54 protein-coding genes (2 of these 54 cut by a window edge) are annotated in these 55,912 nt (G+C 65.1%); 25 read left to right on the top strand and 29 right to left on the bottom strand.

Translation table 11 applies throughout. The features are described 5' to 3' along the window. Positions 1-217, top strand: the end of a protein-coding gene (locus AC25Z0_RS07525; RefSeq protein ID WP_488132761.1) for a MaoC family dehydratase. 263 nt of this gene lie to the left of the window's left edge; 217 of the gene's 480 nt are visible here — the last part of the coding sequence; its start codon lies beyond the left edge, outside the window; it ends in the stop codon at positions 215-217. A 102-nt stretch (positions 218-319) separates the two neighbouring features. Here AC25Z0_RS07525 and AC25Z0_RS07520 read toward each other — a convergent pair whose 3' ends face one another. Then, positions 320-1,543 carry an acetyl-CoA C-acetyltransferase gene (locus AC25Z0_RS07520; protein ID WP_488132760.1) on the bottom strand — a complete coding sequence of 408 codons (1,224 nt, stop codon included), beginning with the start codon at positions 1,541-1,543 and terminating at the stop codon, positions 320-322. A 29-nt stretch (positions 1,544-1,572) separates the two neighbouring features. Then, positions 1,573-2,775, bottom strand: a complete 1,203-nt coding sequence (locus tag AC25Z0_RS07515) for an acyl-CoA dehydrogenase family protein (RefSeq protein WP_488132759.1) — start codon at positions 2,773-2,775, stop codon at positions 1,573-1,575. 106 nt (positions 2,776-2,881) lie between these two features. Here AC25Z0_RS07515 and AC25Z0_RS07510 point away from each other — a divergent pair, with 106 nt between their 5' ends. The 5 genes from AC25Z0_RS07510 (at position 2,882) to AC25Z0_RS07490 (ending at position 8,062) form a co-directional block, all read left to right on the top strand. After that, positions 2,882-3,562: a QsdR family transcriptional regulator gene (locus tag AC25Z0_RS07510; RefSeq protein WP_488132758.1), complete on the top strand. Its 681-nt coding sequence runs from the start codon at positions 2,882-2,884 to the stop codon at positions 3,560-3,562. Continuing rightward, complete coding sequence (locus AC25Z0_RS07505; RefSeq protein ID WP_488132757.1) at positions 3,562-3,969, top strand: acyl-CoA thioesterase; 408 nt, start codon at positions 3,562-3,564, stop codon at positions 3,967-3,969. The genes AC25Z0_RS07510 and AC25Z0_RS07505 overlap by 1 nt, the downstream gene beginning before the upstream one ends. A 107-nt stretch (positions 3,970-4,076) precedes the next feature. Continuing rightward, positions 4,077-5,144 (top strand): phosphotransferase family protein, encoded by a 1,068-nt coding sequence (locus AC25Z0_RS07500; protein ID WP_488121398.1) that lies wholly within the window; start codon positions 4,077-4,079, stop codon positions 5,142-5,144. 23 nt (positions 5,145-5,167) lie between these two features. Next, positions 5,168-6,370, top strand: coding sequence for an acyl-CoA dehydrogenase family protein (locus tag AC25Z0_RS07495; protein ID WP_488132756.1), 1,203 nt, complete (start codon positions 5,168-5,170; stop codon positions 6,368-6,370). Between the two features lie 105 nt (positions 6,371-6,475). Then, on the top strand, positions 6,476-8,062 hold the full coding sequence (locus tag AC25Z0_RS07490; RefSeq protein WP_488132755.1) for an AMP-binding protein: 1,587 nt from the start codon (positions 6,476-6,478) through the stop codon (positions 8,060-8,062). A 192-nt stretch (positions 8,063-8,254) separates the two neighbouring features. On the opposite strand, the gene AC25Z0_RS07485 is transcribed toward AC25Z0_RS07490, so the two are convergent. Continuing rightward, a complete protein-coding gene (locus AC25Z0_RS07485; RefSeq protein ID WP_488121401.1) occupies positions 8,255-8,443 on the bottom strand; it encodes a helix-turn-helix domain-containing protein in 189 nt (62 codons plus the stop codon). A 122-nt stretch (positions 8,444-8,565) separates the two neighbouring features. Here AC25Z0_RS07485 and AC25Z0_RS07480 point away from each other — a divergent pair, with 122 nt between their 5' ends. Continuing rightward, positions 8,566-9,090, top strand: a complete 525-nt coding sequence (locus AC25Z0_RS07480) for a hypothetical protein (protein ID WP_488132754.1) — start codon at positions 8,566-8,568, stop codon at positions 9,088-9,090. Here AC25Z0_RS07480 and AC25Z0_RS07475 read toward each other — a convergent pair. Continuing rightward, positions 9,080-9,847 (bottom strand): helix-turn-helix transcriptional regulator, encoded by a 768-nt coding sequence (locus AC25Z0_RS07475; protein WP_488132753.1) that lies wholly within the window; start codon positions 9,845-9,847, stop codon positions 9,080-9,082. The two genes, AC25Z0_RS07480 and AC25Z0_RS07475, sit on opposite strands and share 11 nt — an antisense overlap. 351 nt (positions 9,848-10,198) lie before the next feature. On the opposite strand from AC25Z0_RS07475, the gene AC25Z0_RS07470 reads away from it, so the two are divergent. Both AC25Z0_RS07470 and AC25Z0_RS07465 read left to right on the top strand, forming a co-directional pair. Further along, positions 10,199-10,375 carry a hypothetical protein gene (locus AC25Z0_RS07470; RefSeq protein WP_488121404.1) on the top strand — a complete coding sequence of 59 codons (177 nt, stop codon included), beginning with the start codon at positions 10,199-10,201 and terminating at the stop codon, positions 10,373-10,375. A gap of 670 nt (positions 10,376-11,045) precedes the next feature. After that, a complete protein-coding gene (locus AC25Z0_RS07465) occupies positions 11,046-11,567 on the top strand; it encodes a hypothetical protein (protein WP_488132752.1) in 522 nt (173 codons plus the stop codon). A 64-nt stretch (positions 11,568-11,631) separates the two neighbouring features. Here AC25Z0_RS07465 and AC25Z0_RS07460 read toward each other — a convergent pair whose 3' ends face one another. The 10 genes from AC25Z0_RS07460 to AC25Z0_RS07415 all read right to left on the bottom strand — a co-directional run bounded on the left by AC25Z0_RS07460 (position 11,632) and on the right by AC25Z0_RS07415 (position 20,707). Further along, positions 11,632-12,276 carry a hypothetical protein gene (locus AC25Z0_RS07460; RefSeq protein WP_488132751.1) on the bottom strand — a complete coding sequence of 215 codons (645 nt, stop codon included), beginning with the start codon at positions 12,274-12,276 and terminating at the stop codon, positions 11,632-11,634. Between the two features lie 226 nt (positions 12,277-12,502). Next, positions 12,503-13,789, bottom strand: a complete 1,287-nt coding sequence (locus AC25Z0_RS07455; RefSeq protein ID WP_488121407.1) for an ABC transporter substrate-binding protein — start codon at positions 13,787-13,789, stop codon at positions 12,503-12,505. A 3-nt stretch (positions 13,790-13,792) separates the two neighbouring features. Then, the gene (locus AC25Z0_RS07450) at positions 13,793-14,956 is read right to left on the bottom strand and encodes a branched-chain amino acid ABC transporter permease (protein WP_488132750.1); all 1,164 of its coding nucleotides are present in this window, start codon (positions 14,954-14,956) and stop codon (positions 13,793-13,795) included. Next, complete coding sequence (locus AC25Z0_RS07445; protein WP_488121409.1) at positions 14,953-15,831, bottom strand: branched-chain amino acid ABC transporter permease; 879 nt, start codon at positions 15,829-15,831, stop codon at positions 14,953-14,955. Before AC25Z0_RS07445 ends, AC25Z0_RS07450 begins: the two co-directional genes overlap by 4 nt. Continuing rightward, positions 15,831-16,547: an ABC transporter ATP-binding protein gene (locus AC25Z0_RS07440; protein ID WP_488132749.1), complete on the bottom strand. Its 717-nt coding sequence runs from the start codon at positions 16,545-16,547 to the stop codon at positions 15,831-15,833. Before AC25Z0_RS07440 ends, AC25Z0_RS07445 begins: the two co-directional genes overlap by 1 nt. Then, a complete protein-coding gene (locus tag AC25Z0_RS07435) occupies positions 16,544-17,407 on the bottom strand; it encodes an ABC transporter ATP-binding protein (protein WP_488132748.1) in 864 nt (287 codons plus the stop codon). Before AC25Z0_RS07435 ends, AC25Z0_RS07440 begins: the two co-directional genes overlap by 4 nt. A gap of 109 nt (positions 17,408-17,516) precedes the next feature. Continuing rightward, entirely contained in the window at positions 17,517-18,251 is a 735-nt protein-coding gene (locus AC25Z0_RS07430; protein ID WP_488132747.1) for a glucose 1-dehydrogenase, read from the bottom strand. 86 nt (positions 18,252-18,337) lie between these two features. Beyond that, a complete protein-coding gene (locus AC25Z0_RS07425; RefSeq protein ID WP_488132746.1) occupies positions 18,338-19,378 on the bottom strand; it encodes an NADPH:quinone oxidoreductase family protein in 1,041 nt (346 codons plus the stop codon). Continuing rightward, the gene (locus tag AC25Z0_RS07420) at positions 19,371-19,955 is read right to left on the bottom strand and encodes a TetR/AcrR family transcriptional regulator (protein WP_488132745.1); all 585 of its coding nucleotides are present in this window, start codon (positions 19,953-19,955) and stop codon (positions 19,371-19,373) included. The genes AC25Z0_RS07425 and AC25Z0_RS07420 overlap by 8 nt, the downstream gene beginning before the upstream one ends. Before the next feature lie 11 nt (positions 19,956-19,966). After that, the gene (locus AC25Z0_RS07415) at positions 19,967-20,707 is read right to left on the bottom strand and encodes an SDR family oxidoreductase (protein ID WP_488132744.1); all 741 of its coding nucleotides are present in this window, start codon (positions 20,705-20,707) and stop codon (positions 19,967-19,969) included. 178 nt (positions 20,708-20,885) lie between these two features. Here AC25Z0_RS07415 and arfB point away from each other — a divergent pair, with 178 nt between their 5' ends. From arfB to AC25Z0_RS07400, 3 genes are all read left to right on the top strand, one after another. Next, positions 20,886-21,308, top strand: coding sequence for an alternative ribosome rescue aminoacyl-tRNA hydrolase ArfB (gene arfB / locus AC25Z0_RS07410; protein ID WP_488132743.1), 423 nt, complete (start codon positions 20,886-20,888; stop codon positions 21,306-21,308). Between the two features lie 232 nt (positions 21,309-21,540). Beyond that, the gene (locus AC25Z0_RS07405; RefSeq protein ID WP_488132742.1) at positions 21,541-22,482 is read left to right on the top strand and encodes a pseudouridine synthase; all 942 of its coding nucleotides are present in this window, start codon (positions 21,541-21,543) and stop codon (positions 22,480-22,482) included. Between the two features lie 84 nt (positions 22,483-22,566). Beyond that, a complete protein-coding gene (locus tag AC25Z0_RS07400) occupies positions 22,567-23,085 on the top strand; it encodes a MarR family winged helix-turn-helix transcriptional regulator (RefSeq protein WP_488121419.1) in 519 nt (172 codons plus the stop codon). A gap of 11 nt (positions 23,086-23,096) precedes the next feature. Here the strand turns inward: AC25Z0_RS07400 and AC25Z0_RS07395 are convergent, their stop codons facing one another. Continuing rightward, the gene (locus tag AC25Z0_RS07395; protein ID WP_488121420.1) at positions 23,097-24,095 is read right to left on the bottom strand and encodes a LacI family DNA-binding transcriptional regulator; all 999 of its coding nucleotides are present in this window, start codon (positions 24,093-24,095) and stop codon (positions 23,097-23,099) included. A 229-nt stretch (positions 24,096-24,324) separates the two neighbouring features. Here AC25Z0_RS07395 and AC25Z0_RS07390 point away from each other — a divergent pair, with 229 nt between their 5' ends. From AC25Z0_RS07390 to AC25Z0_RS07375, 4 genes are read left to right on the top strand one after another with little or no spacing between them, the layout of a single operon-like run. Beyond that, positions 24,325-25,629 (top strand): ABC transporter substrate-binding protein, encoded by a 1,305-nt coding sequence (locus tag AC25Z0_RS07390; protein WP_488133122.1) that lies wholly within the window; start codon positions 24,325-24,327, stop codon positions 25,627-25,629. A gap of 10 nt (positions 25,630-25,639) precedes the next feature. Next, a complete protein-coding gene (locus AC25Z0_RS07385) occupies positions 25,640-26,653 on the top strand; it encodes a carbohydrate ABC transporter permease (protein WP_488132741.1) in 1,014 nt (337 codons plus the stop codon). Next, positions 26,650-27,519 carry a carbohydrate ABC transporter permease gene (locus AC25Z0_RS07380; protein WP_488121422.1) on the top strand — a complete coding sequence of 290 codons (870 nt, stop codon included), beginning with the start codon at positions 26,650-26,652 and terminating at the stop codon, positions 27,517-27,519. The genes AC25Z0_RS07385 and AC25Z0_RS07380 overlap by 4 nt, the downstream gene beginning before the upstream one ends. 57 nt (positions 27,520-27,576) lie before the next feature. Then, complete coding sequence (locus tag AC25Z0_RS07375; RefSeq protein ID WP_488132740.1) at positions 27,577-29,922, top strand: beta-xylosidase/alpha-l-arabinosidase; 2,346 nt, start codon at positions 27,577-27,579, stop codon at positions 29,920-29,922. A gap of 57 nt (positions 29,923-29,979) precedes the next feature. Here the strand turns inward: AC25Z0_RS07375 and AC25Z0_RS07370 are convergent, their stop codons facing one another. The 4 genes from AC25Z0_RS07370 to AC25Z0_RS07355 form a co-directional block, all read right to left on the bottom strand. Continuing rightward, positions 29,980-31,449: an MFS transporter gene (locus AC25Z0_RS07370; protein WP_488132739.1), complete on the bottom strand. Its 1,470-nt coding sequence runs from the start codon at positions 31,447-31,449 to the stop codon at positions 29,980-29,982. Continuing rightward, a complete protein-coding gene (locus AC25Z0_RS07365) occupies positions 31,449-32,057 on the bottom strand; it encodes an SRPBCC domain-containing protein (protein ID WP_488132738.1) in 609 nt (202 codons plus the stop codon). Before AC25Z0_RS07365 ends, AC25Z0_RS07370 begins: the two co-directional genes overlap by 1 nt. Beyond that, entirely contained in the window at positions 32,054-32,374 is a 321-nt protein-coding gene (locus AC25Z0_RS07360; RefSeq protein ID WP_488132737.1) for an ArsR/SmtB family transcription factor, read from the bottom strand. The genes AC25Z0_RS07365 and AC25Z0_RS07360 overlap by 4 nt, the downstream gene beginning before the upstream one ends. A gap of 69 nt (positions 32,375-32,443) precedes the next feature. Further along, positions 32,444-32,914: a MarR family winged helix-turn-helix transcriptional regulator gene (locus AC25Z0_RS07355; RefSeq protein WP_488132736.1), complete on the bottom strand. Its 471-nt coding sequence runs from the start codon at positions 32,912-32,914 to the stop codon at positions 32,444-32,446. Between the two features lie 168 nt (positions 32,915-33,082). Between AC25Z0_RS07355 and AC25Z0_RS07350 the strand changes: the two genes are divergently transcribed. After that, complete coding sequence (locus AC25Z0_RS07350) at positions 33,083-33,451, top strand: DoxX family protein (RefSeq protein WP_488121428.1); 369 nt, start codon at positions 33,083-33,085, stop codon at positions 33,449-33,451. 39 nt (positions 33,452-33,490) lie between these two features. Here AC25Z0_RS07350 and AC25Z0_RS07345 read toward each other — a convergent pair whose 3' ends face one another. Together AC25Z0_RS07345 and AC25Z0_RS07340 are read right to left on the bottom strand one after the other, a co-directional pair. Continuing rightward, a complete protein-coding gene (locus AC25Z0_RS07345; protein ID WP_488121429.1) occupies positions 33,491-33,925 on the bottom strand; it encodes a nuclear transport factor 2 family protein in 435 nt (144 codons plus the stop codon). 93 nt (positions 33,926-34,018) lie between these two features. Continuing rightward, positions 34,019-34,573 (bottom strand): acyl-CoA-like ligand-binding transcription factor, encoded by a 555-nt coding sequence (locus tag AC25Z0_RS07340; protein ID WP_488132735.1) that lies wholly within the window; start codon positions 34,571-34,573, stop codon positions 34,019-34,021. 128 nt (positions 34,574-34,701) lie between these two features. Here AC25Z0_RS07340 and AC25Z0_RS07335 point away from each other — a divergent pair, with 128 nt between their 5' ends. Beyond that, positions 34,702-36,354 (top strand): FAD-binding protein, encoded by a 1,653-nt coding sequence (locus AC25Z0_RS07335; protein ID WP_488132734.1) that lies wholly within the window; start codon positions 34,702-34,704, stop codon positions 36,352-36,354. Between the two features lie 111 nt (positions 36,355-36,465). Continuing rightward, positions 36,466-37,470 carry a zinc-binding alcohol dehydrogenase family protein gene (locus AC25Z0_RS07330; protein WP_488132733.1) on the top strand — a complete coding sequence of 335 codons (1,005 nt, stop codon included), beginning with the start codon at positions 36,466-36,468 and terminating at the stop codon, positions 37,468-37,470. Positions 37,471-37,488: 18 nt separating this feature from the next. Here the strand turns inward: AC25Z0_RS07330 and AC25Z0_RS07325 are convergent, their stop codons facing one another. The 4 genes from AC25Z0_RS07325 to AC25Z0_RS07310 form a co-directional block, all read right to left on the bottom strand. Then, entirely contained in the window at positions 37,489-37,791 is a 303-nt protein-coding gene (locus tag AC25Z0_RS07325) for a DUF5652 family protein (protein WP_488121433.1), read from the bottom strand. 58 nt (positions 37,792-37,849) lie between these two features. Beyond that, positions 37,850-39,115, bottom strand: coding sequence for an RNA polymerase sigma factor (locus tag AC25Z0_RS07320; RefSeq protein WP_488132732.1), 1,266 nt, complete (start codon positions 39,113-39,115; stop codon positions 37,850-37,852). Positions 39,116-39,157: 42 nt separating this feature from the next. Further along, complete coding sequence (locus AC25Z0_RS07315; RefSeq protein ID WP_488132731.1) at positions 39,158-39,583, bottom strand: YciI family protein; 426 nt, start codon at positions 39,581-39,583, stop codon at positions 39,158-39,160. Positions 39,584-39,738: 155 nt separating this feature from the next. Continuing rightward, positions 39,739-40,371: a TetR/AcrR family transcriptional regulator gene (locus AC25Z0_RS07310; protein WP_488121436.1), complete on the bottom strand. Its 633-nt coding sequence runs from the start codon at positions 40,369-40,371 to the stop codon at positions 39,739-39,741. A 119-nt stretch (positions 40,372-40,490) separates the two neighbouring features. On the opposite strand from AC25Z0_RS07310, the gene AC25Z0_RS07305 reads away from it, so the two are divergent. Both AC25Z0_RS07305 and AC25Z0_RS07300 read left to right on the top strand, forming a co-directional pair. Further along, positions 40,491-42,041 (top strand): MFS transporter, encoded by a 1,551-nt coding sequence (locus AC25Z0_RS07305; RefSeq protein ID WP_488132730.1) that lies wholly within the window; start codon positions 40,491-40,493, stop codon positions 42,039-42,041. 128 nt (positions 42,042-42,169) lie between these two features. Next, positions 42,170-43,441 carry an MFS transporter gene (locus tag AC25Z0_RS07300; RefSeq protein WP_488132729.1) on the top strand — a complete coding sequence of 424 codons (1,272 nt, stop codon included), beginning with the start codon at positions 42,170-42,172 and terminating at the stop codon, positions 43,439-43,441. 116 nt (positions 43,442-43,557) lie between these two features. On the opposite strand, the gene AC25Z0_RS07295 is transcribed toward AC25Z0_RS07300, so the two are convergent. Beyond that, positions 43,558-45,081: a S8 family serine peptidase gene (locus AC25Z0_RS07295; RefSeq protein WP_488132728.1), complete on the bottom strand. Its 1,524-nt coding sequence runs from the start codon at positions 45,079-45,081 to the stop codon at positions 43,558-43,560. Between the two features lie 621 nt (positions 45,082-45,702). On the opposite strand from AC25Z0_RS07295, the gene AC25Z0_RS07290 reads away from it, so the two are divergent. Beyond that, on the top strand, positions 45,703-46,116 hold the full coding sequence (locus AC25Z0_RS07290; RefSeq protein ID WP_488132727.1) for an ankyrin repeat domain-containing protein: 414 nt from the start codon (positions 45,703-45,705) through the stop codon (positions 46,114-46,116). Positions 46,117-46,246: 130 nt separating this feature from the next. Here AC25Z0_RS07290 and AC25Z0_RS07285 read toward each other — a convergent pair whose 3' ends face one another. Beyond that, on the bottom strand, positions 46,247-48,304 hold the full coding sequence (locus tag AC25Z0_RS07285) for a molybdopterin-binding protein (RefSeq protein WP_488132726.1): 2,058 nt from the start codon (positions 48,302-48,304) through the stop codon (positions 46,247-46,249). Between the two features lie 152 nt (positions 48,305-48,456). Here AC25Z0_RS07285 and fdhD point away from each other — a divergent pair, with 152 nt between their 5' ends. Beyond that, positions 48,457-49,344 (top strand): formate dehydrogenase accessory sulfurtransferase FdhD, encoded by an 888-nt coding sequence (gene fdhD / locus AC25Z0_RS07280; RefSeq protein WP_488132725.1) that lies wholly within the window; start codon positions 48,457-48,459, stop codon positions 49,342-49,344. Between the two features lie 77 nt (positions 49,345-49,421). Here fdhD and AC25Z0_RS07275 read toward each other — a convergent pair whose 3' ends face one another. Both AC25Z0_RS07275 and AC25Z0_RS07270 read right to left on the bottom strand, forming a co-directional pair. After that, positions 49,422-50,813: an ATP-binding protein gene (locus AC25Z0_RS07275; protein WP_488132724.1), complete on the bottom strand. Its 1,392-nt coding sequence runs from the start codon at positions 50,811-50,813 to the stop codon at positions 49,422-49,424. A gap of 77 nt (positions 50,814-50,890) precedes the next feature. Beyond that, on the bottom strand, positions 50,891-53,005 hold the full coding sequence (locus AC25Z0_RS07270; RefSeq protein WP_488132723.1) for a BspA family leucine-rich repeat surface protein: 2,115 nt from the start codon (positions 53,003-53,005) through the stop codon (positions 50,891-50,893). Between the two features lie 126 nt (positions 53,006-53,131). Here AC25Z0_RS07270 and AC25Z0_RS07265 point away from each other — a divergent pair, with 126 nt between their 5' ends. After that, on the top strand, positions 53,132-53,725 hold the full coding sequence (locus AC25Z0_RS07265; protein WP_488132722.1) for a gamma carbonic anhydrase family protein: 594 nt from the start codon (positions 53,132-53,134) through the stop codon (positions 53,723-53,725). A 109-nt stretch (positions 53,726-53,834) separates the two neighbouring features. Next, positions 53,835-55,912, top strand: partial view of an HAD-IC family P-type ATPase gene (locus AC25Z0_RS07260; protein ID WP_488132721.1) — the 5' portion only. Its footprint extends 349 nt past the window's final position; only the first 2,078 of its 2,427 coding nucleotides appear in the window; its start codon is at positions 53,835-53,837; its stop codon lies off the right edge, out of view.

The following is a 55,912-nucleotide window of genomic DNA, read 5'->3' as shown; positions in this document are numbered from 1 at the left end:
GCTGGTGGTCAACTACGGGCTCGACAAGGTGCGCTTCCTGCAGCCGGTCACGGCCGGATCGCGCGTGCGGGCAACCTCGACCATCACCAGCGCCGAACCCTCGCCGCAGGGTGTGCGCGCGGGGATCACGGTGACGATCGACATCGAGGGCGCCACCCGACCGGCCCTCGTCGCCGACACGATTGTGCTCTTCGTACCTGGCCCTGCCGCGGGGTGATGCCAACGGGGCGCGGGGAAACCCGGCTGGCGCAGGATCTAACGCGCGCCAGCCGGGTTAACCACGCCACGCCACGCCGCGGTGCGGCTGCGGGCCGAAAGCTCAGACGCGCTCCAGCACCATGGCCATGCCCTGGCCGCCACCGACGCACATCGTCTCGAGGCCGTAGCGGCCACCCGTCTCCCGCAGCCCGTTGATGAGCGTCGAGGTGATGCGGGCGCCTGTCATGCCGAACGGATGTCCAACGGCAATCGCACCGCCGAAGACGTTGAGCTTCTCAGGGTCGACGCCGAGTTCCCGCGCTGAGGGAATGACTTGGGCGGCGAAGGCCTCATTGATCTCGACCAGGTCGATGTCATCAATGCTGAGGCCGGCCAACGCGAGTGCGCGACGGCTCGCCTCGACAGGGCCAAGGCCCATGATCTCTGACGAGAGCGCGCTCACCCCCGTGGAGACGATGCGGGCAAGCGGAGTGAGCCCGAGCTCGTCGACCACGCGGTCCGACACCACCACCACGGCAGCGGCGCCGTCGTTGAGTGGGCAGCAATTGCCCGCCGTCACGGTGCCGTTCTGCCGGAACACCGGGTCGAGCTGACCGAGCGCATCAATGGTCACGCCCGCGCGTGGCCCGTCGTCGGTCGCCACGATCGTGCCGTCGTCGAGCGTGACGGGCGTGATATCCGTGGCCCAGAAGCCGCTTGCGCTCGCCGCCTCTGCACGCTGCTGGCTACGCGCGGCGAACGCGTCTTGCTCGTCGCGCGTGATGCCTCTCAGTGAGGCGACGTTCTCGGCGGTTTGACCCATCGCGATATACGCATCCGGTAACCGCCCGTCGTGCCGGGGATCGCGCCACGAGGTTTCGCCGCTGGCAGCCCTGGCTTCGGTGCGTTCGAGCGCCGCATCGAACAGCGGGTTCGTGAGGGTCTCTCCCGCAATGTAGTCGCTGGAGCCGCGCATCGCGTGGCTGACCGACTCCACGCCCGCCGACACGAAGACATCGCCCTCGCCGGCTTTGATGGCGTGGAAAGCCATACGCGTGGTCTGCAGGCTCGACGAGCAGTAGCGATTGACGGTGGTGCCAGGCACCTCGTCGAGCCCCAGCAGAACCGACACGATGCGCGCCATGTTCATGCCCTGCTCTCCGCCTGGCAGGCCGCATCCCAGCATGAGGTCATTGATGCGGCCAGGGTCGAGCGTGGGGATTTTCGCCAGCGCATCACGCACCATGCGGGCTGCGAGATCGTCTGGGCGGATGCCGGCGAGCGAGCCCTTGCGGGCGCGACCGATGGGCGAACGGGCGGTGGACACTATGTATGCTTCGGCCATGTCGTGCCTCTCTAAACGGATGCCTGGATCTAAACGAATGCCTGGATGCCGGTGATAGCGCGACCGACGATGAGCGTATTCATGTCAAACGTGCCCTCGAAGGTGTAGACCGCCTCTGCGTCGGCGAAGAATCGTGCCACCCCGTGATCGAGCTGGATTCCATTACCGCCGAGGATCTCCCGGCAGAGCGCGACGGTCTCACGCATCCGAGCGGTGGCGAATGCCTTGGCCATTGCCGAGTGGTGGTCCTTCTGCACGCCCTCGTCTTGCATGGCCGACACGCGCATGCAGAGGGCAATGCTCGCGGTGATGTTCGACAGTGAGATTGCGAGCTTCTCCTGCACCAGCTGGAACGAGGCGATCGGCTTGCCAAACTGCATCCGCTCCTTGGCGTATGCGAGGGCGACCTCATAGGCGCCGACCGCGACCCCGATGGCCTGCCACGCGACCTCTGCGCGGGTGAGGCGCAGCACAATGGCCACGTCGCGGAAGGAGTGGATGTTGGCCAGCCGGTCGCTTTCGGGAACGATCACATTCTCGAGCACGATATCGGCGTTCTCCACAGCGCGCAGTGACTGCTTGCGTTCGATCTTGGTGGCCGTGAAGCCCGCCGCCGGCTGACGAACGATGAAACCCTTGACTTGGTCGTCGGCCGTGTCACGCGCCCAGATGATCACGATGTCGGCGAAGGTGGCGTTGCCGATCCAGCGCTTTTCACCGTTGAGCACCCACTCATCGCCGTGTCTGGTTGCGGTGGTCTGCAGTCCGCGCGCCGTGTCTGATCCGCTCGTCGGCTCGGTAAGCCCGAAGGCGCCGATCACCTCGCCGCGGCCCATTGGCGCCATCCACTCAGCACGCTGTTCAGCTGAGCCACCGACGCCGATGGCGTTCATTGCCAGCCCGCTGTGCACGCCAATGAAGGTCGCCGTCGATGGATCGACCCTGGCGATCTCGAGGGCGATCCAGGCGCGATAGACCGCGCTGTTCTCGAACAGCCTGGTCTCCGGCCACGACGGCCCGAACAAGCCGAGCTCGGCGAAACCCGGGATGAGGTGGCGGGGGCTGCGGGCTTGCTCCCAGAAATCGTTTGCATAGGGCCGCACCTCGGCATCGAGGAAGGCGCGGATGCGGGCAACGGAGCGTTGCTCCTCATCCGTGAGTTGTTCTTGGAATCCATAGAAATCGGCGTCGAGTACCTCGGCCCGCTCGATCTGTGGGGTGGTGAGCGTCATTGCATCTCCGTTCGTCGGTGAACTCCACTGCGGTGAACTCCACGTAGTATGCATCATTTTGCAGAATGTTGCACGTGCTCTCCCAGACACGCGGTAGAGTTCCCGCATGCCAACGACGACAGGCGCCCTCGCGGAGTCCGCCACATCGACCACGCCTGCAACGCCCACCACCATTGGAACGGTTGGCCTCGCGGTCGCCCCGTCGTGGCTATCCGATCGATTGGCCCAGGGCACCCACGACGGTTCCGCACGTGCGTACGCGCTGGCCCGCGAGGAATTCATCGCCGGCCGCCGCATCGACATGAGCGCGCTCGCCAGCGACCTCGGCGTTGATCGCACCTCGTTGTTCCGCTGGGTGGGCAATCGCGATGCGCTGCTCTCCGAAGTGCTCTGGTCGCTCGCGGTGCCGACCTTGCTACAGGCGGAGGAGGCCACGAGCGGCCTGCGCGCCGAGGAGCGAGTGGCTGCCGTGCTCACCCATTTCGTCAACGATCTCATCAGCGCCTCCTACTTTCGGCAGTTCCTGCGTCGGGAGCCTGCGCGGGCGCTGCGGTTGCTCACCACGACCGAGAGCGAGATTCAGCGGCGCTACGTCGCCACGACCGAATGGCTCGTGCGGGGAGAACTTGGCGAGGCCCCGCTCGGCGGCGCCATCGACCCGGCGGCGCTGGCATACCTGCTGGTTCGGATCTCCGAATCGTTCAGCTACGCCGACCTCATCACCGGCGACGAACCGAGCACAGAGCGGGCCAGAGTGGCGTTCCGCGTACTGCTGAGGGTGGTCTGATGCATTACGGAGCCAGAGCGCCGTTCGCCACCCGGTGGAACGACAATGACCAGTACGGCCACCTCAACAACACCGTCTACTACGAGGCGATGGACACGGCGATCAATATCTGGATGATGGCCAATGGCGGCCTCGATCCGCAGGGAGAGACCATCGCCTTGTGCGCGGCCTCATCGTGCGAGTTTCGCGCCTCTGCATCGTTTCCGGACGCGCTCGAGGTGGGCATCGGTATCGAGCGGCTCGGCACAACGAGTGTCACCTGGGCGCTTGGAATCCTGCGGCCGGGGGAGGGCGACGCGATCGCGACAGGCCGTTTCGTGCACGTGTTCGTCGACGCCGCGGAGCGCGTGCCCATGCTGATTCCGTCTGGCATCCGCTCGGCGATCGAGCGAGACCTGATCGGGTGATTGCGATCGTCACCTGCGCAACATACCGACCACGCGGTATGCTGGCGTCACGCGGCTCGAATCGAGCCGTGCGCTGCGCGGCAATCGCGCGTGAAAGGTGGTCAAGGATGACCGACTCTCCCGGGCTCGATGTCGTGGGACTCACCGAATGGCTCGCACGTGCGCATCCAGAACTCGCAGACGGCCCGCTGTCGGCCACGCTCATCACAGGTGGTCGCAGCAACCTCACCTATCGCGTCGACGGTGCACGTCGTCCGCTCGTGGTGCGGCGTCCGCCCCTCGGCCACGTACTGTCAAGCGCGCACGATATGGCCCGCGAGCACCGCGTCATTCGTGCGCTGCGCGGCAGCGCAGTGCCGGTTCCGCCGACGGTAGACCTGGTCGACGATTCGGCAGCTGGCCTGGTCACCGGCACACCTTTCTTCGTCATGGAGCTCGTTGAAGGCCGAGTGCTGTCTGACCCGGCGCAGAATGCCGGTTTTTCAGAGAGCGAGCTGCATGACCTGGGCCTCGACCTTGCCTGCATCCTGGCCGAGCTGCACAGCATCCCGCCGGCATCCGTCGGGCTCGACACCTTCGGCCGCGCAGACGGCTACCTCGAACGGCAGCTGAAGACCTGGCGTCGGCAACTCGACTCCTCCCGCACGCGGGACGTGCCGAGGCTGGACGAACTCCAGGCTGGGCTCGGCGAGCGGATGCCGGCGGCCGGGCGTTCCGCGCTCGTGCACGGTGATTACCGACTCGACAACGCGCTGGTTGCCGGCGGCCGCGGCGATTCCGTGCCGGGGAGCACCCCGCGCATCACCGCGATCCTCGACTGGGAGATGGCGACAATCGGGGACCCACTCGTCGACCTTGGCATGCTCGGCCTCTACTGGAGCATCGCTGAACTTCCCGGCGGCCGGGGCCTGGCTCCCAGCGCCGTCGACCAGGGCGCCGGCTACCCAACCTTCGACGAGCTGGTGGATGCCTACGCGGCACGCGCCGGTATCGTGACGCCCGCTCTCGGCTGGTATCGCGCCTTCGGGGCTTACAAGCTCGCCGTCATTCTGGAGGGCATCCACTGCCGCTACCAGGCCGGCGAGACCGTCGGCGATGGCTTCGATCGCATTGGGGAGCTGGTGGAGCCGCTTGCCGCAGAAGGGCTCACCCGTTCGGCCCTGAGAGGACTTTGAGAACATGAGACGAGGACACTGACATGGATTTTGCCGCCGACGCCCACACGACCGAGCTGACCGCGACGCTCCGCGCATTCATCGACGAGCACGTGATTCCCGCCGAGCCTGTGCTCGAACGCCAGCTTGCAGCCACGCCAGATGAGTGGGGGTTCCGGCCCGTCGTCGACGAGCTGCGGGCTCTGGCCAGAGAGCGCGGCCTATGGAACCTCTTCATACCGGGGGAGCACGGCGCGCAGCTGAGCAACCTGCAGTACGCGCCGTTGGCAGAACTCACCGGGTGGAGCCCGCGGCTCGCCCCTGTCGCCCTCAACTGCGCCGCGCCAGACACGGGCAACATGGAGGTGCTGGCCGACTTTGGCACGACCGAGCAGAAGGAGCGCTGGCTCGAGCCGCTGCTGGATGCTCGCATCCGCTCGGCCTTTTGTATGACCGAACCCGACGTGGCCTCCTCTGATGCCAGCAACATCGCCACCAGCATCCGTCGCGACGGTGATGACTACGTGATTTCTGGGCGCAAGTGGTGGTCGACGGGCGCGATGAATCCCAATGCGGAGATCTTGATCGTGATGGGCAAGAGCGACCCTGCGGCCTCGCGGCACCGGCAACAGTCGATGATCCTGGTGCCGCGCGGCACTGTGGGCGTCGAGATCGTGCGACCGCTGACGGTGTTCGGCTATGACGACCGCGACCACGGTGGGCATGCGGAAATCGTGTTCCGTGATGTGCGCGTTCCCGCTGCGAACCTGATCGGGGCCGAAGGGGACGGATTCGCCATCGCCCAGGCCAGGCTAGGGCCCGGCCGCATCCACCATTGCATGCGCGCACTCGGCATGGCGGAGCGAGCGATGGCCCTGGTGCGCGAGCGTGCCAACAACCGTGTCGCCTTCGGCCTCCCGCTCGCCAGCCAGGGAGTCGTGCGCGAATGGGCGGCCGAGTCGCGCATCAGCATCGAGTCACTGCGATTGCTCGTGCTGAAGACCGCCTGGCTCATGGACACCGCGGGCAACCGGGCAGCCATGACCGAAATTCAGGCCATCAAGATCGCCGTTCCCCGAGCGGTGCAAACCATTCTCGATCGCGCCATGCAGCTCTTCGGCGGCGCCGGCCTGTCGTCAGACCAGCCCCTCGCGGAGATGTTCGCCGGCGCCAGGGCGCTGCGCCTGGCCGACGGCCCAGACGAAGTGCACCTCGCCGCCCTCGGCAAGGCAGAACTGCGAGGCTGAGCCGCCGCACGGTCGCCGATCCCGCACCGCTCCCTTTCCCACGTCCACTCCAATCCATCCCCAGCTCCATCCCTGTCACCCTGTCACTGATCAAAGGAGATCCTCATGGCACACCTACCCGACGTCGCAATCGACGGCGACGGCTTCGGCACACTCTCGGTCGCGAGCATTCTCGCCGAGACCGCGAGCCGCGCCCCCGACAGCCCTGCCATCCACTTCTTCGGCAACACCATCAGCTATGGGCAGCTCTGGACAGAGACGCGTGCGTACGCAGGGGCGCTGCGTGAGCGTGGCATCGGCCGCGGCGACCGCGTCGCGATGCTCGTGCCCAACGTGCCCGACTTTGCGCGTGTGTACTACGCCGCGCTGTCGCTCGGCGCGATCGTGGTGCCGATCCACCTGCTGTTCAAATCCGAGGAGATCACCTTCGTGCTGCGCGACAGCGGCGCCGACCTGCTGGTGGCTGCTGCTCCGCTGCTCGCTGAGGCGATTCCGGCCGCCAGCGCTGCCGGAGTGCCGCTCATCACCGTGCTCGCCCCACCGCCAGAGGCCGGAGGACCTGAACTGCCGCGCCTCGAGGCTGAGGCCGCGGCATCGGCGCCGATCGAACGGCACGTCTCGATGAGCCCGTTGGAGCCGGCGACCATTCTCTACACGAGTGGGACGACGGGCACCCCGAAGGGCGCGGTCGGCTCTCACCTCGCGATCGTCGAGCAGGTGCACTGCTCACTCATCGATTCCTTCGACATGCGCACAGACGACGTGATCTTCGGCGGGCTGCCGCTGTTTCACACCTTCGGGCAAACCGCCGTCATGAACATCGCCTTCCGTCGCGGCGCCTCGATCATCCTGCTGCCGCGGTTCGACCCTGATGAGGCCCTCGCGCTGCTCATCACCCACCAGGCGACCGTCTTCACCGCCGTGCCCACCATGTTCGTTGGCATGATCCAGGCGGCCGGCCGCAGTGCCGAGCGTCCGCCGCTTCGTTACGCGGTGTCTGGCGGTGCGGCGCTGCCGGTGGCCGTGCTCGAGGCCTTCCAGGCGGCATTCGGTGCGGAGGTGCACGAGGGGTATGGCCTCACAGAGACGGCGCCGACGGTGTCGTTCAACACCGTTTACGAGCCCATCCGCCCCGGCACAGTGGGCCGCGCCCTCTGGGGCGTGGACGTCATGATCGCCGAGGCAGAGGTCGAGGGGCGCATCGAGTTTGTGCAGCCAGGGTCGCTCGGCGAGATCGTCGTGCGTGGCCACAACCTGTTCAAGGGTTACCTCGGGCGAGCGGATGCCTCGGCCGAAGCCGTCGTCGACGGCTGGTTTCGCACAGGTGACCTTGGCACCTACGAGGAGGGCATCGTCACGATCGTTGACCGCAAGAAGGACATGATCGTGCGCAATGGCTACAACGTGTACCCCACAGAGGTCGAGGCCGTGCTTGCGCGGCACCCCGACGTGGCAATGGCCGCCGTGTTCGGTCTGGCCGACGACACCCACGGCCAGGAGGTGCACGCCGCGGTCGTCGCACTCGACGGCCACGAGCTCGACGCCGACGCCCTCATCGCCTTCTGCAAGGAACGCATTGCCGCCTACAAGTACCCGCGGATGGTGCACCTGGTGGACGCGTTGCCCATCGGCGGCAGCGGAAAAGTATTGAAGCGCCTCCTGGTGGACCAGTTCAGCGCCGTGCGCAGCTGATTGCCCGGTCAGGCCACCAGCTTGAGGTGCCGATGCGCGGATGGTTCCATCCGCGCATCGGTTGCCGGTCGGTGGACTACTGGCGCGTCGATGCGCGCGCGTAGGCGATCAGCTTCGTCGCTCTGCATAACTAGCGGTGACTACTGCGATTCAGGCAGGAGGATATGCGACGTATTTATAAGACTCGCTGCGCTACGAGATTCCGGCGATATGGTCGTTCTTCGTTGGGAAGTGACGGTATGCAGTGGCGATGCCCAGCCCGGCCTCGCGGGCGATGGCCCGCATCGACACAGCCACCCCGTTGTGCTGGAGCGCTCGCGCAGCTGCTTCCGTCAGTCGGAGACGGTTTCGCTCCCTGTCGACGCGAGGTTCGCGAGTCATTTCGTCCACAGTCCGTCTCGCTTTCATTAGATCCGGATTTGCTTCCCCACCCTAGGGTGGGAAAGCGTCAGACCCGCTCTGGGGTGGTGGGCCTGGTCGGTGTGCGTCGCGATGCTGAGGTCATGACATTCACTATTTGGGCTTTTGACCTTCTCTTTATCGCTTTGGTGGTGCTTCAAGTGAGAGAGCGCCCGTTGACTCTCGTGCAGATCCTGTTACCGATCGTTCTCGTCATCTGGGCGAGCATCACGTTCGTTCATTCGGTTCCCTCTGAGAGGAATAGCCAGGTCGTTCTCGGCCTTGCTGTTCTTGTTGGCGCTACGCTTGGCGTCGCTATCGGCGGGTTGACCCAGGTGCAGGTTTCCGCTGGCAGGGTCGTGACCCGTGCCGGTCTTCTCGCGGCTGGCCTCTGGATTCTCGTTATGGGACTGCGGCTGGCTTTCCAGCTGTGGGCTACGGGGGTGGGCCAACAAGACCTCGGCCAATTCGACTACGAGAACAGCATCAGCAACGATGTGTGGCCGGCAGCACTGGTTCTGATGGCCGGCACCACCGTTTTGGTGCGCATCGTTGTTCTTGTGGCAAGGGGAAGACGCGTGCAACACAGCAAGGACGCCGACAGGATCGCTCGCGATGCTATGTCGTGATCCCTGAGCGCGTAGTTCCTAGGACGAGTGCGATCGCATGCGAGCGATTCGCGGCAGGCATCTTGGCGAATAAGGAATTTACGTATCCCTTGACCGTCGCCACAGAGATGAACAGATCGCCCGCGATCTCTTCATTGGATCGTCCTCGGCAAATGAGCGCGAGAGTCTCTGCCTCGCGCGGTGTGAGTGCCGGGTACCGGTCGCGGAGGGTCCTCACGGTGAGCAGCCGATCCGCGGACGCTTGTACCTTCGAGAGTTCTGAGGCGTAGGCACGGTCGAGCCCCTCGAATCGGCGCGATACGTCGTCAGCGGCTGCTCGGCGCGCCAGCCCGGCCAGGGTGGCGATCGCGATCGTTAGGATTGTGATTGCGATCGACCAGAGTTCGCGGTGCCCATTGCTAAAACCGAACGTCGCGGCGATGATCGCCGCGATCGGCCACATCCATCGCACCCAGTGAGGCATATCGGTCTTGCCGAGCATGATCACAAGGCTTCCTGCCATCGGGTAGACGCTGGTGCTGTAGCTGGGGCCGGCGGCCGCAGCTGAACCGATCAGCATCACGAGCAGCAGACCGCCATCGACAAACGAACTAATTCGACCGAAGACGAGCGCACGAACCACCCATGCGACACCAGCACAACCGACGAAGACCAGCGCCCAAGCCGGAGCGTCTAGCCAACGCCATCCGCTGACGAGCACCGTTGTGGTGCTTCCGACTGCGATGGCTAACTGCAGTAGCGCCCTAGGTTTTATCACTGCACCATTCTGCCGCTAACGTGCGGTACCCAAGCCCGGACCGCATTCTCCATCTCACCCGCACGCCGCCCCTCCCAAATCAACCGCTCCTGCTCCGCCGTGAACTCCATACGCACCTCCACGTCTCATCGTGGTGCATTCGCCCGTTGAACTCGCCTTAGTTTTTGGAGACGTTATTGCGCGAGAGCGTCAGAATTGGGGTCTACGCCAGACGAGTAGCTGGCCACAATTGGTGCACGTTGCTGTGCTGTTCGATGGCATCCGCGGCGATGCGTTCGGTTGCGTGTCTTTGCTTGACCTGTCGGGCCACGTCGAAGAGGTCCAGAGGTTCTCGCCGGTGACGGAGACGCCTTGGTGGCTGCTGGCGGCCAGGCGCAGGTCGCGGAGTTCGAGGTCGGTTTGGGTGCGGCCGTGGAGGTCGAGAGAGGTGACCGCGTTCTTGTAGCCGGGCAGGGGCACGTCAACGTCGAAGGCGAGTTGGTCGTCGTTGATGGTGACGGCGGTGCCGGGGCGGTAGTGCTCGCGTGAACAGAGACGCTCCTAGAAGTCCGTATGACCGCGATGGGCTCGAATCACAAGCGTCAGACTCAACGCGAATACGATGACGGACAGAACCAGCGCGAACCATTCACCTTGGTCTGCCGACCCCGTGGCAAGTTGGATTGCGCTTATGCCGCTACTAATTCCAAAAACGATGGTAAGTGCCCATTCGCCAATAAGACGTGCGCGGTTCGGCCGTTCTTTTCCATTCACTAAGAATCCTTCCAATAACGAACTTACTGATCCTGACGGCTGTTCCTGTCAGCATTTCTTTCAGCACTTGTTAATCGCGTCTCCGATTCGATAGACCAAAAGGCTGCCGATATTGCGAAACGAATTGCGGCAACCGCGCCAGCGATCAAGGTGGGAGCTCCGATTATGACGAACGAATCGAGTAGTGAAAAGAATGGGGCGCTCACCGATGGTGAGGAAAATCGCCCGACAGTCGGTGTGATGTCTCGTAACCTAAGTGCCTCATAACCCAAGGGATACGAGACGGTGGAACCGATCTAGTGTCTGGTTACCGAAAACAATGCGGCGTTGATGTTTGCGTGTTCGCCAGGCTGCAGCCGGGGCATAACCTCTACCAACAATTGATGCTTCCTCGCTTGCGTCGAATCGCTGTTTTGATGCGGCGCCGGCATCTAGAGTGGACGGCATGGGGCGGATACGGGCATTTCGATGGATTGGCGCAGTCGGAATTCCGGTCGCTTTGTTGTTGGGCGGATGCGCGTTTTCGCCCAATCCTGTTTCGTCGCCATCGACGCCCGCCTCAAGCTCTCCAATTACATCCGCAACCGCCGAAACACCTGAGCTGAGCGAGTTCGAGCAGCAACTGCCTCTCAGCGGGGAGTTCGTCTCGCAGGCAGCAGAAACCACCGGCACCGTCGATATCCAGCGCAGGGAGGACGGTTCGGTTTGGATCGTACTCGAGAACTTCCGGACCGGAGACGCGACGGATCTTCGTCTGTACCTGAAGCAGGACGCACTGGTTCAGGATGCAGATGGCCACTGGGGCTCCTCCGAGGACGGTTACGAGATTGCCTCGATTGATCCAGGAGCATCGACCCAAGAGATTGAGGTCCCCGGCGCGTGGGACATGCCCGCAATATACACACTTACGGTCAGGGACTATCTCCCGCCCGATTACCCGGCACTTGGCTCTGCCGCACTCGACTGAAACCGACCCGCCGGAAGCGGCGCCGATCTGATGCCGCGTGGAGTCATGCGGGGCCCGAAGACAGTCAGATGAAGGTGCTCAACGCGCGCCGGTAGCTGTCACTGTCCTCACGCGTTGCAGCAGTCATGAGAAGGGCGTTCTCGCTGACTCTGCGCGTGAACTCATCCGAACAAGGGATGGTCACGATCTTGGTCAGGCCTGCATGCCACGCGGAGATCAGTGCTGGTAGATCGCGTCGCTCCGGTTGGTCTTCGAGTCGCGTGGGCAGCACTGCCAACTGAGCATCCATTCCAACTTGTGACCAGGTGCTGTACGAGTCGTGGTCGAACGCGCTGTCTCCGAACTCGTCACGCCAGCTGGGTCCGACAATTCGGTGGAGAAGATCGGCGCGTTCGGTCAAACCGATTGCGGTGTCTTGAATCTCGTCGAACAGTGCGGGATCAATGTCCGGCCCAGCGTGTGCCACTGCAGCATGCCAGATGCGGGGCCAGGCGCCCTCCCACTCGTCGCGAGTATCGGTGCTTATCGCAGCATTCTGGACGGTTGCGGGCGTGTCCGACAGGAATGGCGGGAGGTCTTCGCCTTGAAGCTGCAACGCATACGCTTCCCGGATCCAGAGCAACTCCAGGAGTGCGTTAGGTCGATCCTCGACGGTGATCATCATGTCGTGAGGCCACGGGTTTCCCGGTATTGGTGCGCTGGATCTCATCGTCCCCACTCTCGGTTCCGTCCATCTTGGCCGTCCCGCGTGATCGAATCAACGATCCGCAGAGGCTGACCTACCCCCCGCAGGCACACGTGTCTCGTAATCTGCACGTCTCGAAACCCCTGGGATCTGCGACAAGACGAGGAGGTCCGGCGCGATCCGTGAACACGACAACGCGGATGCCGCGCACCCATAGGGGCCCGCGGCATCCGCTTTGTGTATGCCTGGCTTAGACCTTCGGCACGCCCTTGTTGGTGAGGGGCACAGCCTCGGCGTCGTGCGCGGAGACATTGCCCGTGCCATCACTGACGTAGGTGGCACCCACGAAGTCCTGCACGCCGGCCTCGACGGAGGTGATGCCGACGCCCATGAAGGCGGCGTGACTGTCTGCGCCGAATGACAAGGGCAGAATGCCGTTGCCATTCAGGTCGCCGGAGCTGACCGCCTCGAGCAGGCTCTCCCTGGTGGGGTTCTCGCCGGCTGCGGCCAGTGCCTCGGCGAAGAGATAGCCGACGCTCATGCCGTACACGGTGTTGCCGTCGAACGTGGCGCCGTTGTTGTAGTCGGTGTTGATCTCTTCGAACAGGGCGCGCCAGTCGTCACTCTGGCCGAACGGCAGGTAGTTGGTGCTGACGAATCCCTGCAGCAGCTTGGGGGCGAGGTCTTCGCCGAGGAAGCTGACGAGGGTCGGGTAGTCGCCTCCCGACGAGGACGAGAACCACTGCGCGGCGTAGCCGAGCTTGGCCGCTGTACCGATAGCGAGTGCCGTGAAGCCATTGACGGTCGCGAGCATGTTGATCTCGCATCCGGCCGCCTTCATAGCGCTGATCTGCGCCACAACGTCCTGGTTGGACACCGAGTAGCTCTGCACACTCGCGAGCCCGTCGGCCCCGAGCACATTTTCGAGCCCAGTCGTGAACTCGGTGCCGAAGTCGTCGTCCTGGCCGAGCACACACACGCTCTTGCCGGGGAACTCGTCTGTGGCGTACTGCGCGAGCGCCTCGCCCTCCGTGACGTAGTCGACGTTGAAGGCAAAGGTGTACGGGTATTTCTCCGGCTGGTTCCAGCTCGTCGACCCGGAGGCCACGAACAGGTCTGGCACCTTCTTCTGGTTGAGGTAGTCGAGCACAGACGTGTGGGTCGGAGTGCCGAGCCCGTTGAGGATGGCGAACACGCCGTCTTGTTCGACGAGCTCACGCACCACGGTCTGCGTGTTCGCGGGGTTGTAACCGTCGTCCTTGACGATGTAGTCGATGGTGCGGCCGTTGACGCCGCCCTGCTCGTTGAGGTAGGCGAAGTAGGCCGCGGTCGCCGCAGAGATCGAGGCGTAGCCGGCCGCAGCTGGCCCAGTGAGCGGATGGTGGGTGCCGATGGTGATGGTGTCGTCGCTGACACCGGGGGCATCGACGGCTTCGGCCGCCGGCACCGGCGTGCTGCAGGCGGAGAGTGCGATGAGCATGGCGGATGCCGCGGCGACCGCGATCGCGCGGCGGGGTGGTGCGCTGTTGTGTGACATGGGTCACCTCTCTGATTCGGTGGGGATGGGTTCGGTGCTGACGGGTTCGGTGTGGATGGATTCAGTGCGGACAGGTTCGGTGTGGATGGATGCTGTGGAGATGGATTGCGGTGCAGGGTGCGAGACAAGGACATCGGGGGTGCTGGCGCGGCGACGGATCCGGAGCGCACCGCGGATGCCGCCTGGCCAGACGGCGGTCACGACGATCAGCAGCGCACCGAACACCAGCACAGCGAGGTTGCCGGAGAGCCGCTGCTCAAGTTCGCTTGGCAGTGCCAGCGCAGAGGTCGCGCTCTGCACCAGCCAGGGCAGCGCCACGATGAGGAGCGAGCCGATGGCCGCGCCGAGGATGCTGCCGAGGCCGCCGACGACCACGGCGACCACGAGCAGCAGCGAGAAGGCCAGGGTGTACGCCCCTGGGCTCACCGACTGGGTGACGAAGCAGAGCACGGCGCCGCCGGCTCCGGCACCGAGTGCGCTCACCAGGAAGGCATGCACTTTCACTCGACCGGCCGGAATACCGCCGAGGCGTGCGGCCACCTCGTCATCGCGCACGGCGCGCATGCGGAGGCCGGCGCTGCCGTTCCGCACGATCGTCAGGAGTGTGACGGTGATACCGGCGACGAGGATGGCGACCCAAGCCTGCCACTGCTCAACGGCGATGAGCGTGGAGAGTGCCTCCGGAACGCCGTCGTACGCGATCTGCAGGCCCTGGTCGCCGCGGAAGATTCCCACAAAGACGCTCGTGAACGCGGGCAACGCGATGACGAGCGCGAGGGTGACACCGGCCAGGTACGGTCCATGTAGGCGTGCCGCGGCAAGCCCAAGCAACAGGCCAACCACCCCGGCTGCCCCGACTCCGGCGACGAGGCCGAGGACGAAGCGGGGGAGACCGTCGATGCCGGCATCCGTCAATGCGTTCGCCGTGAGTGCGTAGCCATAGCCGCCGGCTGCCATGAGGGCGGCATGGCCGAGCGACAGCTGGCCGGTGAGCCCGACGAGCAATGTCAGCCCTGCTGTGGCGCAGAGGTACGCGGCCACGAGGGCCAGCTGGTAGTTGCGGTATGGGTCGAGCAGAAAGGTGCAGCCGATGGCGAGCACAGTGAGCGCGACAGCTCCGACGAGGAGGCGCGGAGTGCCGGTGAGGGAGGGGAGCATCCGCTTCATGCGACTCTTACCTTTCGTGCAGAGAAGATGCCACCGGGGCGAACGAGCAACACGCCGACCAGAAGCACAAGCACCGCGATGGGTGCGACGGTCGCGCCGAGATAACCCGTCACGAGCGTGATCAGGATGCCAACGGCGAGGCCGCCGATGAGCGCTCCCACCGGCGAATCGAGGCCGCCAACCACGGCGACGGTGAACGCGTAGACGAACAGCATGTCGGTGGAGTGCGGGTTCAGGCCGAGCTCGGTCGGCACGAGCAGCAGGGCCGCCAGTGCGCCGACGGCCGAGGAGAGCATCCAGCCGATCGTCAGCATGCGCGACACCCGCACGCCGAGCAGCCGCGAGACCTCTGGGGCGAAAGCGGATGCCCGTAGTTGCAAGCCGAGCGACGTGCGCGTGAACAGCAGCGCGAGCAGCGACATCACCGCGACAGCGACGATGAGCACGAACAGGTCATACGGCGAGAGCACCGGCACGCCGCCGATCACGATGGGACTTTCGTCGAATGGCGCCTCCATGGGGCGATACTGCGGGCCGAACAGGATGCCGAGCGCCGATTGCAACACCATGACGAGGCCGATGGCGATGATGACGCCAGCGAGCGGTTGCCCGGCAGGGGCGAACCGCATGACGCCGCGTTCAATGGCGAAACCGACGAGGAGGCCGGAGAGGATGGCAGCGGCAAGGCCCGCGAAATATGAGCCGGTCATGCCGGTGACGGCGAAGGCGATGTAGGTCGTGACCAGGGCCATCGCGCCCTGCGCAAAGTTGACGATGCGCGCTGCACGCCAGATGAGCACGAGCGACAGGGCGAACAGCGCGAAGATCGCACCGCGGGCGAGGCCGGTGGCGAGCAGGAAGACGAGTTGATCCATCAGAACCCCAGGTACGCGTGGCGGAGGGCGTCGTCGGAGGTGAGCTCGGCCGCCGGCCGGTCGGCGACGAGCATGCCGAGCCCGAGTACGACCCCGTGATCGGCAATGGAGAGGGCGCTCACCACGTTTTGCTCGGCCAGCAGCACGGTGAGCCCTGTCGTGTCGCGCAAACTGCGCAGCACCGTCATGATCTGGGCGACCACCCGTGGGGCGAGCCCCAGTGACGGTTCGTCGAGCACGAGCAGCTGTGGCCTGGCGATGATTGCCCGGCCGAGCGCGAGCATCTGGCGTTCTCCGCCGGAGAGCTGATGGCCTGAGCTGGTGCGGCGCTGGGCGAGCGGTTCGAACATCGTGTAGATCTCGTCGACGGCCGCGGTCAGCTCCCTGGCGGAGTAGCGCCACAGCGCACCGAGGCGCAGGTTCTCGTCGACCGTGAGTTCGGCCACGACGCTGCGCCCCTCTGGGACCTGGGCAAGTCCGCGCCGCACGCGGTCCTCGACGCTTACCTGTCTGAGTTCGGCGCCTGCGAAGCGGATGCCGCCAGACGTGGGGGAGACGAGACCAGAGATACTGCGCAGCAGGGTGGTTTTGCCAGCGCCGTTCGCCCCTAGCAGGGCGACGATGCTCCCGCTCGGCACGCTGAAGCTCACCTCCCGCAGCACGGGGGATCCGCCGTAGCCGGCGCAGAGCGACTCGATCTCCAGCAGCGCGGTCACGAGGCGGCCTCCACACCCAGGTAGGCCTCTTCGACGTGCGGATCAGCCTGCACTTCGGCCGGCGTTCCGCAGGCGATGATGCGGCCGAAGTCGAGAACTGCGACCCGGTCGGCCAGGTTCATGACGAAGTCCATGTGATGTTCGACGAGCAAAACAGAGCATCCCGTCGCGGCGACGTCGCGCACGATCGCTGAGAGGTCGGCGATGTCACCGGCGCCAAGCCCGCCTGCCGGTTCATCGAGCAGCAGGAGGTGTGGCCGCGTCACGAGGGCGCGAGCCAGTGCCACGCGCTTGCGCTCTGGATACGGCAGCGAGGCGACGGGGCGGTGCAGGTCGGCCACGAGGCCCAGCTCGCCGAGCATTGCGGTGGCGCGTGTCACGGAGTCGGCAGGGGCGCGTCGGGTGACGGGGCTGCTGTGGGCGGCGTTCGTTGCGTGGGTGGCTCTGCGGTCGCCCCTGACGAAACGGGCTGGTGCGACGAGCGGTACGAGCACGTTCTCGAGAACGCTCATTCCCTCGAATAGTCCGAGTCCCTGGAGCGTGCGGGCCACACCGTGACGGATGAGGCTGGTCGGCGAGGCTGGCGCTGGCCGCCCGTCGAGGCGGATGGCGCCGGCGGTCGGGCGGACGAGGCCACAGACCGCATTGAAGACGGTGGTCTTGCCTGCGCCGTTCGGCCCGATGAGGGCGACAGTTTCGCCCACCCCGACGCTGAACGACACGGCATCGAGGGCGGTGAGGCCGCCGAACCGCACCGTGAGACCCATAATCTGCAGGCGTGGAGCGGCGTCGGGCGAAACGGTCTCGCGGGAGTCTGCGTCGCGAGGGTCGCTCAGCTGGACTGGTTGTTGCGTGGACATCGGCACCTCTTCGTGTCGGGGTTAGCTCACTCTACAACAGATACCGACTAGCCGGTATGGAAACTTTTGCGACCGGTCGGCAGCACTCATCCGCTGTCTGGAGAGTCCGCTAGCGGTGGGCGATGGCGGTGGTCATGCCGCCGTCGACAACGAACTCAGCGCCCGTCGTGTATGCGGAGGCATCGCTCGCCAAAAACACGACGGTGCCGGCGACATCCTCAGGCAGGGCAGGTCGACCGAGCGGAATGGAGAGCGCCTCCGGGTCGATGCGCGTCGTCATATCGGTGAGGATGAGACCCGGATGCACCGAGTTCACCCGAATGCCGGCCGGCCCGAGCTCGACGGCGAGTGACTTGGTGAGCCCTCGCACCCCGAACTTCGACGCGGTATAGCCATGCAGGCTCGGGCTGCCGCGCAACCCTTCCACCGATGAGACATTGATGATCGAGCCAGCCGATTGCCTTTTCATGGTGGGCACGACAGCCCGGCAGCCCAGGAACGTTCCCGTGAGGTTGACCGCGATTACGGCATCCCATTTTGCTGTCGTGTAGTGCTCGATCGGGGCGGCGTTGGCGATACCGGCGTTGTTGACGAGCACATCGAGAGACCCAAATGCCGCGATCGTGCGATCGACGATGCGCGTCCAATCCTCCTCGTTCGTGACATCGAGTCGTTCGAAGATCACGTCGTCACCGAGCTCGGCGGCCAGAGCTGCACCCTCATCCACGAGCACATCGGCGACGACTATGCGGGCACCGGCGGCGTGCAGTGCGCGCACGTAGGCTGCGCCGAGCCCGCGGGCCCCGCCGGTTACGACGGCGACCCGACCTTCGAGATTCGTCACGGTAGCTCCTTGTAGAGGTGTCGGTGTGGATTGGTCGAAAGTGTTCGGTCGAAAGATGTCAGTCGAAAGTGTTCGGTCGAAAATGGTCAGTCGAAACGGATGACGAGACGCCCCACTGTCTGACCGCCGGCCAGTTCCTGGATCGCAGCAGGCGCGTCGTCGAAGCTGACGATGCCACCGACGAGTGGTGTGATCGCACCCGTGTCGGCGAGTCGAACCAGCGCATCGTGCGCCTCGCGTACGAGCTCGGGACGGCGCTGTTGGTAGAGCGCCCAGTGCAACCCCAGCACGCCATAGTTTTTGACGAGTGCATGGTTCGCCTTGACCGCTGGAATCGCGCCACCGGCGAATCCGACCACCACGATGCGTCCCTCAAAGGCGATGCACTTGGTTGATCGCTCGAAGCTCTCACCGCCGACCGGGTCGAATACTACGTCGGCACCACGGCCGCCTGTCGCCTCGTTGACTCTGGCGACAAAGTCCTCTTCGCCGCGAACGACAACGATCTCAGCGCCGGCCGCCCGCGCGGATTCAGCTTTGGCGGCGCTACCCACCACGCCGATCACGCGTGCCCCAGCCGCCACCCCGAGCTGCACGGCCGCGCTGCCGACGCCGCCGGCTGCTGCGTGCACGAGCAGGGTTTCGCCAGGCTGTAGCGCTGCCCGTCGATGCAATCCGAACCACGCCGTCTGGTAGGCGATCGTGAGCCCTGCGGCCTGCACGTCGTCGAGGTTCGCGGGCGCGCGATGCACAGCGGCTGCAGGCAGCGCAGCGTACTCCGCGAGCACCCCGATGGCTGAGCCGACTACACGGTCGCCGATCGCGAGCCCGGTGTTGTCGTCATCATCCGTTCCCTGGCCCAGGGCGACGATCTCGCCGCAGAGCTCAATGCCGGGGCTGAAGGGAATCTCAGGACGCACCTGGTATTCGCCGCGCGCAAGCAGCACGTCGGGAAAATTCACGGCCACGGCGCGCGTGCGCACGAGCACTTCGCCTGCCGCAGGCGCCGGCACCGACACCTCATGCAACTCAAGGACCTCTGCAGGCTCGCCGTGGCGCACAACTCGCCACGCCCGCATCCGCTCTGGGATGACCGGCACGGGGACAAGCCACTCAGGGCTAAGCATGAGTCGCCGCAATGCTCACGAGGAAGAGATCGCTGAGCTGCTGCGCCACGAGAGTTTTGCTCTCTGGGCCCTCCGGCGAATACCACTGCGACAGGTAGTGCACGTCGCTGAAGAAATGGGCGATAAGCACAGGGCGCGGAATGTCGGTGCGGTAGACGCCCTCGGCCTGCCCCTGTTCGACGAGCGTGCTGAACACGTCGTTGTACGCGCGGCGGCGGCGAGTGACCTCGTGCTGCCTGGGCTGCGAGAGCATGTTCATGCTGCGGAAGAAGACGGTTCCTTCCGGCAAGAAGTCGATCGAGGTCTCGATGACGTCGATGCAGGCGGCGCGCAGCACCTCGTCGATGGGCCCGCCGCGGGCGATGATCTCGTCGAGGTTGGCCTGCTGCAGCGTGAGAATACGCTCGTAGATTGCGAACAAAAGGTCGTCTTTGGACTGGAAGTAGTGGTACATCGCGCCCTTGGTGACGCCGGCGGTCTCGACCACCTGCTGCACGCTGGTGTTTGCGTAGCCGTGAGCCGCGAACAGCTCAACGGCGGCCTTGGTGATGTCGTCTACGACACTGGTTTCTCTCATGCGTCTTTCCTTTATCCAATAGGGCGGATGCTGCCGCCACCGTCGATCACGAGGCACTGGCCGGTGATCCAGCCCGCGTCCTCCGAGAGCAAGAACGCCACGGGACCCGCGACGTCGTCTGGCACGCCGAGGCGTCCGAGCGGGTACTCGGCAGCGACGGCGGCCTCCTTGCCCTCGTAGAGCGCGCGGGCGAAGTCTGTCTTGATAACGGCCGGAGCGACCGCGTTGACCCGAATTGTTGGGGCAAGTTCGTAGGCGAGCTGGGTGGTCAGGTTGATGAGCGCCGCTTTCGAGACGCCATAGAAGGCGATTCCCGGACTCGCGGACAGGGCTGAGATCGAAGCGAGGTTGACAACCGAACGGCTGAGGCCGACGGCCACCGCGTCCCTGGTCCACTCGAGGGCTGCAACCACGTTGACCTCGAGAATCTTGCGCACAATGGATGCGTCGATCTCAAGCACCGGGCCGAACGCCGGATTGATGCCGGCGTTGTTGACGAGGTGGTCGAGGCGATTGTGACGCGCGATGATGTGGGCGAAGACCGCGGCACGGTGCGCCGCGTCATCGGCTTTTCCGGCCACCGCGCTGGCGTGCTCGCTGCCGAGCTCGGCAATGGCGGCGTCCAGGGAGTCTTGATTTCGCCCCGTGATGACAACGTGTGCCCCTTCGGCGACGAGGCGGCGGGCGATGGCGAGGCCGATGCCGCGGCTGCCGCCCGTGATCAGGGCGACCCTGCCCTCAAATCTCTGCATTGACTCCCCTTCGAGTTCGCTGCACTCTCGCAGACCGACCAGCCGGTATGTTCCTTCGACAGTACACCACGGGCTTTCGTTTTGCCGACATCATCGAAGATCGGAGTCCGAAGTCGCGCGGCACGCAGTCCGACGTTCTGTGGTGTCGGTCAAGTCCAGTCCATGCCACGCTTGATGCATGGATCTGGAGGTGTCGCCCGCGCTCACCATTCCTGCGTCCGAACTCGACTGGCGGTTCTCCCGTTCCTCAGGGCCAGGCGGACAGCACGTCAACACGTCTGACAGCCGCGTCGAACTCTCCTGGAACGTCGCCGACTCTGCCACGCTCTCTGCAGGCCAGCGGATGCTGCTGCTCGCCCGCCTCGCACACCGTCTCAACGCCGGGGTGGTCACCATCACCGCGTCGGAGCGGCGCTCGCAGCTGCGCAATCGCGAGATCGCGCTGGCCAAGCTTGCTGACCTGGTCAGCGCTGGTCTCGCGCCGGATGCGCCTAAGCGCCGTCCGACCAAACCCACCAAGGGATCACAGCGACGGCGACTCGCGGCAAAGGGCCAGCGCTCGGAGACGAAACAGCAGCGGAAGCGACCGTCGGCCGACTAGCGCCGACCGCTTCCCGCGAGAGTCGCCGTCCGCCGTCCGCCGTTCGCCCCTTCGCCACCGAGAGTCGCCGTTTGTGCCGAGAATCGCCGTTGGAACGGCGATTCTCGGCACAACGGGCGATTCTCGGCGATCGCAACTGTCCAGGCGCCGTCTAGCGTCGGGTGCGTCGTCGCCGTGCCGCCAGCAGTTCAGGGCTGCGCCGCCCTGCTGCTGAGTCACGTACGATCGTGTGATGCCCCCACGCTCTCCGCTGCCGCAACGAAATGGGCTGGATGCCGCGTGGCTGCGTACTCCAGACCGTGACAGCGCAGAGCCCCTGCCGTGGCCACACATTGGCGGCTGGTTGCACGAGCGCTTGTCGGAACACATCGACGTGCCGGCCTTCCTCACGCAGGAACGCATCGTCTACGAGTCGGGTGAACCGGTTGGCTGGCACGACGCCTATCAGCCGCACACCTTCGTCTGGTTTCATCGCGATTTGTCGGTGGAGAAGGTTGTGCCCGGGCGCATCCACGTGGTCCATCGAGATGACCGGATCGTCGTCATCGACAAGCCCCCGTTCCTCTCGACCATTCCGCGAGGCAAGCACGTGCAGCAAAGTGTTGTGGTGCGTCTCCGCGCTGAGCTGGGCCTGCCAGAACTCTCGCCGCTCCACCGACTCGACCGCGTGACATCCGGTCTTCTTGTGCTGGCGACGGAACGGCGTTGGCGGGGGGAGTACCAGACGATGTTCCAGCGCGGCGAGATGAGCAAAACGTATCGCGCGCTGGCACCGAACCGGCCAGAGCTGGAGCAGCCGGTCACCGTTCGCAACCACCTCATCAAGCACCGCGGTCAGCTGCAGGCCGAGGTTGACCCCGATGCTCCGGCCAATTCAGAATCGCTGATCGAGCGCGAGCTCGTCATAGGCGACTCGGCCATTTATCGGCTGACGCCCCGAACCGGCCGCACCCACCAGCTTCGGATGCACATGCTGGGTCTTGGCGCGCCTATCACCGGCGATCCGTTGTACCCCATCATTCGCGGGGTGGCCGTTGACGATTTCTCCACCCCGCTGCAGCTGCTGGCGAGCGAACTGACATTCACCGATCCCATCGATGGCGGGGAGCGACGTTTCACCAGCGTGCGCCAACTTCCTCTGAAGGCCGAGAGCGAGCCGAGAGCTGATAGCTGACAGCTGAGCCGCCGTTCAGCGCAAAACCCGGATATCTCACGGGTAAAGCTTCTCTTAAACACCGCGCGAACTATGCTTAATTGCGTGACCATCGATGGGCGCCAGAGCAGCGACTTCATCAGTCGCCTGCGGGCGAGCTGGGAGCGCACGCTGCCCGATCTCGATACGACGCCGATGGAATTCGTGGGGCGCATTGACCGGATCAGCGCCCAGTCTTCCCAGCAGCTGGCTCGAGTGTTGGCGCCGAGCGGGGTGTCACGGTCGGAATTCGACGTATTGTGCGCTCTGGCCCGAAGTGAACATGCGCTGCGCGCCAGCGAAGTCACCGCGCAGACCATGCTGAGCGGTGCGGCGACGACCAAGCTGACAGCACGGCTGGAAAGCGCCGGGTTGATCGTTCGACAACGAACCGAGCGTGACGGCCGTGTCGTGATGCTGGAGCTGACAGAGCGGGGCCGGCAGCTCGTGGAAGTGGAGATCCTGCGTTGCTTTGAGCAGAGTCGTCGACTATTGGCTGGTCTCGACGACGACGAACAGGCGACCCTGGCCGCACTCCTGCGCAAGATTTCGGACAACGCGGAACGCGAACAGATCGTCAGTTAAGAGTGTCACGATCATCGCGGTGGTGCCGTCGTTGAACGGCGAACCAACCCGGTGGGGAGCCGGACATGGTTCTGCGCCAGCGACTCTCCGTTCAGGAGGGTGACGAGCATGCTCGCGGCGGTGGCGCCGAGCTTCTTCATGGGCTGACGAATCGTCGTAAGCGCCGGGTGCATCTGCGATGCCTCTGGAATGTCATCGAACCCGATGACCGACAGGTCGCCTGGCACCTCAAGTCCGAGTTCGGCAGCAACCTGGATGATGGCGATCGCTGAGAGGTCATTCGCGGCGAACACCGCGGTAGGGCGGTCGGCCATCGACAGCAGTGAAGCGGCTGGCGCCTTGGCCGACTCGCGCTCGTAGCGTCCGACCCTGGTGAGTGCAGGGTTGAACGGAATGTGGGCATCGGCAAGTGCCTGGCGATAACCGGCCTCGCGGAGTCCCGCCGAACGCAGGTCTGGGCGACCCGCGAGGAAGCCGATTCGCCGATGCCCTAGCTCGATGAGGTATCTCGTGGCTTGCAGCGCCCCACCGAAGCTGTCGGATTCCACGGTGGGCAGATCAGCCCGCCCAGTATGGGGATCAATGGCGACAACCGGAATCTCAGACGATGCTGTGTCAACCGTCGGCGTCACCATGATCGCGCCGTCGATCAGCGTGCCACTCAGTCGACTGAGCGACCGCCGCTCCCAGCCATTGGTCTCGTTCTGGCGGGAGCCGCTATAGGCGAGCAGGTCGTAGCGGGAATCCTGCAGGGCGGCGCCGACGCCCTTCAGGATCTCAGCGCTGAATGGCTCAAAATCGGCCACCAGGATGCCGATGACTCCCGTTCTCCTGGCGCGCATGCTGCTGGCGACGAGGCTCGACTCGTAACCCAGCTCCTGCACGACATCGAGCACCCGCTGGGCTGTCGCACTTGAGATTCCGTAGCGACCGTTGACGGCCTTCGACACCGTCGCGACTGAGACGCCGGCAGCGGCGGCAACGTCATGGATGGTGGGGCGGGGCGTCATGGCCTCAGCATAGGGGCATGGAAACTGTTTTCGAAAACGTTTGACACAACTTTTTTCGACTGTGACACTGATGCCTAATTCGAGTCTGGGAGCATGGCTTCACGGAGCGTCTCCTCGGCCTGAAACAGCAGCACCGCCCTTCGGGGCACACTCCCCTCGGGGCACAGCCCCACACCCACCTCGGCACCCGATGGTGTTCCTCAATGAAGAGAAAAGGTTGAACCACATGATGTTGAACCGCACGAAGGCGAAGAAGATCTTCGCAGGTTCCACGGTCCTGGTCCTTGGCACGCTGGGGCTCTCTGCCTGCAGCGCTGACGGCTCAGGAGACTCGTCCTCCGGCGGCGACGTGACAATGAGCCTCTGGCACAACTCCAGCACCGGCCCCGGCCAGGACTTCTGGGAAAAGACTGTCGCGGACTTCGAATCCGACAATCCCGGAGTGACGATCAAGATCCAGCCCATCCAGAACGAAGACCTCGACGGCAAGCTCCAGACGGCTCTCAACTCCGGCGACGCGCCCGATATCTTCCTGCAGCGCGGTGGCGGCAAGATGGCCGCCATGGTCAAGGCCGGCCAGCTGATGGACATCACCGATGGCTTGTCAGACCAGGTCAAGGAGGAGATCCCCGAGGGGTCGTTCATCGCCAACAGCCTCGACGACAAGGTCTATGCGATGCCGGTCTCCGTGCTCCCTGGCGGACTCTTCTACAGCCAGGATCTGTTCACCGCAGCGGGAATCACCGAGACGCCCACAACAATCGATGACCTCGATGTGGCCGTGGAGAAGCTCAAGGGCACTGGCGTTGCGCCGATCGCTCTGGGTGCCAAGGATGCATGGCCCGCCGCGCATTGGTACTACTTCTTCGCCCTCCGCGAGTGCAGCCCAGACGTACTGGCCGAGGCGGCAGACACGATGACGTTCACCGACGACTGCTGGATCAGGGCCGGCGAAGACCTGCAGAAGTTCGCGGACACCGAACCGTTCAACCAGGGCTTCCTGACCACCGCAGCCCAGCAGGGTGCCGGCAGCTCGGCCGGTCTCGTAGCCAACCACCAGGCCGCCATGGAGCTGATGGGCGCATGGAACCCTGGCGTGATCGCGTCCTTGACGCCAGACGCCCAGCCGCTGGCTGACCTCGCCTGGTTCCCGTTCCCCGAGATTGACGGCGGCGATGGTGAGCCCGGCTCGATCCTCGGCGGTGTCGATGGCTACTCCTGCTCGGTGGATGCACCGAAAGAGTGCGTCGACTTCCTCAACTACATCGGCAGCGCCGACGTGCAGGAGGCGTACTACGCAGCCTTCAATGCGCCACCCGTGAACACCGTGGCTCAGAAAGCCGTCACGGAGCCGTACCTGAAGCAGATCATCGAGGCATACAACAAGGCCCCGTTCGTCTCGCAGTGGCTCGACACGGTCTACGGGCAGAACGTCGGAAACGCGCTGAACGTCGGAGTTGTCGACCTGCTGGCCGGCAAGGGCAGCCCTGAGCAGCTCATCCAGGCGGTCAACGACGCGGCCAAGAAGGCCTAGGCGTCGCGATATGTCACTTCGCGAGAATACATCGACGCGACCAGTGGTGGATCTCGCGAAAGGCGGGGATGTGGGCACCGTGCCCGCGTCCCCGCCCGTGCGGCGTCGCGGACGAATCACGTGGGGAGCCAAAGCCGAGATTGCCGTCTTGGTCGGACCGGCACTCGTGGTCTTCCTCGCCTTCGTCATCTTCCCTGTCGTCATGGCCGCCTACTACGGGTTCTTCAGCTGGCAGGGCTACGGACCGCCGACAGACTTCATCGGGTTCAAGAACTACGTCACGATCTTCCAGGACCCGACGTTCCAGGAAGCTCTCACCCACAACGGGATCATCGTTGTGCTGTCGCTGGTGCTTCAGGGGCCGGTCGCCATCCTCCTTGCCCTGCTTCTGAACCGGAAGCTGCGCGGGCAGTCCATCATCCGCGTGCTCATCTTCGTGCCATACGTCATCTCAGAGGTTGTCGTCGGCACCGGCTGGAGCCTGATGCTGCAGACCAACGGCGCGGTCAACGGATTTCTGGAGAAGATCGGCCTTGGCAGTTTTCAACAGGACTGGTTGTCGAATCCCGACATCGCGATCTGGACGTTGATGCTGATCCTCACCTGGAAGTACGTCGGCTTCGCGGTGATTCTCTTCCTCGCCGGCCTGCAGGGAATTCCGGAGGAGCTCCCCGAAGCGGCCGCGATCGATGGGGCGAGCTTCTGGCAGGTGCAGCGGCACATCACGCTGCCGTTGCTGGCGCCCACGCTTCGCATCTGGGCGTTCCTCTCGATCATCGGGGCGCTGCAGCTGTTCGACCTCGTCTACATCATTTGGGGCCAGTACATTGCCTCGACCGCTGGCACATCCACCATGGCGACCTATCTCGTCGCCAACGGTCGGAATGCTGGCAACTACGGCTATGGAAACGCCGTCGCCGTTGTGCTCTTCCTGATCTCGCTCGTCGTTGCCCTGATCTATCAGCGTTTCGTGCTGCGCAGAGACACCGAAGGCGCCATCACCGGAAAAGGAAAAAGCACATGACCGCCCTACAGACCGTGCCGGCCAGCACGATGCTGCCACTCAAGGCGCCACGCCGTTGGGGCACTCCCGTCACCTACGTCGTCGCCGTCGTTGTCGTCGGGTTGATGCTGGCCCCTGTGCTGTTCATCATCATCGGCGGATTCCGCACGAACTCTGAGATCACCGTCGACCCGTCAGGGTTGCCATCGGTGTGGCACATTGGCAACTATCTCGACGTACTCACCGGCGGGCTCTTTTGGCGCTTGGTCGGGAACTCACTCATCACCGGACTCGCCACGACATTCGGCGTCGTGTTGCTCGGCCTGATGGCCAGTTATGTGCTCGCCAGGTACTCATTCAAGGGGCGCGGCGTGATCTATGCGATGTTCGCCGCCGGGCTGATGTTTCCCATGACCGTCGCCATCACCCCGCTGTATCTGGTTATCAAGAACCTGGGGCTCATGAACTCGCTGGGCGGCGTCATCCTGCCGCAAATCGCGTTCGCGCTGCCCACGACGATCATCATCCTGGTGCCTTTCCTGCGCGCCATCCCCGACGAGATCCAGGAAGCGGCATTCATTGACGGATGCAGCAGACTCGGCTTCTTCTGGCGCATGATCGTGCCGCTCGCCATGCCTGGCGTCATCACGGTGGGAATCCTGGCGTTTATCGCCAGCTGGAACAGCTACCTGCTCCCGCTCTTCATCCTGAACAACGATGCGGTGTTCACGCTGCCCCTCGGCGTGCAGTCCTTCGCCTCGCAGTACTCGGTGGATACCGCGAAAGTGCTGGCGTTCACCTCCCTGTCCATGATTCCTGCGCTGGTGTTCTTCGCGCTGTTTGAACGCCGCATCGTCGGCGGCCTGACCGGAGCGGTCAAGGGCTGATCTGCCCGCCGCGAATCCGTCAGCTCCTGATTTTTTTCGAAGTAGAGAGAGAACGTTGTGACCAACCCAGAATTGCCCCCGGTCTCCGACCGCGTCCGTGACCTGCATGCCCGGATGACCCTGGAGGAGAAGCTCGCCCAACTCGTCGGGTACTGGGTCGACCAGGGTGGTGAGGTCGTCGCACCCCTGTCGGGGGAGATGGCGTCATCCACCCGGTATGACGAAGCCACCGTCGATGGCCTGGGCCACCTCACCAGGGTCTACGGCACTCGCCCGGTCGACCCGGTGGAGCGGGCGGGATGGCTGTGGGCGGAGCAGCGCCGTCTCACGGAGACGACTCGCCTCGGCATCCCGGCCATCGTGCACGAGGAATGCCTCACCGGGCTTGCCGCGTGGAAGGCGGCCACCTTCCCGACGCCGTTGGCGTGGGGCGCTGCGTTCAACCCAGACCTCGTCCAGGAGATGGGGCAGTTGATCGGGCAGTCCATGAAGGAACTCGGCATCCATCAGGGACTCGCGCCCGTGCTCGATGTCATTCGCGATCCGCGCTGGGGTCGGGTGGATGAGTGCATCGCCGAAGACCCCTATGTCGTCGGCACGATCGGCACCGCCTATGTCACCGGGCTCCAGGCAGCCGGTGTCCACGCGACCCTGAAGCATTTCGTGGGCTATTCGGCCTCCCAGGCCGGCCGTAACCACGCGCCGGTGCATGCCGGCAGACGGGAGATCAACGATGTCTTCCTGCCGCCGTTCGAGATGGCGGTGATCGACGGCGGCGTTCGATCGGTGATGAATTCATACTCCGAAATTGATGGGGCACCGGTCGGCGCGACTCCGGAATACCTCACTGAGATTCTCCGCGAGGGGTGGGGGTTCGACGGCGTCGTCGTCTCCGACTACTTCTCCGTTGTGTTCCTGCACCTGATGCACGCCGTCGCCCGTGACAGGGGCGAAGCGGCGGAGCTGGCTATTCGCGCCGGGATCGACGTCGAACTCCCAACGGGGGACGCCTTCGTCACGCCCCTTCTCGAGCGGATACGGGCCGGAGTGACTGCTGAGTCGCTCATCGATCCCGCTGTGCTGCGCGTGCTGGCACAGAAGGAGGATCTCGGACTCCTCGATGAAACGTTCGCCACACCGCCGACCTCGATTGACCTGGACTCCCCAGAACACCGCAGGGTGGCGCGCCACCTGGCGGAAGAATCCCTGATTCTGCTCACCAATGACGGGCTGCTGCCGTTGCGGGATGCCGATGGGCGGGCTCCTGGCCGGGTTGCGGTGATCGGTCCGAATGCAGATTCAACCGAAGCGCTGATGGGCTGCTACTCGTTCGTGAACCACGTGCTGGCCCACCACCCCGGTGTGCCGGCAGAGCTCGACATGCCTACGGTGCTTGACGCCATCCGCGATGAACTCCCGGGTGCCGACGTGGTGTTCGCCGCGGGTTGCGACGTGGAAGGGGATGACGCCTCCGCCATCGCCGCTGCCGTCGAAGCGGCTCGCGGCGCCGAGGTCGCCGTTGTCGTTGTCGGCGACCGTGCCGGACTCTTCGGCCGAGGCACCATGGGCGAGGGCAACGACGTGGAGAGCCTGGAGCTTCCCGGCATCCAGCGCGCACTGGTGGAAGCCGTCGTGGCCAGCGGCACGCCTGTTGTCATGGTGGTCATGTCTGGCCGTCCGTACGCCATTGGCTGGGCCGTCGACGGACCGAACCCGCCGGCCGCGGTGCTGCAGGCCTTCTTTCCCGGCGAAGAGGGTGGTGGCGCGATCGCATCGATTCTCGCTGGCACCGTCTCGCCCAGCGGGCACCTGCCCGTGACGCTACCGAGGTCCGCAGGGGCGCAGCCGTACACGTACCTGCACCCGATCCTCGGCGGACCGTCCGACGTGACGAGCGTCGACAACACGCCGGTACTGCCGTTCGGGCACGGCCTGACCTACACGACATTCGAGAGAACGAATCTGGATGCCGACACCGAGGTCACCGCTGGCGACACGTTCTCGGCGAGCGTGCGCATCCGCAACACCGGTGAGCGTGCAGGGACCGACCTCGTGCAGCTCTATGCGCGTGACGTGCACGCCAGCGTGACGCGACCCGTTGCCCAGCTTCTCGGCTACCACCGAGTCGACCTGGCGCCGGGGGAGGAGGCTGTCGTGCGTTTCCAGGTTCCGACGGCGCGACTGGCGTTCACCGGGCTGCGTTTCGACCGCATCGTCGAGCCGGGCATTGTCGAGCTGTGGGTTGGCCCGTCGTGCGCAGAGAAGGAGACGGAAACGGACATCAGCATCACGGGCGACGTGCATCGCGTGACAGGTGCCGACGAACGCTATGTGCTGAGCGATGTTATTGAGCGGGTCACCGCGCCGGACTTCGCGGGCGAGGTGGCCACAGCGCGCGCATAGGCCCATGCTGGTCGGCAGGTTTCCGGGCCGTTTGGGTGAACGCTGTCGTGGCTGCGGCTAGCCATGATCGACGTCCGTGTGCCCTGCCGGATCCCTCACGAGAACTGCGGCTGCCACCCCTGCAACGGCCATGCCAGCCGCCGCGATACCCAGCGCGAGACCGAAGCCGGCGAGTGCAGCGTCGACGGATGGTGTGCCCACAGCGACATCCGCCGCGTGCCGAACCGCAATACTGACCAGAATCGCGAGGCCGAGGGCTCCGCCGGCGTGGGTCATGGTGGCCTGTACGCCAGATCCGAGTCCCGCATCCCGCTCATGGACGCCGGCCAGCGCTGTGGTGGTCATGCTGGGCAGGAGCAGGCCCTGCCCGAGGCCGACCACCGCCATGCTGGGCGCGACCTGCCACCAGTAGGTCGCGTCTGGTGCCAACAGGATGACCGTCACGCCCAGCCCGAGCGCGGTGACGGCGCAGCCAGCGACGAGAACGACACGCAGACCCACCTTGGGAATCAGCGCAGATCCGAGTGCGAGTCCTGCGCCTATGGCGATGCCGATCGGAAGATAGGCGAGCCCGGCGATGAGTGGTGTGTAGTGCAGGATTTGCTGCACGTAGAGGCTCAGGATGAAGAGGAAGGTGGTGAAGGCCGCGGCGTTCACGAGCGTGACGGCGTTGGCGGTCAGCCGAGTGCGGCTCGCGAAGAATGTGAGCGGTATCAGCGGATCGCGACTTCGCGCTTCGATGACGAACATCAATGCGAAGAGCAGCGCTCCGCCTATCAGGGGGATGAAGACCTGTGGGTCGGTCCATGCTTCCTCTGCGGCCTGCAACAACCCGAAGATGACACCGGCGAGCCCAGCCGTTCCGGCGAGCACGCCGACGAACTCCGGCCTGGACGCGCGCGGCATCCTGCTTTCCGACAGCAGGCGAGGGCTGATCACGAGAACCGCGATGACCACCGGCAGGGCGATGAGGAACACAAATCGCCAGCTCAGTACATCGGTGAGTACCCCAGAAATGATGGTGCCGGTCACGCCCCCGATGCCGGCCAGCGCACCCCAGATGCCGATCGCCTTGGCGCGCTCCCCGGTCTCAGGGAACAACACGACGATGAGGGCCAGTGCAGCTGGTGCAGCAATGGCGTCGCCCACCCCCTGGATGACACGGCCGACAAGGAGGACCCACCCGGCCGGCGCGAGACCGGCGAGAGCTGAGCCCACGGCGAAGACGGACACTCCGATGAGAAACATCCTGCGGCGCCCGGCGAGGTCGGCGATCCGACCGGCGAGGAGCAGCAGCCCGCCAGCGGTGAGAGCGTATGCGTCGACGACCCAGACCAGATTCGCGGGTCCGAGGTCGAGATCAGCGCCGATGCGCGGCAATGCGATGTTGACCACCGTGAGGTCGACGACCAGGAGGAATTGCATAGCCGCCAGCACCCCAAGGGCTCGCCATCGCCGCGGGTCGACGGTGGTTGCCAGGGCGCGACCGGGAGCTGTTACCCCCGGGAATTCTTCGGGGGATGGCATCAGTGGCCTCCTTGTCCTCGGCCTTCGCGCAGGGTGTGTCCTGATTCCAGAAGGCTCTTCAGTTCGTTCAGCATGAGCGGATGTCCGCCCCCGGCACCGAGCTGCTCCAACTCCCCGCTGACGACGGCGGCCAGACGCGGAGCGCCGCGGAGTTCGTGTGTGACGGTCAGGCGGGAGCGGGCATCGGTGAGGCGCTCGATCTCATAGCTGACCTCGGTCGGCGGTTCAGCGGCGGTATCGGGATCGACGAGAAATCGCAGCCTCGTTGCCAGGAGCAGGGGAGGATCGTAGGCCGTGACAACGCCCTCGATGATGATGTCCGGCGCCGGAACCGTGCCGCCGGCGCCGGCGCCGTCTTCGGCTTCGGTGGCAACCAGCAGGTTCGGTGGTTTCTCGACCTGATAGCGCCCGCCCACCCGTGGCTCGACGACGGCACGACCGCCGTATCCGTATCTAACCGTCCAATCGGGATCCGTGATCGCCTCCCAAATGCGCTCTGGGGTGGCGGCAATGTCGATCCGGTAGATCTGTGTTGTGCCGCGACGGTTGGCCGCAGCCAGGTGCTCGTCGCGTAGGCGCGGTGCGACAACAGGAAACTCGTCAGTCATGATTCGTCCTCCAACTCGCTCTTCAGCCCGGTGAGCGCCCCCACGCGCTCGGCCGTGTACTTATCGATCCACCTGTCGTGGATGAGCCTGATGGGCACGGGGTTCAGGTGGTGCAACTTCTCGCGTCCCTGGCGCTCACTGACGACCAAGCCGGCCTCCTCGAGCACCTTGAGGTGCTTCATGACGCCGAACCGGGTCATTTCCGTGTGCTCATTGACGAGTTCGCCCAGGGTTTGCCCTCCGCGAGAGAACAGCGAGTCGAGCAAGGCGCGACGGGTCTCGTCGGCGAGTGCCTTGAACACCAATCCATCGCTCATGGTGTGACTTTATGTGACCAAAAAGTCACCTGTCAAGGGTGTCGCTACGGCGCTACGGCGTTGCGGCGCTCAGCCGGGGCAGGCTGCCGTGCCGAGCCGCTGGTGCGGATCGAGCTTCGCGATGATCGGTTCCAGGGCGCTGGCAAGTGCCGTGAGCTGGTCGGGAGTAAGGTCGTCGATCACGAGCCGGCGAACGTGCGCGATGTGACCTGGCGTGGCGAGCACGAGCGCCTTGCGGCCGGCGGTGGTCAGGTGCACGTTGATCGCACGCCCGTCGCTTTCGCAGGGGTTTCGTTCGACGAGACCACGTGACTCCAGCCGGGTGACCACTTTGGAGAGCCGGGGGAGCGTCGAGTTGGACGCGGTAGCTAGCTCCGTGAGTCGCAACACATTGTGCGGCGCGTTCTTGAGCAGGCTGAGCGCCATGAACTCAAAATGGGTCTGACCAGAATCGGCCTGTAGATGTGCGTCCAAGGCTGCGGGGAGCAGCTCGATGGCGCCCACCAAAGCGAGCCACGCACGTGACTCGCTCGCATCCATTCGTGGAACTTGATACCCCATCACTCGATTGTATCTGCGTAGCTGCGAATTGGTTGCCGCGACAACAAAAGTTGTGGTCTACTTGTTGCCGCGGCAACAAGATGTCGAGCCGCTCCCCTCAATTCATCCCCACCCATGCCGCGTCCGCGGCGTCACTCTGGAGAACTCATGCTTATTGCACTATGGATCATCAACGCCCTTCTCGCCCTCGCGTTTGTCGGCGCCGGAGCGATGAAGGTCGCCAGCCCGAAGCCGAAGCTTGCGGCATCCGGAATGGGCTGGACCGATGATTTCGGCGGGTCAAGCATCAAGCTGATCGGTGCAGCTGAGGTGGTCGGTGGGCTGGGCTTGATCCTTCCGCTGGTAACCGGCGTCGCGACGGCGCTGGCCCCGATCGCCGCCGTGTGCCTGGCTATCGTGATGGTGGGCGCGGTCGTGGTGCACGCCCGTCGCCACGAGCCCGTCACCATTGCGTTGGTGCTTGCGCTGCTGTCGATTGTGAGCGCTGTGCTCGGCTTCCTCGTGGTGGCGTCCTGACGCGCGGTTGGTGATGCGGTCCGCTCCGAGGGCGTCGGCTCACATGCCCGGTGGCAGGCCGGGGGAGTTCTGGATCCAGCGGTTGTCCTCGTAGAGTTCGCGGCTCCGCCAGCCATCGCTCGTGCGCACTAGCTTGTGCCGGTAGTAGCCTCCGGCCGCACTGAACTCCTCGCGCCACGCTGCGCGGAAGGGGTTCCAGAACAGCGCAATCGCCTCGGCTTCGTCGCCGTCCACGGTGATTTCGATGTTCGTGATGTAGTGGTGCGCGCCCTCGATGTGGGCGAAGGAGGCCTCCAGCCACTGGCCGACGGCCTCACGGTCTCCCGTGGGGCCGTGGGCTGAGCTGTAGTCAAGCTGTGCGTCATCGGTGAAGACTGTGCGCCAGAGTGCCCAGTCCTTCGAGTCGATTCCCCTGGCGTAGCGGTAGAGAAGATCGGTGATGCCTGCGCGATCAGTCAGTTCTCGAGTGTCCATGGTGGGCATGCTAGGGCCGAAGCATTATGGCGCGCAATGACATAATTCTGGCGACCCCGCATGGCCGCTCGTCGGCTGAGGCTCGGCTGGGGCTCAGCTGGGCGTGCGCGCATCCGCATCGAGCGCGCGTAAAGCCCTGGCCACCACATCGGCCGGTTGGCCGGCATCCTCATGCGTCGCCCACCAGGCGAGTGCGGCCATCGTCGCGCTCTGCACCGCGGCGGCAATGGCCAGCGGGATCACGTCGTCAGCGCTCAGGCCGAGTCGCGCGGCGGCGAATTCAACGAGATCATCCTGCCAGCGTCGGAACGCCTCTGACTTGGCCGCCTGCAGCGCAGGCGTTGTGGCGATAAGTCGCATGCGCTCGCGTCCGGCGACATCCTCCGCCTGGCCATCGGAGAACGACCCGACAATGGCTGCCCCGATCGCGGCAATCACAGACGGATGCTCGCTGGCCGCAGCCAGGTTGGCGCTTAGCCGGGTGAACGTATCGTCGAGGGCTCCCCAGACGAGGTCGGACTTGGTGGGGAAGTGGCGGTGCAGGGTGCGGAGGCTCACGCCGATCTCGGCCGCCACCTGGCCCATCGTGACGTCGGCGTAGCCGTCGCGAGCGATCACGTCGAGCGCGCGGCGCTGCAACTCTGCCATGTCGTGCAGTGGAGGTCGCCCCCGCCGTACCGTCTCACCCGCCATCCGCCCAGATTAGCGCTCTTGCTCACGAGGGGAATTTAGGCATAGTCTGTCAAAAATACGCCGGTGCTCAGGACGACCACCGGATGTTCACTACGACAAGGAGGTCGGCCGTGGCCCACATTCAGACATTCGACGTGATCGTCGTCGGCTACGGCATCGCAGGTGCCGCAGCGGCGATCGAAGCAGCCGACAACGGAGCGCGGGTTCTCGTGCTCGACCGTGGGTACGGCGGTGGAGCCAGCGCGCTCTCCGGCGGCGTCGTATATGCCGGTGGTGGCACGGCCCAGCAGCAGGAGGCCGGGTACAGCGATACCCCAGAGAACCTCTACAACTACCTGGTGCAGGAGGTCGGGGACGCGGTTGATGAGGCGACCCTGCGCCGCTTCTGTGCCGAGAGCCCTGGAATGATCACCTGGCTCGAACAGCAGGGCGCCGAATTCGCCAGCTCTGTCGCGCCGTATAAAACGTCGTACCCGACGGACGACTACTACCTGTACTACTCGGGCAATGAGAAGGCGTATCCGTACAACCTGACGGCGGAGCCGGCACCCCGCGGCCACCGCGCAGTGGCCAAGGGTCTCGCCTCAGGCAAGGTGTTGTGGAACCACTTGCGGGCATCCGCTGCACAGAAGGGCGTCACCTTCGTTCCGATCGCCCAGGTGAGCGATCTCGTGATGGACGGCGAGCGCGTGGTCGGCGTGCGCTACCGTGCACTGGACCAGAGCCACCCGAACGCTGCCAAGCACGCAAAGCTCACCACGAGCAGCGCCAAGCTCGGCAACTGGGCGCCCGACCTTGTCGCCGGAACAGTGAAGAAGATCGAGCGCCTGTGGAACGAGGGCGCTGTGGAGTTCGAGGCACGCGCCAGCGCTGTCATCCTCTCTGCTGGTGGTTTCATCTACAACCGCGAGATGGTCAAGGAACACGCGCCGATCTTCGAGAAGATCTCCCCGCTCGGCACGCCGGCCGACGACGGCTGGGCCATCAAAACGGGGCTCGCGGCCGGCGGCACCGTCTCGCACATGGGGAACGTCACTGCGTGGCGCTTCCTCTCTCCGCCGTCCGCATTCATCGAAGGGGTTACCGTCGGCATGAACGGCAAGCGGATCATCAACGAAGACCTCTACGGAGCCACGCAGGGCAACGTGTTGATGCGTGAATTCGGCGGAAGCGGCTGGGCTGTCTACGACGCTGACAACTGGCGCAAGGCTCTGAAGCAGGTGAAGAGCCAGGCGCAGATCTTCCAGAAGCTGCAGGTGTTCTACCTGGCCACTCTCGGCCACAAAAAGGCCGGAACGCTCGAATCGCTCGCCAAGAAGATGGGCGTCGATGCAGGGGGCCTCCGCCGAACGGTCGACGCATACAACGCCGGTCTTGCCTCCAGCGCCGGAGACCCAGCGCACAAGGCAGCGGATGTCTGCCACCCGGTACGCAAAGCGCCGTTCTACGCATTCAACATCTCGGTGGTGAACGCGCCGTTCTTCCCGATCCCCGGCCTCACCCTCGGCGGTCTGCAGGTTGACGGCCAGAGCGGGGAAGTACTGCACCGCGACGGGGGAGTGATCTCCGGACTCTACGCCGCGGGACGCACAGCCGTCGGCGTGTGCTCCAACAGCTACCTGTCCGGGCTCTCGCTGGCTGACGGTATCTTCGCTGGGCGTCGCGCTGGCGCGCACGCGGCCGCGGTGATCAGTGCCGCGTCGCGGGGTGCGCACGGGGACACTGCGCAGGGGTAGGGCGTCGGCAGCGCCCGACCGCGTGTGAACACATTTCCACGTAGCGGATGAATACTGCGCGTATTCGGTGTTGACTTTCTGGAGGGCTGCCTGTCACGAGGGAGGTCGACAATGCCAGACACCATGCACGCCTGGGCGGCAGGCGACAACGCAGGAACCATCGAACGAGTGGAGCAAGCCCTGCCGGTGCCCGCCGCCGACGAAGTGCTCGTGCAGGTCACGGTGTGCGGCATCTGCCGGACCGACCTGCATGTGATTGACCATGACATCCCGGTGCACCGCCCTGCGGTGATCCCCGGCCACCAGGTGATCGGCACGGTCATCGACACCGGTGAGCGGGTGACACAGCTGAGTCGCGGCGACGTGGTCGGCATCGCCTGGCTGCGTCGCACCTGTGGAGTGTGCGAGTGGTGCCGGTCGGGAAGAGAAAACCTCTGCCCGCGCTCCGAGTACACCGGCTGGGATGCTGATGGCGGTTTCGCTGAGTTCGCCACGGTTCCGGAGGGGTACGCCTACCGGTTGCCCGCCGACGCCGATCCCTACGAGACCGCCCCGTTGCTGTGCGCAGGGATCATCGGGTTTCGGGCACTCATGCGGGCGAATCTGCCACCGGGCGGCATCCTCGGCATCTACGGCTTCGGGTCGAGCGCCCACGTCACCGCGCAGCTCGCCATGGCGTCGGGGGCGCGTGTCTTCGCGATGACCCGCGGCGCGCAGAACCAGAAGCTGGCCGCCGAGCTCGGCGTGGCCTTCGTCGGTGGTGAAGCGGATGCCCCGCCTGAGCCGCTTGACTCGGCAATCGTCTTCGCCCCGGCCGGCGGGCTCGTGCCTGTGGCGCTCGCGGCGACCAAAGCCGGCGGCACCGTCGCGCTCGCCGGAATCCACATGTCAGATGTTCCGCCGTTGGACTACTCGTCGACGCTCTTCCACGAACGCGACCTGCGCACCGTGACAGCGAATACTCGGGCTGACGGCATCCGCTTTCTGCAGGTCGCGCACAATCTGAAGCTGTCCCCGAGCGTCACGCGGATACCGTTCGATGGCCTCGATTCAGCGCTGTCCGACCTGCGGGCTGGGCATGCATCAGGGTCGATGGTGCTGACCGTCGCTGGGTGAATCGGGCGGCGCCGTGGATCAGATCTCGTAGCTGTTTGTGAGTTGCGGTGACTCGCCGGTGCCAGCGAGAATCTTCCGCTCTGTGCGTTCCGCGCGACGCCGTGCGCCGTTGACGCCGAAGAGATAGATGGCGTCGAGGACGCCCAGCGTGTTGGAGAGCAGGAGCACACCAAACCACGGCTTGCTGCCGTTCTTCGCAGCGCGCCACAGCGAGGCGGACTTCCAGGCCAGGGTCCACACCACGGCGACGCCCAATGCGGCTCGTGCGTTGGGGCCCGGCGCAAAATGCTGCTGGCGTCGCGATTTCGAGTGGTTTGTCATCTCACATCCAATCGGTTGGGTGTCGCCACCCTACCGCCGAAGTCAGCGCTCAGGTAGCTCAGCTCGTCGCGACAGGGCGTGTGACGACGGCGGTGAGCTCGAGCGCCGCAGCCTTCGCGAGAAGCACGTCGCGCTGCCGATCATTGGCCGCCATCCCTGCGGCGGTCAAGAGCTCCGACTTCGCCTCCGTGGCGCGCCCGAGCTGGGCGAGCAGCTCGCCCCTGACGCTCGGCAACAGGTAAGAACCGCGCAGTGCGCCGGCGGCGGAGAGTGTGTCGACGATGCGCAGTGCACTCGCTGGTCCTGTTGCCATCGACACTGCGACAGCGCGATTGAGCTCCACCATGGGGCTCGGTGCGAGCCGGCCGAGCGCCTCATAGAGCAGCACGATGCGCTCCCAATCCGTGTCGGCAACGCTGGGCGCCACGGCATGGCATTCGGCGATGGCGGCCTGCAGCCCGTAGCTGCCGCGGCCCCGGCCGACAGCATCCGCGCGCTCGAGTTCGGCTCGCCCTCGCGCGATCTGGATGTGATCCCAGCGGGAACGATCCTGGTCGGCCAGCAGTACCGAGGACCCGTCGCGGGCAGTTCTGGCCGCGAAACGCGAGGCCTGAAACTCCATGAGCGCGACGAGGCCATGCACCTCAGCTTCCTTCGACATCAACCCGGCGAGTATTCGTCCGAGCCGCAGCGCCTCGTTCGCCAGGTCTGTGCGGATCAATCGGTCACCGGATGTCGCAGCGTAGCCCTCAGTGAAGATTAGGTACACGACGCCGAGCACGGCCCCCAGGCGTGCTGGCCATTCGTTCGGATCCGGGGCCTCGAACGGCACCTTCGCCGCGGCCAGGGTCTTCTTGGCTCGTACGATGCGTTGCTGCACCGTGGCCACCGGCACGAAGAGCATGCGTGCGATCTCTTCCGTGGTCAGCCCGCCGACCACCCGGAGGGTCAGCGCCACCTGCGCCTCCCGCGAGAGCGCGGGGTGACAGGCGGTGAAGACGAGGCGCAGCACGTCATCGTCGAGGGGCTCCCACTCGTCGTCGCCGGCCTCCTCCAGATCGCGGGCCAGTGCGTGATAGCGGTCGTCGAGCCGACCGCGGCGCCGCCACACGTCGATGGCCTTTCGCTTGGCGACAGCCGTGAGCCAGGCGCCCGCATTGCGCGGAACACCGGACTGCGGCCACTGGGCGAGCGCGTCGACGATCGCGTCCTGTGCGAGGTCTTCTGCGAGGCCGATATCGCGCGTCAGCGCAGCGAGGGTGGCGATAATGCGTGCACCCTCGATGCGCCAGACGGCGTCGACCGCACGGCGGATATCGGTCATGAGATCACAGCCCTGGCGGGAATGCGGACTCGGGGTTGGCTGCTAGTGCTGCCCGAGTTCTTCGCGCCAGCCTTCTTCTTTCTTGACGTACTCGTTGTCGGCGAACTCCTCGAAGTCGCTCATATCGGTGACACGGCGCACCTCCAGCTTGGCGCCGGTCCCAAGCGGGCACCTGCTCGCCCACTCTGCGGCTTCTTCCTTGCTGGCCACCTGGATCATCCAAAAGCCATTGAACAGCTCGTGGACCTCACCGTATGGACCATCGGTGACGAGGGGTGGGTCGGTCGAAAAGTCCACAACGAATGCGTCGCTGAGGTCATCGGACAGGCCCTCTCCGCCGAGCAGCACGCCCGCCTTCATGAGGGACTCGTTGTACGTGCCCATGGAATTCAGGAGTTCCTCGATGTCGGCCTGCTCGTAGGCCTTCTTGCCGGCTTCGGTCGCTCGCATGATCAGCATGTACTTCATGGTCTGCTCCTTCATCTGCGGAGGTCGCGGTCTGCGTCCTTCTACTATGACGTCGAACGGCAGCGGGCGGAATCGACATCCGTTTCACACGTTTCTGCGATTCTCGAGGAGGGCAGCGAGCGGATGCCGCGAGCCTCGCGAATTGCCTGCCGGAACTATTCGGGCCGAAGGCCCACCGCAGGAATCAGGACGCCGTCGATGAGGGAGATGAGGAAGGCCCTGTCGATGGGCTTCCGAAGAATCAGCGTGCGGTACGCCGCCATCGACGGCGTGATGAGCGACAGCGTGTCGATGTCGCAGTCCGCCGAGATCTCTCCGCGATCGATGGCGCGCTGCATCAGCACGCGGTTCGCCGCCGCGCGGGGTTCGACGATCGCCGCGTTGGCAGCATCCGCGAGTTCCGGGGCGCGGGAGAGCATCGACATCAGCCCCGCCATGATCTGAAGCTTCTTCTCGCCATCTTCAATGGAATGTGGCTTGATCATGGCGAGCAGGTCGCCGCGCAGTGTGCCGGTGTCTGGCAGACGAGAGTCGTCGAGGTCGGCTTTCTTCATGCAGGCGACGGCATCGATGACGAGTTCGGCCTTTGAGGGCCAGCGGCGGTAGAGCGTGGCTTTGCCTGCCTTCGCGCGAGCGGCAACCATATCGATGGTCATGCCGTCGTAGCCGGTTTCGGCGAGGATGGCCAAGGCGGCATCCAAAATATCGGGGTCGCGCGTGTGGTCCCGCTTGCGGCCAAGCTTCACGGGCTGGGCTGCCTGGCCGTCGTTGAGTTCGAGCTGCGTCATTGCGCCGATCTCCATTTCTATGTTGCCGAATTTATTCCGCTATTCTGCCCGAATTGCCTGAACGTAGATTCAGGAACTAGGTATATCCGGAACTCCAGAGTATCGCATATAGTCGGCTCATGCCTCAGACTTCTCTCATTTCCTCGGCTGCAGCTACTGCACCTTCGCCGTCATCCAGGCGCTGGTGGACGCTCTCCGTTGTCGCCCTTGCCCAGCTGATGGTTGTGCTCGATTCGACGGTGGTGAACATCGCGTTGCCGTCTGCCCAGGCCGACCTTGGCTTCACGGACGGCCAGCGCCAATGGATCGTCACCGCATACTCCCTGGCGTTCGGCAGCCTGCTGCTGCTCGGCGGGCGTCTCTCCGACCTGATGGGTCGCAAGCGAACGTTCATCATCGGCCTTGTCGGGTTCGCGGGGGCATCCGCTCTCGGCGGTGCTGCGGGCACGTTCGAGATGCTCGTCGGCGCGCGTGCCCTGCAGGGTGCGTTCGGTGCGCTGCTCGCGCCGACAGCGCTTGCCGTGCTGACGACGACGTTCACCATTCCGAAGGAGCGCGCCCGCGCCTTCGGCGTGTTCGGAGCGATCGCCGGTGCAGGGGGAGCCATCGGTCTTCTCCTCGGCGGCTATCTGACGGAGTATTTCGACTGGCGCTGGAATCTCTACATCAACGTCGTCATCGCGGCGATTGCCGTTGTCGGCGCCGTGATCTTCGTGACGAGCGTGCAGCGCAGCGGTCCCCGCCCCAAACTGGATGTTCCCGGAACCGCGCTGGTGTCCGCAGCCCTGTTCGGCCTGGTCTTCGGCTTCTCGAACGCGGAAACGGATGGCTGGGATTCGCCGCTCACCTGGGGGATGCTCGCGGCCTCAGCCGTGCTGCTGATCGCGTTCGTGCTCTGGCAGCGGCGGGCACGGCATCCGTTGCTCCCACTGTCGATCGTGCTCGATCGCAATCGTGGTGCTGCATACAGCTCAGTGCTGATCGCCGGGGCCGCGATGTTCGGAATCTTCCTGTTCGTCACCTACTACCTGCAGGCATCGCTGGGTTATTCGCCCATGCAGACCGGGCTGTCGTTCCTGCCGATGATCGCGATGCTGGTTCTGGCGGCCCAGCTGTCGACGAATATCTTCGTTCCTCGGTTCGGGCCGAAGATTATGGTTCCCGTCGGGATGTCCCTTGGCGTGATCGGGATGGTCTATCTGACTCGCCTGGGTCTCGACAGCACCTATGCAGCCAACATCCTGCCGCCGCTGATGATCCTCGGCTTCGCTATGGGAACGATCATGCCCGCGTCCATCCAGACCGCAACGCTCGGTGTCGACGGACACTTCGCCGGTGTCGCTTCCGCGATGGTCAACACCAGCCAACAGATCGGCGGATCGATCGGAACCGCCCTGCTGAACACGCTGGCGGCAACCGCAGCGACCAACTACCTCGCGACGCATGTTCCTCCGTCGGCGACGGTCGTTGCAGAGGCGGCGATCCAGAGCTACGCCACCGCGTACTGGTGGTGCGCCGGGTTCTTCGCGTTCGGTGCCGTGCTGGCGGCGCTGCTCTTCCGTCGCCTCGGTCACGGGCTCTCGCTCTCCCACACCGCGACGCCGGCATCCGCTTCTGTCGCCGACGAACCGGCGACCGTCCCGGATGTCCCGACTGTCCCTGCCCATTAGGCCGGCTCGCTCCTGACAGGCGCGGATGGCTGGTGCGTTCGCCAGCCGTCCGCGCTCTAGCAATCCCCGCCCGGCGGGTCGATGATTGCTGATATGTGCAGCTGGAGCGTAAGGATCGGTCGCGGGGGATGAACCCGGCGTCGCGGCGCGTGCAGCGCATCTACCTCACCCTGATGCTGGGCAACACGCTGGCGGCCTCGCTGATCTGGGGCATCAACACCCTGTTCCTGCTCGACGCCGGCCTGACGAACTTCGAGGCGTTTGCCGCCAACGCCTTCTTCACCGCCGGCATGGTGATCTTCGAGATTCCCACCGGCGTTGTCGCAGACACCGTGGGGCGGAAGATGTCATTCCTGCTCGGCACCATCACCCTGGCCGTCACCACCGCGTTGTATTGGGCGCTGTGGCTCTGGCACGCGTCCTTCGGCTGGTGGGCTCTCGTGTCTGTTCTGCTGGGTCTCGGCTTCACCTTTTTCTCAGGTGCAGTGGATGCCTGGCTCGTCGACGCGCTGACGGCCACGCGTTATACCGGCAGCCTGGAGACGATCTTCGGCCGCGGGCTGGTCGTGACAGGTGTCGCGATGTTCGTCGGCTCTGTCCTCGGCGGGGTGATTGCGCAGGCAACCAACCTGGGGGTTCCGTTCCTCCTGCGAGCCGGGGTGCTGATCGTCATGTTCGTGTTCGCGTTGTTCGTGATGAAAGACCTCGGTTTCACGCCGGATCGCTCGATGGGGCCGATCAAGGCCACTCGGAACGTGCTGAGCGAGTCGATTGAACACGGGCTCAAGAAGCGGTCGGTGCGGTACGTCATCCTGTCTGCACCGTTCGCCTCCGGGGTCGGCATCTATGCCTTCTACGCCTTGCAGCCCTACCTACTCGAACTCTATGGAGACGAATCCGCATACTCCGTCGCTGGCCTGGCCGCAGCCATCCTGTCGCTAGCGCAGATTGCCGGCGGTGTGCTCGCGCCGCGCATCCGTGCCCTGTTCGCCAAGCGAACGTCCACGGTGATCGGTGCGTCACTCACCAGTACTGTCGTCCTCGTGCTGCTCGGCGTGAACAGTATCTTCTGGTTGGCGGTCATCCTGCTCGTGATCTGGGGGTTCGTCTTCGCTGTTGCCGAGCCCGTGCGGCAGGCCTATCTCAACGACATGATCCCGACCAAGCAGCGCGCAACGGTGCTGTCGTTCGACTCGCTGTTCGGCAGCCTCGGCGGGGTGTTCATCCAGCCGGCGCTCGGCCGCTCCGCCGACCTCTGGGGCTACGGCACGTCGCTCGTGATCGGTGGTGTTGTTGAACTCGTCGGCATCCCGTTCCTGCTGGCCAGCAGGAAGCAGCGCGACGTTGCCGACACGATTCAGACGAGAGAAGAAGCGTCACCGTCGGCGCCGGCTGCCTGAGCGGCGGATGCTGCGCCTGCTCCACGTCTGCACATCACGGCGCATGAATAGAGGGGGCGTGCCGGCTGGTGCCGACACGCCCCCTCGCATCCGTTCTAGGTCAGGTCACCGCGAGGTCAGTTCACTGCCTTGAGTGCGTTGACGAGTCCGTCGCCGAAGAAGCTGTTGTCGGCGATGGTGCCAGTGCACTGCGCCACTCCAACCGGGCAGGCAACGTCGGTGGCCTGGCCGTAGAGCACGTCGGCAAGCTTCAGGCCGGAGTACTCAGGGTGCGCAGATTTCAGCAGCGCTGCAACGCCGGCCACGTGTGGGGAGGCCATCGACGTACCAGAGGAGGTGCCGTATCCGTTCCCAGGAATCGTGGAGAGGATCGACGAACCGGGAGCGGCGATGTCGATGGAGTTGAGCCCGTAGTTCGAGAAGCTCGAGCGAGCGCCAGTCGACGTCGTGGAGGAGACGGTGACGACACCATCGAGCTCAGCGGGGATGTCGGCGCACCCGGCGGACACATCGCGCGTGGTCGGCACGGTGTCGTTGGGGCTGCCGGTGTCGACCGTCTTGTTAGCAAGGTCGATGTTCGAGTTGCCCGCTGCGGCGACGTTCAGCACGCCCTTCTGCTGGGAGTACTGCACGGCGCGGTCGACGGCCGTCTTCACGGCTGCCTGGTCAGCGTTGTTGTCGCACCAGAACTCCCACGGGTCGATGTAGTAGCTGTTGTTGGTGACATCGGCATCGGTTGCGGCGGCGTGCATGAAGCCACAGATGGCCGACTCGGCGTAGATGAACCCGTCGTCGTTGACCACTTTGACGGCCGAGATGCGAACGTTCGGGGCGACGCCGACAATGCCGACGCCGTTACGGGCAGCGGCGATGGTGCCTGCCACGTGGGTGCCGTGTGAGCTGTTGGTGGGCTGCCATGACGCGTAGGTGCTGTCGGCCACACCGCTCAGGCAGCTTGCCGACGCGGCGACGTCGATGTTGGCGGCCAGGTCGGGGTGATCGGCCTGGATTCCGGAGTCAATGACCGCAACGAGCACGTCGCGGCTGCCATCGGTGATCTCATGCGCCTTGTCGGCACCGATCGCCGTCATGTCCCACTGGCGGCTCTCCGACGGGTCGGGGACGACGCTGACGAGGGCTTCGACACCGGCATCCTTCGCCTGGCTAGCGGCCTGCTCGGCGGCAGCGTCGGTGGCCGCGCGGCCGTGGCCTGATTCGCCGGGGGCCAGCGGGTCGCTCACGCCGAACGTCGCGTCGGTCTCGCTCACGGCTGCCGTGCGGGTGGCACCGACGGACTCCACGGCTTTCTCTGTGGCAACCATCTGGGAGAACACAGCGTTGCTGGACTGCGCGATGACCACGCCGATCTCAGCGTATGACTCGATGACAGCTCCACCGGCAGCCTCGACGGCACGCTCAACCTTCAGGGTCTGGCCGCGATTGGCCTTGGTGACGTTGATGGCGTAGTTCATGAGCGGCCCGGGAACCGGCTGGATGACCGGTGGCTTCCCCTTCGATTCCGGTGCAGCATTCGCGACGCTTGGCACGAGAACTGTTGCACAGAGTGCGGCGGTCAATGCGACGCCGGCAGCGAGACCGCGCCTGCGGTTGGGGTGTGTGCGAGTGGGGGGAGTGAACATCGTGCTCCTGATTCTGGACGACTGGCCCGCTCTGAAGCGGTCTGGACGGTATTAGGAGGCTAGGGACGCGCAGCGGATGCGACCAGTCGACATTTAAGGGGACACTCAACAATCGCCCCGAAAACACTCAGGAAATGTCACCCCCGCTGGTCGAGGAGCGAGCCGGCTTCGTTGGTCGAGGAGCGAGCGCCAGCGAGCGTCTCGAGACCTCGCACCTTCGCCACGCCGCCTCCGTCCTTCAACGCCCCGCCGGCCGACGCAACTCCAGGCGGAGTTTTTGCAACACGCCGCGTGTAACGGGCACCTTCCCTCGGCGTTTCGCATTTTCTCCGTCTGAACTCACCCGCTGGTCGAGGAGCGAGCGCCAGCGAGCGTCTCGAGACCCACGTGAACCGTTCTCGTGGGCTCCGGATTCGACTTCGAACTCTCGGACCCGGAACGGACATCCGCTCGCCGAGTGTCGCTGTTTCGACCGAAAGTCGCCGTTGCAGCAGCGATTCTCGGCGCTAACGGCGATTCTCGGCGACTAGAAGGACTGCCGAGCGCGCCGCGATGCCTCGACCGGCAGGGGATTGCGCCCTCAGCACGACTGCGCGTGCGAAACCATTGAATAATGGATTCATGACGAATGACACACCAGGACTGCCCGGCGACAACCTCAGCGCCCAGGTCGTTGAGGGAGTCTTCGACCTCGCCCGCGAAGGAGAGACCAGTCAGCTGGGCGAGATGATCGACGCTGGCGTGCCGATCGACACCCGCAACGGCCGTGGCGACACGCTCCTGATCGTGGCCGCGTACCAGCAGAACGCCGACACGGTCGCCGACCTGCTGCGTCGCGGTGCAGACACCTCAGTCGTGAACGGGATGGGGCAGACGGCGATCTCGTGTGCCGTATTCCGCGACGACGAACAGATCCTGCGTGCGTTGCTTGATGCCGGCGCCGATCCGAGCCTCGGCTCGCACTCCGGCCTGCAGATCGCAGACCAGTTCGGCCTGCCGCACATGCGCGAGGTCATCGAGTCGTACGGCGCCTAGGCGCCAAGCGGCCCAGGGTCAACGGCCGTGCGGCACAGAGCAGTGCCGTACAGAGCAGAGCAGCACAGAGCAGTGCAGCACAGAGCTTAGCCGCGCCGCTGCAACTCGCACCTACCTAGGAGCGTGCCGCCTACATCCACGGCAGGGCGATCGCCCAAGCCCGATGACCGGCAACGAGTCCGTGCTCTGTCACTTCAATGACCCCGTGCGCATCGGCGAGGCCGCGCATCATCGCTGACCCACGCCAGGCGCTCGGGTGCGCCCGCGAACCGACCACGGTGTACGGAACGAGAATGGTGGTTCCTGGACGACCGGCCAGGTCGCTGTCCACGACGACCTCGTGCAGCTCGCGCTGGACCCGACCAGAGGCCGCGCGCACCATCGGCTCCACCACGGTCAGGAGCCCGATCATGGCAGCGAGCGGGTTGCCGGGGAGACAGGCCACGAGGCATCCGTTCGGCGCTTCGGCGAGCAGCGTCGGTCCGCCTGGGCGCATGCTGATGCCATCGAACAGCACCTGAGCGCCGATCTCATGAAGCGCGCCGCGCAGGTGGTCGGCCGACGAATGCCCCGTGCCACCCGTGGTGATCACCATCTGCGCATCGGCGATGCTCGCACGCAGGGTGGTGACCGTGCTGGCGAGCGTGTCTGCAGCTCGCCGATGCCCGAGCACCTCGGCACCCATCAGGCACAGTAGCCCGGGAAACTGCGGCCCGAAGCCATCTCGCACCCTGCCAGCTGACGGAACTCCCGATTCCTCGACTTCGTCACCGGTGAACACGAACCTCACGCGCGGGCGCCGAATCACGCTCAGTTCGTCGTACCCGGCCAATGCGGCAACTGCGATATGCGCGGGGTTGAGCAGGGCACCCGCCGCAATGATGACCTCACCCCGGCGCGTTTCCTCTCCGGTCGGCCGAATGTGCTGGCCGTCGAACGGTTCTCCTGGCCGAGCGTCCTCGCTCACCCGCAGGCGAGCGGATGCCGGCCAAGCGCCGACCCGCCGGTCGCCGCCGGTCGTGGGGTCGACTGTGCCGAGCTCGCTCCGGAGCACCGCCGTCGCGCCCTGCGGCACGATGCCGCCCGTCACGATGGGTACGGCCGTGCCCTGCTGCAGCGCTCGTGCATCGACGTCGCTCGCGGCGACGATGTTCCACGGCCCGCGGCCGGCAACCGCCCAGCCGTCCATCGCGGCAGAGGGGTAGTGCGGCACGTCCTGCGGAGCGGTGAGGTCGGCGGAGAGCACCTGGCCGCACGCGTCGGGCAGCGGCACGAATTCTGCATCGTTCGGCCGGAGCGTTTCAGCGGCCAGCCGTCTTGCGTCCCGCCAACTCAGCGTTCCCGTTCCCGTTCCCGTTCCCGTTCTCGGTCCTGTACCCGTTCTTGGTCCCGGCACTGGTGGGGACATGGCGCTGGGCCCGGATTCCGGCGCCCTGCGGGGCGAGTGCCCTCCGTTATCGGGGAGTCCGGAGACGTCCGGCGGCAGGGCGATGCCATAGGCGCTGGCCTGTTCCCAGGTGTCGATATCGGCGGTGGCATGGGCCGGCAGCTCCAGCTCGGTGAGGGCGAGCGGCGCGAGCAACCGCCTGACCGACAGGTTCTCCAACGATCCAGACGCCCTGGCCAGTTCAACCGCGCGCAGGAGGGCCGCGCCGCGGTACACGCCGACGAGAAACTGCCGTTGGCCATGCTCATCGATGGCGATGACGCCCGCGCTGTCCTCCGCGAGGGTGCGGGTTGCCGCGTCGAGCAGTGGGGTGACGGCATCCGCTACGCCCGGCATGTCGCAGGCGAGCACCACGACGAAGGCGGGAAGCCCGGCGCCCGTCGCCACCAGCGCGTCGAGCCCAGCCGCAATGGCTGCAGCTGGTCCGGAGAATGGCGGATCTTCGCGCGTCACGAGAACGGATGCCGGGATGTCAGCAGACTCGGCGGCCAGAGCCACGGCACCTGGAGCCCCGGCGCCTGGGGGCGAGGTACCCGAGGACACAGCGCCTGGAACCACGGCGCCGGCAGCCACGGCGCCCGGCACGGTCACATCCCCGACGATGACGACCTGCTGCGCCGCCGACACCGCAGCGAGAGTGCGGGCGAGGAGTGTCTGACCGTTGACGAGCAGGCCAGACTTGGCCACTCCGTCCAGACGGCTGGAGCGGCCGCCCGCGAGCACGATGGCGGCTACGTACATGCGAGCAACCTTAGAGCGTGTCGCGGCTGTGCGCGCGGGGGCGTCCAGCTGCGTCGATCACTCGGGCGACGTAGCTGCGCGTGGGTCATGGGCGAAAACACGGAGCCAGGTGGCTCATTGTGCCCATGCACGCCGGATGCTAAGCATGAACCATGGGCAGGGTAACGGTACGACGCCGAGTCACTCGAATCACCGTTGGGTCGCCACCCACGCGCCGCGACGACGTGCTCGCAGCCGAAGAGCCGCTCGAGATCCGCGTCGGCGGCAGGGCGATGGCCATCACCATGCGCACCCCAGGACACGACTTCGAGCTTGCGGCCGGGTTTCTCGTCTCCGAAGGGGTGATCTCCCGGCGCGACGACTTTGCGACAGCTCGCTACTGTGCCGGTGCGACGGTGGACGGCGAGAACACATACAACGTCCTCGATGTGACGCTCGACGCAGGAGTGCCAGCCCCAGACCCCAGTCTCGAACGCAACTTTTACACGACCAGCTCGTGTGGACTGTGCGGCAAAGCCAGCATCGATGCGGTTCGCACGCTCTCACAGTTTCCGGTCGCCGACGATCCGGTGCGCGTGCCGGCAGCGTTGCTGGCGACCTTCCCCGATGCGCTGCGTGCCGGCCAGGACGTGTTCGAGAAGACCGGGGGACTGCATGCCGCCGGCCTCTTCGACGCTGCGACCGGCGAGCTGCTGGTTCTTCGGGAAGACGTCGGCCGCCACAACGCTGTCGACAAAGTCATCGGGTGGGCCGTCACGAACGACAGGGTGCCCCTGCGTGGAATGGTGCTGATGGTGTCTGGCCGCGCCAGCTTCGAGCTGGCCCAGAAGGCATCGATGGCCGGCATCCCGATTCTTGCCGCGGTGTCGGCACCGTCGTCCCTGGCGGTCGAACTCGGCACAGAGATCGGCCTGACCATTGTCGGCTTCCTGCGCGGGCCATCAATGGTCGTGTACAGCAGAGAAGAGCGGATCGCCACAGATTTGCCGACCGTCAGCGAACCGGTCACCGAGGAAACTGCAACGATCTCAGCCAGCTAGATCGCGGCCCACCACGTCCCGACCGCCCAGCACATCGCGGCCTAGCACCGCCAGCCGTCTCAACCAGCGTGCGCTCCTCAACGAAGCGGAACCCCCACGTCAGCCCCACCCTCCTGGGTGAGCCGCGCACCAATTTTCACCATGGTGGGAGTCGGCACAAATCCACCGGCGAACAGGGCCTCGCCCTGCCGGAAACTAGGCGAGCGCGCCAGCATTGCGCCGGGAACGAATCCGAAGATCGTCCCAAGCTCAGCCAGGTCGACCGGCGACGTCATCTTCATGAGGGCCAGGTTGTCGCACTGCGAGACGATGCTCGGGTGCACGCGCGACGGACGCTGGGTCGAGAGCAGCAGCCAGAGGCCGAACTTCCGTCCCTCAGCGGCGATCTGGATGATCCGCTCGCGTACCGCGATGTGAAGCGGGCTGTCCTGGTCTGGGGAGCACAGGTTGTGCGCCTCGTCGATCACGAGCAGCACTGGTCGTCGCTGTTCGCGCTTCTCCCACAGGTCATCCAGCACGGCCATCGCCACGACCAGTGACTCATCCGGGTAGGTGAAGCCGCCGAGGTCCAGCACGGTTGCGTCCGGACGCGTCTCGATGATGTCGGTGACCGCGTCGTACTGCCCCCCGGCCCAGACTGACCAATCCGTCGCCTTGAGGTTCTCAATCCGGGCGGCGAGTGCGACGGCGGCCGGAGTACCCCGTTCGCGAAGGTGTAGCACGATGTTCTCCTGGGTTAGCGCCCCCTGCGTCTCCTCCAGATGCAAGAGCTCGTTGTACTCGGCGTTGTCGTGCAGCGGATGCAGGCGAAGGACGGCCCCTTTCGCCCGCAGCGGCAGATCGATGAACTTCACCCTGAGCGACTGCGGGTTAGGCGACGAGGGGCGAAGAACGCGAATATCCCTGCTCGCCAACACCGCGCCGGCTGCGCTCGCCGTGCCGCGGTCATTGAGTTCACCCAGGCGCACGAAGTCGGCGTTCGGATCGAAGATCACGATGGGCAGGCCGGTGTCGATGAGGAGTTGCTCAAGCACGACACCGAGCGCGTAGGTCTTTCCTGAGCCGCTCTGCCCACACCAGAAGGTGTGGCGGTTGAATCGGTGGGGGAGCAGGCGCGCTGGTACGTCATCCGCTGCAAGATAGGTGCCGATCTCCATGGTCGCTTTCACGCTCGCGTGCAGGATCTCGATGGTGTCGGCATCCGCTTCACTCAGCACCGCATCGGTGAAGGCGAACGATCGAAGGCCGTCGAATGTGCCGGCCGACAGTGAGCCGAGCACCCGACCGAAGCCACTCAACGCCCCGTCGGGAGTGAACGAGACGTCGTCGACCTGCCCTACCTGCGCAAGGCCGTCGCGCGAGCGGAGCGTGACGACGTCGCCGGCGCGTGATGCCGACGTGGTCGATGCCGTGAACTGGAAGTACCGTCCGTCTGGCGAGAATGCGGTAGCAATGTCCGTGGATTCCATCGATCGTCTCCGTTTCGACTCGGTGACACGATGTTAGGACCGGCAGGCGTCCCGCGGGAAGAGCGCCGGCACACTCGCTACCGGGTGCGGAACTGGGGGAGATTCGACGTCGACAGCGCTGAGCCCGTGCTGAAGTCCCGGCTGTCCGTCACCTTCTGCACATTCCACCCGCGGAGATTCCGGTCGAACGCGGTGGCGCCGGCAAACATTTCGCGCATCGAGACCACCCGGGCAACATTCCACGAGCTGAGCCCCTGATTCTGTGCTTTCGCGCCAGCGAACATCCGTGTCATGTCGGTGACGCGCGACACGTCCCACGTGCCCAGCGGCTGGTTGAACGTTGCTGCACCGTCGAACATCGACGCCATCGTGGTGACGGCAGACGTGTTCCAGGTGCTCAGCGTCTGGGTGAAGGTGGTCGCGCCGGCGAACATCCGCTCCATGTTGGTGACAGCGGATGTCTGCCACGCCTTCACCGGGTGGTTGAAGCGCGTCGCGCCTTCAAACATGCCGGCGAACGTCGTCGCTGAGCCTGTGTTCCACGTCCCGATCGGCTGGTGGAAGGCAACGGCGCCCGTGAACATGGCAGAGAAATCGGTGACCCGCGCGGTGTTCCAAGTGTCGATCGGTTGGTTGAAGGCTGTCGCGCCGGCGAACATGCCAGACATGTCGGTGACGTGGCTGACATCCCACCCCACCACCGAACGGTTGAATGCGGTTGCGCCGTCGAACATGTGGCTGGTGTTCGTCACGGCGCCGAGGCGCCAGGCAGCGACATCCGCCGCAAACGTGGTGTTGCCAGCCAGCAGCCAGCTCATGTCGGTGATGGTCGGGGCGAACTCAGCAATGTCGGTGAGGCGTGTGGCACCGGCGAAGCCGTGCGCCGCGCTCGTGGTCTCGGTGGCTCCCCACCGCGTCACGCTGGTGATGCACGCGGCGCTCCACCCGGATGCTCCGCCCCACTCGGAAAACGAGCCGTCGACGGTGATGGTGCGGTGACCGGATGCTGCGGCGTACGTATGCGACGGACGCTCGCCGACAATCGGCTCCGTCGTGCCGTCGCCCCAATCGATCGTCGCGTTGATCGTGCCGTGCACGGGAACGGTGATCGTCTCGCACCCGGCTGCTCCGACGTTCCATTCGGTGATCATCGCTGTCGGAGACGTGCTCGTACCGGAGATGTCTGAGTTTCGTGCCAGTTCGAGCGCGATCTCATTCCACCACTGACCAGCCACCGGCCCACCACCGCAGGTGCCGTCTGAGGCGCCGATCGTCTTGATCCACAGGCTCGCGTCTTGGTTCTCCCATTGCACGGCGCCTGGTACTGCGCCGAGGGCACGGTCGCGGCTGTTGCACCAGTCACCGCCAACGGACCCGACGCCGTTCCTTGACGTGTCAATGACGTAGTGCGCGCCGCCAAGCAGCGCGGAGAGCTCATCGGCGTACGCTCTCGATTCGACATCCCATTTGTGGTTGGAGACGTTCACGGCGAAACCGCGGACGTTCTCGATTCCCACCGCCTCGAGCCGGCCGGCCATGACAGCGGCCCCTCCAGGAACGTTCGATGATGCGGCGTCGATGTACACCGTCCCGCCGGCAGCGGCGAGTTTCTCTGCGGCGTAGCGCAGGTGCGCCAGCCTGTCGCCCTCCAGGTCTGGACAGCGGCCCAGCTGCAGGAGTGCATCCGGTTCGAGGATGACGGCCAGGCGCTTCCCGGCGATGCCCGCCGCGATTTCATCAATCCACGGTTCGTAGTCGCCGAACGAGAATCCGCCAGCTGAATAGCCGGTGCAGGATCGACCAGGGATTGCATACACAACGAGCACGCCGGTCTGCCCTGTGTCGATGGCGGCCTGCGCGTAGTCAGCGACCACCTGGGTGGGGTGCCCAGCGGAGTCCCATTCGCCGATCCATTTCGACCCTGCATAAGCGCTGATCTTGTCGAGCTGGGCAGCGTCTTCATAGCGGCCGTCGGCGCGGGCCGACTTCGCGGCCGCTACCGAGGGGTACGACGGGTCTTGATATGGCGGATAGTCAGCGAAGACGTTGTCGTGTGCCGGTGACGGCTGATCCGTCTGTTCCTCGCTGGTCGCAGACGACGGCTGCATCGTCGCGATGATGGCGCGGGCAGAGAGCACCACTACCGGCACGAGAATAACCACCGCCAGGGCAATTACGACACCACGTTTCACTAAATCATCTCCGAGCCTGGCAGGTGTCGCGCCGGTATCGCGAGGTTTGCATCCCTCATGTCTATCGGACTCTGCCGGGCAGCGGTAAGCGCCGAGTGTTCCTCAGCCGGTGCCTATGCTGAACTCATGCTGATTGAACACCGCGGATGCCAGCCCACTGTCGCGTCTTCTGCCTGGGTCGCATCCACGGCCGTTCTCAGTGGGGCGGTGGTGATCGGCGAGGGCGCCCGCGTGCTCCATGGCGCCATCCTGAGCGCCGAGGATGGAGCGATCCATATCGGCAAGAACACCGTTGTGATGGAACACGCGGTCATTCGCGGACGCGTCGGGCACACCGTGCGCATCGGCGACGCAGTGATGATTGGACCGCACACGCACATCAACGGAGCGACGGTGGGTGACGGGGCGTTCATCGCAACCGGAGCGTCATTGTTCCCTGGCTCGATCGTAGGAGCCGGTGCCGAAGTGCGGATCAACGCGGTCGTTCAGGTCAACACGACGGTGGCGGAGTCGGCGGTCGTACCGATCGGGTGGGTCGCCGTTGGAGCCCCAGCGCAGCTCTTCTCCCCGGATCGACATGAGGAGATCTGGGCGATCCAGCGCACCCTCGATTTTGTCGGCACCGTTTATGGGGCTGGTCCTGACGCCACCATGGCTGAGCTCATGGAAAAACAATCGAACTTCTACGGACATCATCTGGGCGACCGCGAACTCTCCTGAGGCGCAACGCTTCACTGTAGGGTCGTCGGTGCGTCTACGTGCTGGTTTGATACGGATGTGACTCCGTTGGGTTGGGTGCTGACTCGCCTGCCGCGGATGGCGATCGCGAATGGAGGAGACCGTGTCTCACGTCACCGGTCTTGACGACGCCGCGGTCGCCGAACGTGTGAGTCAGGGTCTCACGAACGCGTTCACGCAGCCGACGAGTCGGAGCCTCTGGAGCATCGTCCGCGAGAATCTCTTCACCCTGTTCAACGCCATCATCCTGTCGTGCTTTGTGATCCTTCTCGCCGTCGGGCGCTGGCAGGACGCGCTATTCGGGGTGAGCGCACTCGCAAACACGGTCATCGGCACGACCCAGGAGTATCGCGCGAAGCGCACGCTCGACCGTATCTCTGTGCTCAACGCACCGAACGCCCGTGTGCTCAGAGACTCGGAGGAACGCACGATCGACGTCGCCCAGGTGGTCATGGACGATGTGATCATCCTGCGCCAGGGCGATCAGGTTCCAGCGGATGCCGTGATACTCAGCGCCGACGACCTCGAAGTCGACGAGTCAATGCTCACGGGGGAGTCCGAACCCGTCGATAAGGCGGACGACGACCGCGTGTTCTCCGGATCGGTGGTGGTCGCGGGTGAGGGGCGCGCACGGGTGGATCGGGTGGGGGCGCAATCATTCGCCAATACCCTCTCCAGTGAGGCGAAGCAGTTCTCACTGGTCACGTCTGAATTGCGCTCATCGATCGACCGCGTCTTGCGGTGGGTCGCCTGGGTCATCGGGCCGATCACCCTCCTGGTCTTGAACGCCCAGGTCATGGTGCTCGGCGGCTGGACGTACGTCTTATCCACCGGCGTCTGGGTCGACGCGACAGTGTCGACAGTCGCCGCCGTCGTCGCCATGGTGCCGCTCGGCCTCGTCTTGATGACAAGCATCACCTTTGCCGTCGGAGCGGTGAAGCTCGCGCGCGAACAGGTGCTGGTTCAGGAGCTTGCCGCCGTCGAAGTCCTGGCGCGCGTCGACCTGATCTGCCTCGACAAAACCGGCACGCTCACCCAGGGCGACATCAGCTTCGATGCCGCATGGCCGCTTGCAGAACGCGAGGGGTGGGAGCAGGCGCTCGCCTGGTTCGGTGCCCAGCCCGACGCCAACATGACGGCGCGCAGCCTGCGCGCCACGTTCACGCAGCCGCCGTCCGCTGCACCCATCAGCACAGTTCGGTTCAGCTCCGCCCGCAAGTGGAGCGCCGTCACGTTCGACGACGGCATGTGGATTCTGGGCGGTCCGGAGATGGTGTTCACCGACCGCGCCCCGACGGATGCGGGGGAGCAGCGGCTCAGCGAGCGTGCAGCCGAGCTCGCGGCGGCTGGAAACCGGACTCTTGTGCTGGCTCACGGCACCCCGACGAATGATGACACCGTCCCCGCCGACGCCGTTCCGATTGCTCTTTTGACCTTTCGGGAGAGCATCCGCTCTGATGCCGCGGAGACGCTCCGCTACTTCGCAGAGCAAGAGGTCAGCGTTCGCATCATCTCGGGCGACAACCCACGCACCGTCGCGGCAATCGCACGCGACGTCGGGCTCGACACCCCCGACGGCTACGACGCCCGCAACCTGCCAGACGACCAGGACGAGCTGGCGCGGGTTCTCGAGGAGAACATCGTCTTCGGTCGGGTGACCCCGGAGCAGAAGAAACGCATCGTGCTTGCCCTGAAGTCGGCCGGCCATACCGTGGCGATGACGGGAGACGGTGTCAACGATGCGCTCGCCATCAAGGAAGCGGATATCGGCATTGCGATGAACTCAGGAGCGGATGCGACCAAGGCCGTCGCCCGGCTCATTCTGCTCGATGGCAAGTTCTCCCATCTGCCGGCAGTGGTGGCCGAGGGGCGCCAGATCATCGCGAACATCGAGCGAGTATCCATGCTGTTCCTCACGAAGACGGCGTACGCAACCCTGCTCGCCGTCATCTTCGGCGTCCTGGTGCTGCCTTTCCCGTTCCTACCACGACAACTCTCGGCGATCGACGGGCTCACCATCGGCATCCCCGCGTTCTTCCTGGCGCTGTTGCCCAACACCCAGCGCTACTACCCTGGCTTCCTCAGACGATCACTGACCTTCGCAATCCCGGCGGGCATTGTGGTGGCGGTCGGTCTCAGCGTTTTCGCTCTCATCTCGGTGAATACGGG

It is taken from the genome of Leifsonia sp. Y862, assembly GCF_057669585.1.
Note: the sequence above shows the minus strand (reverse complement) of the source record. Positions and strands in the feature narration are given on the sequence as shown.

Excerpts from the sequence above, each read along its gene's own strand:
- AC25Z0_RS07415 (WP_488132744.1), bottom strand. The coding sequence starts at position 20,707 with ATGCAGAGATTTGAGGGCAGGGTCGCCCTGATCACGGGCGGCAGCCGC.
- AC25Z0_RS07275 (WP_488132724.1), bottom strand. The coding sequence starts at position 50,813 with ATGGAATCCACGGACATTGCTACCGCATTCTCGCCAGACGGACGGTAC.
- AC25Z0_RS07295 (WP_488132728.1), bottom strand. The coding sequence starts at position 45,081 with ATGTTCACTCCCCCCACTCGCACACACCCCAACCGCAGGCGCGGTCTC.
- AC25Z0_RS07330 (WP_488132733.1), top strand. The coding sequence starts at position 36,466 with ATGCCAGACACCATGCACGCCTGGGCGGCAGGCGACAACGCAGGAACC.
- AC25Z0_RS07290 (WP_488132727.1), top strand. The coding sequence starts at position 45,703 with ATGACGAATGACACACCAGGACTGCCCGGCGACAACCTCAGCGCCCAG.
- AC25Z0_RS07265 (WP_488132722.1), top strand. The coding sequence starts at position 53,132 with ATGCTGATTGAACACCGCGGATGCCAGCCCACTGTCGCGTCTTCTGCC.
- fdhD (WP_488132725.1), top strand. The coding sequence starts at position 48,457 with ATGGGCAGGGTAACGGTACGACGCCGAGTCACTCGAATCACCGTTGGG.
- AC25Z0_RS07500 (WP_488121398.1), top strand. The coding sequence starts at position 4,077 with ATGACCGACTCTCCCGGGCTCGATGTCGTGGGACTCACCGAATGGCTC.
- AC25Z0_RS07515 (WP_488132759.1), bottom strand. The coding sequence starts at position 2,775 with ATGACGCTCACCACCCCACAGATCGAGCGGGCCGAGGTACTCGACGCC.
- AC25Z0_RS07340 (WP_488132735.1), bottom strand. The coding sequence starts at position 34,573 with ATGGCAGAGTTGCAGCGCCGCGCGCTCGACGTGATCGCTCGCGACGGC.
- AC25Z0_RS07370 (WP_488132739.1), bottom strand. The coding sequence starts at position 31,449 with ATGCCATCCCCCGAAGAATTCCCGGGGGTAACAGCTCCCGGTCGCGCC.
- AC25Z0_RS07325 (WP_488121433.1), bottom strand. The coding sequence starts at position 37,791 with ATGACAAACCACTCGAAATCGCGACGCCAGCAGCATTTTGCGCCGGGC.
- AC25Z0_RS07320 (WP_488132732.1), bottom strand. The coding sequence starts at position 39,115 with ATGACCGATATCCGCCGTGCGGTCGACGCCGTCTGGCGCATCGAGGGT.
- AC25Z0_RS07385 (WP_488132741.1), top strand. The coding sequence starts at position 25,640 with ATGTCACTTCGCGAGAATACATCGACGCGACCAGTGGTGGATCTCGCG.
- AC25Z0_RS07455 (WP_488121407.1), bottom strand. The coding sequence starts at position 13,789 with ATGTCACACAACAGCGCACCACCCCGCCGCGCGATCGCGGTCGCCGCG.
- AC25Z0_RS07510 (WP_488132758.1), top strand. The coding sequence starts at position 2,882 with ATGCCAACGACGACAGGCGCCCTCGCGGAGTCCGCCACATCGACCACG.
- AC25Z0_RS07490 (WP_488132755.1), top strand. The coding sequence starts at position 6,476 with ATGGCACACCTACCCGACGTCGCAATCGACGGCGACGGCTTCGGCACA.
- AC25Z0_RS07350 (WP_488121428.1), top strand. The coding sequence starts at position 33,083 with ATGCTTATTGCACTATGGATCATCAACGCCCTTCTCGCCCTCGCGTTT.
- AC25Z0_RS07335 (WP_488132734.1), top strand. The coding sequence starts at position 34,702 with ATGTTCACTACGACAAGGAGGTCGGCCGTGGCCCACATTCAGACATTC.
- AC25Z0_RS07505 (WP_488132757.1), top strand. The coding sequence starts at position 3,562 with ATGCATTACGGAGCCAGAGCGCCGTTCGCCACCCGGTGGAACGACAAT.
- AC25Z0_RS07445 (WP_488121409.1), bottom strand. The coding sequence starts at position 15,831 with ATGGATCAACTCGTCTTCCTGCTCGCCACCGGCCTCGCCCGCGGTGCG.
- AC25Z0_RS07355 (WP_488132736.1), bottom strand. The coding sequence starts at position 32,914 with ATGGATGCGAGCGAGTCACGTGCGTGGCTCGCTTTGGTGGGCGCCATC.
- AC25Z0_RS07450 (WP_488132750.1), bottom strand. The coding sequence starts at position 14,956 with ATGAAGCGGATGCTCCCCTCCCTCACCGGCACTCCGCGCCTCCTCGTC.
- AC25Z0_RS07345 (WP_488121429.1), bottom strand. The coding sequence starts at position 33,925 with ATGGACACTCGAGAACTGACTGATCGCGCAGGCATCACCGATCTTCTC.
- AC25Z0_RS07360 (WP_488132737.1), bottom strand. The coding sequence starts at position 32,374 with ATGAGCGATGGATTGGTGTTCAAGGCACTCGCCGACGAGACCCGTCGC.
- AC25Z0_RS07465 (WP_488132752.1), top strand. The coding sequence starts at position 11,046 with ATGGGGCGGATACGGGCATTTCGATGGATTGGCGCAGTCGGAATTCCG.
- AC25Z0_RS07310 (WP_488121436.1), bottom strand. The coding sequence starts at position 40,371 with ATGACGCAGCTCGAACTCAACGACGGCCAGGCAGCCCAGCCCGTGAAG.
- AC25Z0_RS07480 (WP_488132754.1), top strand. The coding sequence starts at position 8,566 with ATGACATTCACTATTTGGGCTTTTGACCTTCTCTTTATCGCTTTGGTG.
- AC25Z0_RS07495 (WP_488132756.1), top strand. The coding sequence starts at position 5,168 with ATGGATTTTGCCGCCGACGCCCACACGACCGAGCTGACCGCGACGCTC.
- AC25Z0_RS07390 (WP_488133122.1), top strand. The coding sequence starts at position 24,325 with ATGTTGAACCGCACGAAGGCGAAGAAGATCTTCGCAGGTTCCACGGTC.
- AC25Z0_RS07380 (WP_488121422.1), top strand. The coding sequence starts at position 26,650 with ATGACCGCCCTACAGACCGTGCCGGCCAGCACGATGCTGCCACTCAAG.
- AC25Z0_RS07300 (WP_488132729.1), top strand. The coding sequence starts at position 42,170 with ATGAACCCGGCGTCGCGGCGCGTGCAGCGCATCTACCTCACCCTGATG.
- AC25Z0_RS07460 (WP_488132751.1), bottom strand. The coding sequence starts at position 12,276 with ATGAGATCCAGCGCACCAATACCGGGAAACCCGTGGCCTCACGACATG.
- AC25Z0_RS07285 (WP_488132726.1), bottom strand. The coding sequence starts at position 48,304 with ATGTACGTAGCCGCCATCGTGCTCGCGGGCGGCCGCTCCAGCCGTCTG.
- AC25Z0_RS07405 (WP_488132742.1), top strand. The coding sequence starts at position 21,541 with ATGCCCCCACGCTCTCCGCTGCCGCAACGAAATGGGCTGGATGCCGCG.
- AC25Z0_RS07520 (WP_488132760.1), bottom strand. The coding sequence starts at position 1,543 with ATGGCCGAAGCATACATAGTGTCCACCGCCCGTTCGCCCATCGGTCGC.
- AC25Z0_RS07485 (WP_488121401.1), bottom strand. The coding sequence starts at position 8,443 with ATGACTCGCGAACCTCGCGTCGACAGGGAGCGAAACCGTCTCCGACTG.
- AC25Z0_RS07305 (WP_488132730.1), top strand. The coding sequence starts at position 40,491 with ATGCCTCAGACTTCTCTCATTTCCTCGGCTGCAGCTACTGCACCTTCG.
- AC25Z0_RS07315 (WP_488132731.1), bottom strand. The coding sequence starts at position 39,583 with ATGAAGTACATGCTGATCATGCGAGCGACCGAAGCCGGCAAGAAGGCC.
- AC25Z0_RS07420 (WP_488132745.1), bottom strand. The coding sequence starts at position 19,955 with ATGAGAGAAACCAGTGTCGTAGACGACATCACCAAGGCCGCCGTTGAG.
- AC25Z0_RS07365 (WP_488132738.1), bottom strand. The coding sequence starts at position 32,057 with ATGACTGACGAGTTTCCTGTTGTCGCACCGCGCCTACGCGACGAGCAC.
- AC25Z0_RS07435 (WP_488132748.1), bottom strand. The coding sequence starts at position 17,407 with ATGTCCACGCAACAACCAGTCCAGCTGAGCGACCCTCGCGACGCAGAC.
- AC25Z0_RS07425 (WP_488132746.1), bottom strand. The coding sequence starts at position 19,378 with ATGCTTAGCCCTGAGTGGCTTGTCCCCGTGCCGGTCATCCCAGAGCGG.
- arfB (WP_488132743.1), top strand. The coding sequence starts at position 20,886 with ATGGATCTGGAGGTGTCGCCCGCGCTCACCATTCCTGCGTCCGAACTC.
- AC25Z0_RS07395 (WP_488121420.1), bottom strand. The coding sequence starts at position 24,095 with ATGACGCCCCGCCCCACCATCCATGACGTTGCCGCCGCTGCCGGCGTC.